The 54,844-nt window shown below is 60.5% G+C and carries 58 protein-coding genes and 1 riboswitch (2 of these 59 running past the window's edge); of the genes, 29 read left to right on the top strand and 29 right to left on the bottom strand.

Translation table 11 applies throughout. The features are described 5' to 3' along the window. The 4 genes from ftsY to rpoH form a co-directional block, all read left to right on the top strand. Positions 1-218 carry the 3' portion of a signal recognition particle-docking protein FtsY gene (gene ftsY / locus HCU66_RS12185; RefSeq protein ID WP_205888722.1) on the top strand. The gene continues 1,288 nt to the left of window position 1, outside the view, so only the last 218 of its 1,506 coding nucleotides appear in the window; its start codon lies beyond the left edge, outside the window; it ends in the stop codon at positions 216-218. Further along, entirely contained in the window at positions 215-886 is a 672-nt protein-coding gene (gene ftsE / locus HCU66_RS12190; RefSeq protein ID WP_007897888.1) for a cell division ATP-binding protein FtsE, read from the top strand. Before ftsY ends, ftsE begins: the two co-directional genes overlap by 4 nt. Next, entirely contained in the window at positions 883-1,908 is a 1,026-nt protein-coding gene (gene ftsX, locus HCU66_RS12195; protein ID WP_205888723.1) for a permease-like cell division protein FtsX, read from the top strand. Before ftsE ends, ftsX begins: the two co-directional genes overlap by 4 nt. Before the next feature lie 113 nt (positions 1,909-2,021). Beyond that, on the top strand, positions 2,022-2,876 hold the full coding sequence (gene rpoH / locus HCU66_RS12200) for an RNA polymerase sigma factor RpoH (RefSeq protein ID WP_007897890.1): 855 nt from the start codon (positions 2,022-2,024) through the stop codon (positions 2,874-2,876). Positions 2,877-2,965: 89 nt separating this feature from the next. Here the strand turns inward: rpoH and mtgA are convergent, their stop codons facing one another. Beyond that, positions 2,966-3,688, bottom strand: a complete 723-nt coding sequence (gene mtgA / locus HCU66_RS12205) for a monofunctional biosynthetic peptidoglycan transglycosylase (protein WP_205888724.1) — start codon at positions 3,686-3,688, stop codon at positions 2,966-2,968. Positions 3,689-3,762: 74 nt separating this feature from the next. Between mtgA and HCU66_RS12210 the strand changes: the two genes are divergently transcribed. The 4 genes from HCU66_RS12210 (at position 3,763) to trmB (ending at position 6,007) form a co-directional block, all read left to right on the top strand. Further along, positions 3,763-4,143, top strand: coding sequence for a DUF423 domain-containing protein (locus tag HCU66_RS12210; protein ID WP_205888725.1), 381 nt, complete (start codon positions 3,763-3,765; stop codon positions 4,141-4,143). 70 nt (positions 4,144-4,213) lie between these two features. After that, positions 4,214-4,414: a sulfur carrier protein ThiS gene (gene thiS, locus HCU66_RS12215; RefSeq protein WP_007897898.1), complete on the top strand. Its 201-nt coding sequence runs from the start codon at positions 4,214-4,216 to the stop codon at positions 4,412-4,414. Positions 4,415-4,477: 63 nt separating this feature from the next. After that, positions 4,478-5,272, top strand: coding sequence for a thiazole synthase (locus HCU66_RS12220; protein WP_007939343.1), 795 nt, complete (start codon positions 4,478-4,480; stop codon positions 5,270-5,272). 9 nt (positions 5,273-5,281) lie between these two features. Next, complete coding sequence (gene trmB, locus HCU66_RS12225; protein ID WP_205888726.1) at positions 5,282-6,007, top strand: tRNA (guanosine(46)-N7)-methyltransferase TrmB; 726 nt, start codon at positions 5,282-5,284, stop codon at positions 6,005-6,007. Between the two features lie 133 nt (positions 6,008-6,140). Here trmB and HCU66_RS12230 read toward each other — a convergent pair whose 3' ends face one another. The 10 genes from HCU66_RS12230 to HCU66_RS12275 all read right to left on the bottom strand — a co-directional run bounded on the left by HCU66_RS12230 (position 6,141) and on the right by HCU66_RS12275 (position 13,030). After that, positions 6,141-6,464: a DUF3392 domain-containing protein gene (locus tag HCU66_RS12230; protein ID WP_205888727.1), complete on the bottom strand. Its 324-nt coding sequence runs from the start codon at positions 6,462-6,464 to the stop codon at positions 6,141-6,143. 9 nt (positions 6,465-6,473) lie between these two features. Then, positions 6,474-7,676 carry a radical SAM family heme chaperone HemW gene (gene hemW / locus HCU66_RS12235; RefSeq protein WP_241015468.1) on the bottom strand — a complete coding sequence of 401 codons (1,203 nt, stop codon included), beginning with the start codon at positions 7,674-7,676 and terminating at the stop codon, positions 6,474-6,476. Then, on the bottom strand, positions 7,673-8,269 hold the full coding sequence (rdgB, locus tag HCU66_RS12240) for an RdgB/HAM1 family non-canonical purine NTP pyrophosphatase (RefSeq protein ID WP_205888728.1): 597 nt from the start codon (positions 8,267-8,269) through the stop codon (positions 7,673-7,675). The genes hemW and rdgB overlap by 4 nt, the downstream gene beginning before the upstream one ends. Beyond that, positions 8,266-8,700 carry a DUF4426 domain-containing protein gene (locus HCU66_RS12245; RefSeq protein ID WP_205888729.1) on the bottom strand — a complete coding sequence of 145 codons (435 nt, stop codon included), beginning with the start codon at positions 8,698-8,700 and terminating at the stop codon, positions 8,266-8,268. The genes rdgB and HCU66_RS12245 overlap by 4 nt, the downstream gene beginning before the upstream one ends. A 26-nt stretch (positions 8,701-8,726) precedes the next feature. Continuing rightward, positions 8,727-9,347 carry a methionine biosynthesis protein MetW gene (gene metW / locus HCU66_RS12250; protein WP_007939351.1) on the bottom strand — a complete coding sequence of 207 codons (621 nt, stop codon included), beginning with the start codon at positions 9,345-9,347 and terminating at the stop codon, positions 8,727-8,729. 7 nt (positions 9,348-9,354) lie between these two features. Continuing rightward, the gene (gene metX / locus HCU66_RS12255) at positions 9,355-10,494 is read right to left on the bottom strand and encodes a homoserine O-succinyltransferase MetX (protein ID WP_205888730.1); all 1,140 of its coding nucleotides are present in this window, start codon (positions 10,492-10,494) and stop codon (positions 9,355-9,357) included. Between the two features lie 99 nt (positions 10,495-10,593). Then, a complete protein-coding gene (locus HCU66_RS12260) occupies positions 10,594-10,884 on the bottom strand; it encodes a DUF167 family protein (RefSeq protein ID WP_205888731.1) in 291 nt (96 codons plus the stop codon). A gap of 4 nt (positions 10,885-10,888) precedes the next feature. Beyond that, positions 10,889-11,479 (bottom strand): YggT family protein, encoded by a 591-nt coding sequence (locus HCU66_RS12265; protein ID WP_205888732.1) that lies wholly within the window; start codon positions 11,477-11,479, stop codon positions 10,889-10,891. Positions 11,480-11,489: 10 nt separating this feature from the next. Beyond that, complete coding sequence (gene proC / locus HCU66_RS12270; protein WP_205888733.1) at positions 11,490-12,308, bottom strand: pyrroline-5-carboxylate reductase; 819 nt, start codon at positions 12,306-12,308, stop codon at positions 11,490-11,492. 35 nt (positions 12,309-12,343) lie between these two features. Continuing rightward, complete coding sequence (locus HCU66_RS12275; RefSeq protein ID WP_205888734.1) at positions 12,344-13,030, bottom strand: YggS family pyridoxal phosphate-dependent enzyme; 687 nt, start codon at positions 13,028-13,030, stop codon at positions 12,344-12,346. 56 nt (positions 13,031-13,086) lie between these two features. Here HCU66_RS12275 and HCU66_RS12280 point away from each other — a divergent pair, with 56 nt between their 5' ends. Then, complete coding sequence (locus HCU66_RS12280) at positions 13,087-14,121, top strand: type IV pilus twitching motility protein PilT (RefSeq protein WP_205888735.1); 1,035 nt, start codon at positions 13,087-13,089, stop codon at positions 14,119-14,121. A 44-nt stretch (positions 14,122-14,165) separates the two neighbouring features. Here HCU66_RS12280 and HCU66_RS12285 read toward each other — a convergent pair whose 3' ends face one another. Beyond that, on the bottom strand, positions 14,166-14,786 hold the full coding sequence (locus HCU66_RS12285; protein ID WP_205888736.1) for a C40 family peptidase: 621 nt from the start codon (positions 14,784-14,786) through the stop codon (positions 14,166-14,168). A 250-nt stretch (positions 14,787-15,036) separates the two neighbouring features. On the opposite strand from HCU66_RS12285, the gene HCU66_RS12290 reads away from it, so the two are divergent. Next, positions 15,037-15,468, top strand: coding sequence for an NINE protein (locus HCU66_RS12290; protein WP_205888737.1), 432 nt, complete (start codon positions 15,037-15,039; stop codon positions 15,466-15,468). A 36-nt stretch (positions 15,469-15,504) separates the two neighbouring features. On the opposite strand, the gene HCU66_RS12295 is transcribed toward HCU66_RS12290, so the two are convergent. The 7 genes from HCU66_RS12295 to gshB all read right to left on the bottom strand — a co-directional run bounded on the left by HCU66_RS12295 (position 15,505) and on the right by gshB (position 21,456). Continuing rightward, positions 15,505-16,776: a dihydroorotase gene (locus tag HCU66_RS12295; protein WP_205888738.1), complete on the bottom strand. Its 1,272-nt coding sequence runs from the start codon at positions 16,774-16,776 to the stop codon at positions 15,505-15,507. After that, positions 16,773-17,777, bottom strand: coding sequence for an aspartate carbamoyltransferase catalytic subunit (locus tag HCU66_RS12300; protein WP_007939362.1), 1,005 nt, complete (start codon positions 17,775-17,777; stop codon positions 16,773-16,775). Before HCU66_RS12300 ends, HCU66_RS12295 begins: the two co-directional genes overlap by 4 nt. 27 nt (positions 17,778-17,804) lie before the next feature. After that, on the bottom strand, positions 17,805-18,308 hold the full coding sequence (pyrR, locus tag HCU66_RS12305; protein WP_205888739.1) for a bifunctional pyr operon transcriptional regulator/uracil phosphoribosyltransferase PyrR: 504 nt from the start codon (positions 18,306-18,308) through the stop codon (positions 17,805-17,807). Between the two features lie 98 nt (positions 18,309-18,406). Further along, positions 18,407-18,853: a Holliday junction resolvase RuvX gene (gene ruvX, locus HCU66_RS12310; protein ID WP_018928712.1), complete on the bottom strand. Its 447-nt coding sequence runs from the start codon at positions 18,851-18,853 to the stop codon at positions 18,407-18,409. Next, complete coding sequence (locus tag HCU66_RS12315; protein ID WP_205888740.1) at positions 18,853-19,425, bottom strand: YqgE/AlgH family protein; 573 nt, start codon at positions 19,423-19,425, stop codon at positions 18,853-18,855. The genes ruvX and HCU66_RS12315 overlap by 1 nt, the downstream gene beginning before the upstream one ends. Positions 19,426-19,525: 100 nt before the next feature. Then, on the bottom strand, positions 19,526-20,425 hold the full coding sequence (locus tag HCU66_RS12320) for an energy transducer TonB (RefSeq protein WP_205888741.1): 900 nt from the start codon (positions 20,423-20,425) through the stop codon (positions 19,526-19,528). A 77-nt stretch (positions 20,426-20,502) separates the two neighbouring features. After that, a complete protein-coding gene (gene gshB / locus HCU66_RS12325; protein ID WP_205888742.1) occupies positions 20,503-21,456 on the bottom strand; it encodes a glutathione synthase in 954 nt (317 codons plus the stop codon). A gap of 233 nt (positions 21,457-21,689) precedes the next feature. Here gshB and pilG point away from each other — a divergent pair, with 233 nt between their 5' ends. The 6 genes from pilG (at position 21,690) to HCU66_RS12355 (ending at position 31,688) form a co-directional block, all read left to right on the top strand. Further along, complete coding sequence (gene pilG / locus HCU66_RS12330; RefSeq protein ID WP_007939368.1) at positions 21,690-22,094, top strand: twitching motility response regulator PilG; 405 nt, start codon at positions 21,690-21,692, stop codon at positions 22,092-22,094. A gap of 57 nt (positions 22,095-22,151) precedes the next feature. Then, positions 22,152-22,517 (top strand): twitching motility response regulator PilH, encoded by a 366-nt coding sequence (gene pilH / locus HCU66_RS12335; protein ID WP_007987790.1) that lies wholly within the window; start codon positions 22,152-22,154, stop codon positions 22,515-22,517. 10 nt (positions 22,518-22,527) lie between these two features. Then, positions 22,528-23,082: a chemotaxis protein CheW gene (locus tag HCU66_RS12340; protein ID WP_205888743.1), complete on the top strand. Its 555-nt coding sequence runs from the start codon at positions 22,528-22,530 to the stop codon at positions 23,080-23,082. Positions 23,083-23,229: 147 nt separating this feature from the next. Then, positions 23,230-25,287, top strand: coding sequence for a methyl-accepting chemotaxis protein (locus HCU66_RS12345; protein ID WP_205888744.1), 2,058 nt, complete (start codon positions 23,230-23,232; stop codon positions 25,285-25,287). Between the two features lie 37 nt (positions 25,288-25,324). Beyond that, positions 25,325-31,240: an Hpt domain-containing protein gene (locus HCU66_RS12350; protein WP_205888745.1), complete on the top strand. Its 5,916-nt coding sequence runs from the start codon at positions 25,325-25,327 to the stop codon at positions 31,238-31,240. Beyond that, the gene (locus tag HCU66_RS12355) at positions 31,233-31,688 is read left to right on the top strand and encodes a chemotaxis protein CheW (protein WP_205888746.1); all 456 of its coding nucleotides are present in this window, start codon (positions 31,233-31,235) and stop codon (positions 31,686-31,688) included. The genes HCU66_RS12350 and HCU66_RS12355 overlap by 8 nt, the downstream gene beginning before the upstream one ends. A 153-nt stretch (positions 31,689-31,841) precedes the next feature. Here HCU66_RS12355 and HCU66_RS12360 read toward each other — a convergent pair whose 3' ends face one another. Then, on the bottom strand, positions 31,842-32,219 hold the full coding sequence (locus tag HCU66_RS12360; protein WP_205888747.1) for a DUF6124 family protein: 378 nt from the start codon (positions 32,217-32,219) through the stop codon (positions 31,842-31,844). A 462-nt stretch (positions 32,220-32,681) separates the two neighbouring features. Between HCU66_RS12360 and HCU66_RS12365 the strand changes: the two genes are divergently transcribed. The 3 genes from HCU66_RS12365 to trhA all read left to right on the top strand — a co-directional run bounded on the left by HCU66_RS12365 (position 32,682) and on the right by trhA (position 34,530). Beyond that, complete coding sequence (locus tag HCU66_RS12365) at positions 32,682-33,311, top strand: nucleotidyltransferase domain-containing protein (protein ID WP_205888748.1); 630 nt, start codon at positions 32,682-32,684, stop codon at positions 33,309-33,311. Then, entirely contained in the window at positions 33,274-33,699 is a 426-nt protein-coding gene (locus HCU66_RS12370; protein WP_205888749.1) for a hypothetical protein, read from the top strand. The genes HCU66_RS12365 and HCU66_RS12370 overlap by 38 nt, the downstream gene beginning before the upstream one ends. Positions 33,700-33,912: 213 nt before the next feature. Continuing rightward, the gene (gene trhA / locus HCU66_RS12375) at positions 33,913-34,530 is read left to right on the top strand and encodes a PAQR family membrane homeostasis protein TrhA (protein ID WP_205888750.1); all 618 of its coding nucleotides are present in this window, start codon (positions 33,913-33,915) and stop codon (positions 34,528-34,530) included. On the opposite strand, the gene HCU66_RS12380 is transcribed toward trhA, so the two are convergent. Next, complete coding sequence (locus HCU66_RS12380) at positions 34,518-35,444, bottom strand: LysR family transcriptional regulator (protein WP_205888751.1); 927 nt, start codon at positions 35,442-35,444, stop codon at positions 34,518-34,520. The two genes, trhA and HCU66_RS12380, sit on opposite strands and share 13 nt — an antisense overlap. 107 nt (positions 35,445-35,551) lie before the next feature. Here HCU66_RS12380 and HCU66_RS12385 point away from each other — a divergent pair, with 107 nt between their 5' ends. Continuing rightward, a complete protein-coding gene (locus HCU66_RS12385; RefSeq protein WP_205888752.1) occupies positions 35,552-36,796 on the top strand; it encodes a D-amino acid dehydrogenase in 1,245 nt (414 codons plus the stop codon). A gap of 27 nt (positions 36,797-36,823) precedes the next feature. Then, positions 36,824-37,726, top strand: a complete 903-nt coding sequence (locus HCU66_RS12390) for a transporter substrate-binding domain-containing protein (RefSeq protein ID WP_205888753.1) — start codon at positions 36,824-36,826, stop codon at positions 37,724-37,726. Between the two features lie 44 nt (positions 37,727-37,770). Here HCU66_RS12390 and HCU66_RS12395 read toward each other — a convergent pair whose 3' ends face one another. Together HCU66_RS12395 and HCU66_RS12400 are read right to left on the bottom strand one after the other, a co-directional pair. After that, the gene (locus HCU66_RS12395) at positions 37,771-38,490 is read right to left on the bottom strand and encodes a 16S rRNA (uracil(1498)-N(3))-methyltransferase (RefSeq protein ID WP_205888754.1); all 720 of its coding nucleotides are present in this window, start codon (positions 38,488-38,490) and stop codon (positions 37,771-37,773) included. 139 nt (positions 38,491-38,629) lie between these two features. Continuing rightward, complete coding sequence (locus HCU66_RS12400; RefSeq protein WP_205888755.1) at positions 38,630-40,036, bottom strand: adenosylmethionine--8-amino-7-oxononanoate transaminase; 1,407 nt, start codon at positions 40,034-40,036, stop codon at positions 38,630-38,632. A 222-nt stretch (positions 40,037-40,258) separates the two neighbouring features. Between HCU66_RS12400 and HCU66_RS12405 the strand changes: the two genes are divergently transcribed. Then, the gene (locus HCU66_RS12405; RefSeq protein WP_205888756.1) at positions 40,259-42,028 is read left to right on the top strand and encodes a flavin monoamine oxidase family protein; all 1,770 of its coding nucleotides are present in this window, start codon (positions 40,259-40,261) and stop codon (positions 42,026-42,028) included. Between the two features lie 136 nt (positions 42,029-42,164). On the opposite strand, the gene HCU66_RS12410 is transcribed toward HCU66_RS12405, so the two are convergent. Continuing rightward, positions 42,165-43,067, bottom strand: coding sequence for a YncE family protein (locus HCU66_RS12410; protein WP_338136422.1), 903 nt, complete (start codon positions 43,065-43,067; stop codon positions 42,165-42,167). Positions 43,068-43,375: 308 nt separating this feature from the next. Between HCU66_RS12410 and HCU66_RS12415 the strand changes: the two genes are divergently transcribed. Both HCU66_RS12415 and HCU66_RS12420 read left to right on the top strand, forming a co-directional pair. After that, positions 43,376-43,927, top strand: coding sequence for a cytochrome b (locus HCU66_RS12415; RefSeq protein WP_205888757.1), 552 nt, complete (start codon positions 43,376-43,378; stop codon positions 43,925-43,927). Positions 43,928-43,959: 32 nt separating this feature from the next. Further along, complete coding sequence (locus HCU66_RS12420; RefSeq protein ID WP_205888758.1) at positions 43,960-44,553, top strand: YceI family protein; 594 nt, start codon at positions 43,960-43,962, stop codon at positions 44,551-44,553. Between the two features lie 69 nt (positions 44,554-44,622). Here the strand turns inward: HCU66_RS12420 and HCU66_RS12425 are convergent, their stop codons facing one another. The 4 genes from HCU66_RS12425 to ahcY form a co-directional block, all read right to left on the bottom strand. Further along, complete coding sequence (locus HCU66_RS12425; RefSeq protein WP_205888759.1) at positions 44,623-46,476, bottom strand: RNA helicase RhlE2; 1,854 nt, start codon at positions 46,474-46,476, stop codon at positions 44,623-44,625. A 223-nt stretch (positions 46,477-46,699) separates the two neighbouring features. Then, the gene (locus tag HCU66_RS12430; protein WP_205888760.1) at positions 46,700-47,515 is read right to left on the bottom strand and encodes a substrate-binding periplasmic protein; all 816 of its coding nucleotides are present in this window, start codon (positions 47,513-47,515) and stop codon (positions 46,700-46,702) included. A 178-nt stretch (positions 47,516-47,693) separates the two neighbouring features. Beyond that, positions 47,694-48,539 carry a methylenetetrahydrofolate reductase [NAD(P)H] gene (metF, locus tag HCU66_RS12435; RefSeq protein ID WP_205888761.1) on the bottom strand — a complete coding sequence of 282 codons (846 nt, stop codon included), beginning with the start codon at positions 48,537-48,539 and terminating at the stop codon, positions 47,694-47,696. 126 nt (positions 48,540-48,665) lie between these two features. Then, positions 48,666-50,075, bottom strand: a complete 1,410-nt coding sequence (gene ahcY / locus HCU66_RS12440) for an adenosylhomocysteinase (protein WP_205888762.1) — start codon at positions 50,073-50,075, stop codon at positions 48,666-48,668. A 23-nt stretch (positions 50,076-50,098) separates the two neighbouring features. Continuing rightward, positions 50,099-50,201, bottom strand: a riboswitch (S-adenosyl-L-homocysteine riboswitch). 198 nt (positions 50,202-50,399) lie between these two features. On the opposite strand from ahcY, the gene HCU66_RS12445 reads away from it, so the two are divergent. The 4 genes from HCU66_RS12445 (at position 50,400) to HCU66_RS12460 (ending at position 53,076) form a co-directional block, all read left to right on the top strand. Beyond that, positions 50,400-50,804 carry an acyl-CoA thioesterase gene (locus tag HCU66_RS12445; RefSeq protein WP_192344883.1) on the top strand — a complete coding sequence of 135 codons (405 nt, stop codon included), beginning with the start codon at positions 50,400-50,402 and terminating at the stop codon, positions 50,802-50,804. Between the two features lie 89 nt (positions 50,805-50,893). After that, positions 50,894-51,781 carry a formate/nitrite transporter family protein gene (locus HCU66_RS12450; RefSeq protein WP_205888763.1) on the top strand — a complete coding sequence of 296 codons (888 nt, stop codon included), beginning with the start codon at positions 50,894-50,896 and terminating at the stop codon, positions 51,779-51,781. A 24-nt stretch (positions 51,782-51,805) separates the two neighbouring features. Continuing rightward, positions 51,806-52,639 (top strand): EamA family transporter, encoded by an 834-nt coding sequence (locus HCU66_RS12455; protein ID WP_205888764.1) that lies wholly within the window; start codon positions 51,806-51,808, stop codon positions 52,637-52,639. 50 nt (positions 52,640-52,689) lie between these two features. Then, positions 52,690-53,076, top strand: coding sequence for an MAPEG family protein (locus tag HCU66_RS12460; protein WP_205888765.1), 387 nt, complete (start codon positions 52,690-52,692; stop codon positions 53,074-53,076). A 100-nt stretch (positions 53,077-53,176) separates the two neighbouring features. Here HCU66_RS12460 and mltA read toward each other — a convergent pair whose 3' ends face one another. Beyond that, complete coding sequence (gene mltA / locus HCU66_RS12465; RefSeq protein WP_205888766.1) at positions 53,177-54,349, bottom strand: murein transglycosylase A; 1,173 nt, start codon at positions 54,347-54,349, stop codon at positions 53,177-53,179. Between the two features lie 128 nt (positions 54,350-54,477). Between mltA and HCU66_RS12470 the strand changes: the two genes are divergently transcribed. Next, positions 54,478-54,844, top strand: partial view of a c-type cytochrome gene (locus tag HCU66_RS12470; protein WP_205888767.1) — the 5' portion only. It continues 83 nt past the right edge of the window; 367 of the gene's 450 nt are visible here — the first part of the coding sequence; the start codon lies at positions 54,478-54,480; the stop codon falls past the right edge of the window.

Below are 54,844 nucleotides of genomic sequence, written 5' to 3' on the forward strand. Positions count from 1 at the left end.
TCAACCAGGCCAAGCAATTCAACCAGACCGTCGAATTGACCGGCCTGGCGCTGACCAAGCTCGACGGCACCGCCAAGGGCGGGGTGATTTTTGCCCTGGCCAAGCAGTTTGGCTTACCGATTCGTTACATCGGCGTCGGTGAAGGCATCGACGATTTGCGTACTTTTGAAGCAGAACCCTTTGTCCAGGCATTGTTTGCCGAGCGGGAGCGTTCATGATTCGTTTCGAACAGGTCGGTAAACGCTACCCGAACGGTCACGTCGGCTTGCATGAGCTGAGCTTTCGAGTCCGTCGGGGCGAATTCTTGTTTGTCACCGGCCATTCCGGTGCCGGTAAAAGCACCTTGTTGCGTCTGTTGCTGGCCATGGAGCGTCCGACCACCGGCAAATTGCTGCTGGCCGGGCAAGACCTGAGCACCATCAGCAACGCGCAGATTCCGTTCCTGCGCCGGCAGATTGGCGTGGTATTCCAGAACCACCAGTTGCTGTTCGATCGCACGGTGTTCAACAACGTCGCATTGCCGTTGCAGATCCTTGGACTGTCCAAGGCCGAGGTCGCCAAGCGCGTGGACTCGGCCCTGGAGCGCGTGGCGCTCTCGGATAAAACCGATCTCTATCCAGGCGACTTGTCTACCGGCCAGCAACAGCGCGTCGGCATCGCCCGCGCCATCGTTCACCGTCCGGCGTTGCTGCTGGCGGACGAACCGACCGGTAACCTCGACCCGCGTCTGGCGGCAGAAATCATGGGCGTGTTCGAAGACATCAATCGCCTGGGTACCAGCGTGCTGATCGCCAGTCACGACCTGGCGCTGATTGCCCGCATGCGTCATCGCATGCTGACCCTGCAGCGTGGCCGATTGATCGGCGACGGGGAGGCCGGCGTATGAGTGCCACACGTAGCCCCAAGGTTTCCGAACGTGTGGCCCCGAAGGCCGCCGATCCGCAACCGCAGCAGAAGAAAAAACGCGACGATGACGATGGCCCGGATTTCGCCACGCTGTTGCGCGCCTGGATCGAAAGTCATCGTGCCAGTTTGCTGGACAGCTTGCGTCGCTTGGGCAAGCACCCGATCGGCAGTTTTTTCACCTGCATGGTGATGGCGGTGGCCCTGAGCTTGCCGATGGGCCTGTCACTTTTGCTGAATAACGTCGAGCGTCTGGGCGGTTCCTGGCAGCGTGCGGCGCAGATTTCCCTGTACCTGCAACTCGATGCCGGCCCTGAACAGGGCGAGTCGTTGCGCGAGCAGATCAAGGGCATGCCGGGCGTGGCCGACGCCGAATACGTGGGGCGCGATCAGGCACTGGAAGAGTTCCAGCAGCAGTCCGGGCTGGGCGAAGCGCTCAAGGAACTCCCGGAAAACCCGCTGCCGGGCGTGGTCCTGGTGACCCCGAACGAGGTCGACAAGCCCGCGCTTGAAGCATTACGACAAAAACTTTCCGAATTGCCGAAGGTACAACAGGCACAACTTGATCTAGTCTGGGTCGAGCGTCTGGCAGCCATCCTCAAGCTGGGCGACCGATTTGTCTTCGGTCTGACCGTGCTTTTGGTGTCTGCATTACTTTTGGTGATAGGCAATACCATTCGTCTTCATATTGAAAACCGCCGCACAGAGATAGAAGTGATTAAACTCGTCGGCGGCACTGACAGCTATGTGCGCAGGCCCTTTCTGTATATGGGTGCGCTTTATGGCTTTGGTGCGGGGATTCTTTCCTGGGGCGTATTGGCGTTCGGCCTGAACTGGCTGAACGACGCGGTGGTGGGGTTGGCCGGTTTGTACGGCAGTGACTTTGCGCTGGCCGGAGTGCCAGTTGCCGACGGTCTATCGCTCTTGCTTGGCGCGGTGCTGTTGGGGTATATCGGTGCATGGATTGCAGTCGCACGCCACCTGCGGGAGCTTGCGCCAAAGTAATATCATTTTGCTCGTATTGACCTTTCAGCGTTTATGGGAACTTGTCTTTTGGTTCCCGGTCAATTTTCGCAGTGCTGAACTGCACGAGTTATGTAAGTCGGAGGTTTTTTCGTATGACCAATTCTTTGCAGCCTGCATATGCTCTGGTCCCGGGTGCGAACCTGGAGGCCTATGTGCACACGGTGAACAGCATTCCATTGCTGACGCCGGAGCAGGAGCGTGAACTGGCCGAGAGTCTCTATTATGAGCAGGATTTGGGGGCGGCTCGGCAGATGGTGCTCGCCCACCTGCGTTTTGTCGTACACATTGCCCGTAGCTATTCCGGCTACGGCCTGGCCCAGGCTGACCTGATCCAGGAAGGCAACGTCGGCCTGATGAAAGCGGTCAAGCGTTTCAACCCGGAAATGGGCGTACGCCTGGTGTCCTTTGCGGTGCACTGGATCAAGGCGGAAATCCACGAGTTCATCCTGCGCAACTGGCGGATCGTCAAAGTCGCGACCACCAAGGCTCAGCGCAAGCTGTTCTTCAACCTGCGCAGCCAGAAGAAACGTCTGGCCTGGCTGAACAACGAGGAAGTCCATCGCGTGGCGGAAAGCCTCGGTGTAGAGCCACGGGAAGTACGCGAGATGGAAAGTCGCCTGACCGGTCACGACATGGCCTTCGACCCGGCCGCGGAAGCGGACGACGACAGCGCTTTCCAATCGCCGGCCAACTACCTGGAAGACCACCGGTACGATCCGGCCCGTCAACTGGAAGACGCCGACTGGAGCGACAACTCCAACCACAACCTGCACGAAGCGCTTGAGGTGCTGGACGACCGCAGCCGCGACATCCTCTACCAGCGCTGGCTGGCAGAAGAAAAAGCCACGCTGCACGACCTGGCGCAGAAGTACAACGTGTCGGCCGAGCGTATTCGTCAGCTCGAGAAGAGCGCGATGAACAAGCTCAAGTTGTCGATCGCGGCGTAACCCGCACGAAGGCATAAAAAACGCCCCGATCATTTGATCGGGGCGTTTTTGTTTGTGCCCGCTTACACGGACCTACAGGGGGCGTTAAGTCATTGAGACCACGGCGCCCGGCGCGAATCGTTGAGGCCGATCAGATAACTGTCCCCGCCCAACTGATTCATTTGCTGGCGAATCCACCCGGCCCGCCTTGCAACGTAAGAGGTCGGATGGCTGGCGCTCCACACCCGAGGGTTCGGCAATACCGCCGCCAGTAAACTCGCCTGCTGCCGGGACAGCGAACCCGCACCCACACCAAAGTGATGGCGAGCTGCCGCTTCGGCGCCAAACACGCCTTCATCCCACTCGACGCTATTGAGGTACACCTCAAGAATCCGCTGCTTGGGCCAGAACACTTCGATCAGCCCGGTAAACCAGGCTTCCAGACCTTTACGCAACCAACTGCGGCCGGACCACAGAAACAGGTTTTTCGATACCTGCTGGCTCAGGGTGCTGGCGCCGCGAATCGAGCCGCCTCGCTCGTTATGGGCAAACGCCGCCTGAATCGCGCTGAAATCAAAGCCCCAATGCTCGGGAAACTTCTGGTCCTCACCGGCAATCACCGCGACTTTCAGGTTGTCGGAGATTTCATCCCAGGGTTTCCAGGTGCGTTGCAAGTCAATCGGCTCGCCGTCGAACCAGGATTCGATCTTGCGCTCGACCATCAGCGCCGTTCCCGGTGGCGGCACCACCCGAAACAGCAACACCAGCAATACGCTACCGCCCGCGAACCAGAGCAGGGCCTTTGTGAGACGACGGAAAATTATCTGCAGCATAGAGATGGCTTGGCCGAACCCGTTGAGCCGGCCATTATACAGACCCTGTTGATCGAGTCTGACTGGAGTTCTTCATGCTGCGTGGCTTTCTGATGCTGGCCGCTTTCTTCGGCTTCACCGGCGTTGCTTTGGGCGCATTCGCCGCCCACGGCCTGAAAAACCGCCTGAGCGCCGAGTACCTGGCAATTTTCCACACGGGCGTGACTTATCAACTGGTGCATACCCTGGCATTGCTGGGTGTGGCGCTGTTGGCCACGCAGATTCCCGGACGCCTGACCGCTTGGGCCGGCGCATCCTTTTCCATCGGCATTCTGTTGTTTTCCGGCAGTCTGTACCTGTTGACGATGACCGGCGTCAGCAAGCTCGGGATTGTTACACCCTTCGGTGGCCTGGCGTTTCTGGTCGGCTGGTTTTGCCTGGGGCTTGCCGCCTGGCGCTTGCAGCTTACCGCTTGACGCTTGTTGCTGACCTTTAGGTCATGATCGGGCTAGAATGCCAGCCCCTAAAATGATGGCGGCATTCGGCATGCGCATTCAGTTGAACGGCGAATCCCTTGAACTGCCCGACGGTGAAACCGTTGCGGCCCTGCTGACCCGTCTGGAACTGACCGGGCGCCGGGTGGCGGTCGAGCTCAATCTGGATATCGTCCCGCGCAGCCAGCACGCTGAAACCACGCTGAACGACGGCGACTCGGTCGAAGTGGTACACGCCATCGGCGGCGGCTAGTCGCCCGGCCCGAGCGGCCACGGAATCATTGTGCAAGAACCTCACCCCAACAGAGGATTTCCCATGAGCATCGTTCGTAGCGACAAGCCCTTCGTCCTGGCCGGTCGTACTTACCAGTCGCGTTTGCTGGTAGGCACCGGCAAGTACCGCGACATGGAAGAAACCCGCCTGGCCATCGAGGCCTCGGGCGCTGAGATTGTCACCTTCGCCGTGCGCCGGACCAACCTCGGCCAGAACCCGGGCGAACCGAACCTGCTCGAAGTCCTGTCGCCGGATCGCTACACCTTCCTGCCTAACACCGCCGGTTGCTACGACGCCATCGAAGCCGTGCGCACCTGCCGCCTGGCCCGTGAGCTGCTCGACGGCCACAATCTGGTGAAGCTGGAAGTGCTGGCGGATCAGAAAACCCTGTTCCCCAACGTGATCGAAACCCTCAAGGCCGCCGAAGTGCTGGTCAAGGAAGGCTTCGACGTGATGGTGTACACCAGCGATGACCCGATCATTGCCCGGCAACTGGCGGAAATCGGTTGCATCGCGGTCATGCCGCTGGCCGGTCTGATCGGTTCCGGCCTGGGGATCTGCAACCCGTACAACCTGCAGATCATCCTCGAAGAAGCGAAAATTCCGGTGCTGGTGGATGCCGGTGTCGGCACGGCTTCCGACGCCACCATCGCCATGGAACTGGGCTGTGAAGCGGTGCTGATGAACTCGGCCATCGCCCATGCCCAGCAGCCGATCATGATGGCCGAAGCCATGAAACATGCCATCGTGGCAGGCCGTCTGGCCTACCTCGCCGGCCGCATGCCGAAAAAACTCTATGCCAGCGCCTCCTCGCCGCTGGATGGTCTGATCAAGTAAGAGCCATTGATGACTGAATCAAACGACACGCCTATCCAGCAGGAAGAAGGCGAAGAGCGCCAACACCGCCGCATCAAGAGTTTCGTGATGCGCGCCGGGCGCATGACCGAAGGCCAGCAACGGGGCCTGGAGCAGGGTGCTCCGCTGTTCGTATTGCCTTTGGCTGATGCACCAGTGGATTTCGATCAGGTGTTCGGCCGCTCCGCGCCACGCTCGCTGGAAATCGGTTTCGGCATGGGCCATTCGCTGCTGGAAATGGCCGCGGCCTCGCCGGAGCAGGATTTCATTGGCGTTGAGGTTCACCGTCCGGGTGTCGGCGCGTTGCTCAATGGCGTGCTGACCCAGGGCCTGACCAACCTGCGTGTCTACGATTGCGATGCGATTGAAGTGCTCAACCGCTGCATCGCCGACAACAGCCTCGACCGCTTGATGCTGTTTTTCCCGGACCCGTGGCACAAGAGCCGTCATCACAAGCGTCGTATCGTTCAGGCGTCGTTCGCCGAACTGGTGCGCAGCAAGCTGAAGGTCGGCGGCATTCTGCATATGGCGACCGACTGGGAACCGTACGCCGAATACATGCTGGAAGTGATGAACGTCGCCCCGGGCTATAGCAACCTCGCCGAAGACGGCAAGTGTGTGCCGCGCCCGGCCGAACGCCCGATCACCAAGTTCGAACGCCGTGGCGAACGTCTTGGGCATGGGGTGTGGGATTTGAAGTTCGAGAAGCTGGCTTAAGTACAACGCTGTAAAAATTGTGGGAGCGAGCCTGCTCGCGATAGCGCCATGACATTCAACCTCTTCGTTGGCTGTCAGACCGCTGTCGCGAGCGGGCTCGCTCCCACATTTGTTTTGTGTTGTGTCTGAGGAGTCAGCGGCGATCAGCGACGACACCGATCAACACCAGCACCACCAACAACACCGGCGCCAGGCTGTAGTTGTTGAACTGGCTCAAGCCGCGCACCACCCATGGCGTGGCGTAGATCAGCGCTGCGCCGCTGCCGATGATGCACAGCAGGGACATCAGTGGCACGCGCAAGGCGCCGGCGATGCTGCCCAGACGCTGCTCGACCCAGCCTTTGAAATCCGCACCAAACAGCACCAGCAGGCAGCCCACCAGGGCCAGGGCGATTTCCGAGAGGTTGCTGCGGCTCCAGCGGGATACTGTGGCCAGCAGGTCGAGTATCAGATCCATTCGATTTCCTTATGTCAGAAATTTCTGCAGCAAGTCGTTGAGGAAGAGCTGTCCGCGCTCGGTGGCCGCCAGACGTGACGGTTCGACCTGTAACAGGCCGCTTTGTTCTGCGTCGCGACGACCTTCGGCGAGGCTGTCCAGTGTCATGCCCGTGCGTTCCGGGTACAGCCGCGATTCGACACCCTCGGTCAGACGCAGTGCGTTCATCAGGAACTCGAACGGCAGCTCTTCGTTGGTCAGGGCTTTCTCGCCGGCCTGGAAGCTCTTGGCCGGGTTGAGATAGTCCTTCGGCAGGCGGGTCTTCCAGGTGCGCACGATGCGTCCGTCCGGATGGCTGAGCTTGCCGTGGGCCCCGGCGCCGATGCCGATGAAGTCGCCGAAACTCCAGTAATTGAGGTTGTGCCGCGCCGGCCGGCCGGGAAGGGCATAGGCCGAGACTTCGTATTGTGCGTAACCGTGTTCGGCCAGCAGCGCTTGCCCGGCCTCCTGAATGTCCCACAATGTGTCGTCTTCCGGCAGCGTTGGCGGCTGGTTCCAGAACACCGTGTTCGGTTCCAGGGTCAGCTGATACCACGACAGATGTGTCGGTTTCAGGGCGATGGCTGTGCGCAGGTCCGCCAAGGCATCGTCCAGGGACTGATTCGGCAAGCCATGCATCAAGTCCAGGTTGAAGTTATCGAACCCGGCCTGCCGCGCCATGCCGGCGGCGCGTACCGCTTCGTCACCGTTGTGAATCCGTCCCAGGGCCTCGAGCTTTTCTTGCTGAAAGCTCTGGATGCCGATCGACAGGCGATTGATACCCAGCGCCCGGTAAGCGCGGAATTTCTCCTGCTCGAATGTCCCGGGGTTGGCTTCCAGGGTGATTTCGATGTCGCTGACGAACGGAATGCGTTGTTCGACGCCTTTGAGTAAACGGCCCAGAGCCTCGGCGCTGAACAGGCTCGGCGTACCGCCGCCGAAGAAGATCGAGCTCAGTTCGCGGCCATAGACCGCATGCAGGTCCTGATCGAGGTCGGCCAGCAAGGCGTCCACATACTCTTGCTCCGGCAGCACGGGGCTGGCGGTGTGGGAGTTGAAGTCGCAATAAGGGCATTTGCGTACACACCACGGGATGTGGATGTACAGCGCCAGGGGCGGCAGCACAGGCAAAGCGGCCCGAGGCGTTTGCGCGCCGCCGAAGATCAGCGGCGACGCGGATGATTCAATGGTCATTTCAGGCCCAGACGCTGGCGCAGCAGATCCATTGCACGGGCGCGGTGGCTGATCTGGTTTTTGTCGCTCGGGCTCAGCTCGGCGCTGGAGCACTCGCGCTCCGGCACCCAGAACAGCGGATCGTAGCCAAAGCCGTGTTCACCACTGGCCTGGGTCAGGATGCGCCCATGCCACAGGCCTTCGCAGAGAATCGGCAACGGATCGTCGGCATGACGCACCAGCGCCAATACGCAGACGAACTGCGCGCCGCGCTCGGTTTGTGGCACGTCTTTCAAGACGTCGAGCAGTTTGGCGTTGTTCGCCGCATCGCCTTTACCGTCGGCGTAACGAGCCGAATAGATACCCGGCGCACCGCCGAGAAAATCCACCGCCAGCCCCGAATCGTCGGCCAAGGCCGGCAGGCCGGAAATGCGCGAGGCATTGCGGGCCTTGAGAATGGCGTTCTCGACGAACGACAGGCCGGTTTCTTCAGGCTCGACGCGGCTGAACTCGCCGATCGAGCGCAAGTGCACCGATTCGCCGAGCATGGCCTGGAGTTCCTTGAGTTTGCCGGCGTTGTGGCTGGCCAGTACGAGTTGCGTGAAATTCATCATTGGCCGGGGAAGAGCTCTTGCTGGAAATTGATGGTGTTGATTTTGTCGCCAGTCTGCACCGTGATCTGGAACGTGCGGATCTCCTGCTGCGGTACCGAGAATTGGGCAATGTAGTAGACCGCGCCGGTTTCAGTGATCTGCTTGAACTTCAGGGGCACTGGAGCGCCGATCAGGTCCTTGACCGTCCCGCTGACTTGCGCCGTTTGCGGTTTGCCGTCCTTGAGTACGGAGACGTTGATCACGCCCTGGTTCTTACTGCGGGTCAGCTCGGCCGCTTTGGCGATATCCGGTGTCAGGAACGTGGAGTTGAAGGTGTTGTAGTGCACCGTCACGTCGCCAAAGGTTTCTTTACGCTCGCCTTTGATGACATCGGCGGCCATGGCGGTGACGCTCAGGCAGGCAGTGAGTAAAAACAGCGCTAGTCGACCCATGATCGTTCTCCTCGAAGTGTCGTGATTCAGACCGCGACCTTGTGGTCCGGCAGACCGGGGCTGCTGACGCGATAGATGCCGATCTCACCTAACAGATTAGGCCATAGCTTACTGGCCCACCCGTGTCGATGCTGTTGATCCACGGCAAGTCGATCAATGACCTTGGCTTCACGTTCGCGACACAGTGCTTCAAAGTCTTCGAAGGTGCAGAAGTGAATGTTTGGCGTGTTGTACCAGGTGTACGGCAGAAACTCCGACACCGGCATCCGGCCCTTGCTCGCCAGGTACCAGCGGCAGCGCCAGTGACCGAAGTTGGGGAAGGTGATGATGCACTGGCGACCGACCCGCAGCATTTCGTCGAGGATCTTGTCCGGGTAGTGCACGGCTTGCAGGGCTTGGGTCATGACCACGATGTCGAAGCTGTTGCTGGCAAAATTGCCAAGCCCCTTGTCCAGATCCTGTTCGATGACGTTGATGCCCTTGGCCACGCACTCGGCAATGTTGTCCGGGTCGTTTTCCAGGCCATAGCCGGTGACCTGCTTGTGGTCGCGCAGCCAGGTCAGCAGCTCGCCGTCACCGCAGCCGAGGTCGAGCACGCGGCTGCCGGCGGGGATCCATTCCTGGATGATTTCCAGATCGGCTCTCATGTCTTCCTCAAAGCGAAATACGGTTCATGTAATTGCCGAAGGCCTGCAAGTAACGCGGGATCGGAATCAGGAAGGCGTCGTGGCCTTGCGGAGCATCGATCTCCAGGTAGCAGACGTCTTTCCTGGCCGCCATCAGCGCGTCCACCAGCTCCCGCGAGCGGGCCGGGGAGAAGCGCCAGTCGGTGGTGAAGGACATCACGCAGAATTTTGCCTTGGCACCTTCGAAGGTTTTCGCCAGGTTATCGTCGAAGTTCGCCGCCGGGTCGAAGTAGTCCAGTGCCTTGGTCATCAGCAGGTAGGTGTTGGCGTCGAAACGTCCGGAAAACTCCTCACCCTGATAGCGCAGGTAGCTTTCGACCTGGAACTCGACGCTGTGGAAGTCGTAGTTGAGCTTTTCGCTCTTGAGGCCACGACCGAATTTCTCGCCCATGGAGTCGTCGGACAGGTACGTGATGTGCCCGACCATCCGCGCCAGCATCAGCCCGCGCTTGGGGATCACGCCCGCTTCCTGGAACGAACCGCCGTGGAACTCCGGATCGGTGAGGATGGCCTGGCGTGCGACTTCGTTGAACGCGATGTTCTGCGCCGACAGTTTCGGCGCCGAGGCGATGGCCAGGCAGTGCCGCACGCGGTCCGGGTAGGTGATGGTCCATTGCAGGGCCTGCATGCCGCCGAGGCTGCCGCCGATCACCGCCGCCCATTGGCCGATGCCGAGCAGGTCGGCGAGGCGCGCCTGGCTGTGGACCCAGTCTTCCACGGTCAGCACCGGGAAGTCGGCGCCGAAGGGCTTGCCGGTGTCCGGATTGATGCTGCTGGGGCCGGTGGAACCGTTGCAACCGCCGAGGTTGTTCAGGCTGACCACGAAGAACTTGTGGGTGTCGATCGGTTTGCCGGGGCCGATGCAACTGTCCCACCAACCGGGTTTGCGGTCGTCGGGGCTGTGGAAACCGGCGGCATGATGGTGACCGGACAAGGCATGGCAGATCAGCACGGCGTTGCTCGCCTTGGCGTTCAGTGTGCCGTAGGTTTCATAGATCAGGTCATAAGCTGCCAGCGAGCGCCCGCAGGCCAGGGCCAGGGGTTCACTGAAGTGCGCCACTTGCGGCGTCACCAGACCAACAGAATCGGGGGGGAAGGCAGCTGGCATCGACCCTGCTCTCATTGAAATGAGGCGTAAGTCTAAAGACCGCTGCCCGTAGCAGCAAGCGACGGCCAACGATCGTTCCCGCGCGGAGCGTGGGAACGATCAGGGTGGTGTCAGACCGGGTAGCTCCGGCAGCTTCTTCGGCGAACAAATCCGCACCCGCTTCTGCCGGTTCAACTCGCCACTGATCAAACTGACCTGGCTTTTGGAAACCCCGAACGCCTTGGCCAGAAACGCCATCAGATACGCATTGGCCTTGCCCTCGACCGGTGGCGCGGTCAGGCGGATTTTCAGGCGATCGCCATGCAGCCCGGCGAAATCATCGCTGCGGGCTGCAGGTTGCAGGTGACACTCCAGAATCAGGTCATCACCGTCCCAGCGAAAGTAGCTCACCGGATCAGATCAGCAGGCGCAGGATCTGCGGCATCATGGTCAAGGCCGCGAGGTTGTTGATCACCAGCATGTCGATCAGCTTGAGCGCCAGGAACGCAAAGATCGGTGACAGATCAAGGCCGCCGAGGTTCGGCAGGATCTTGCGGAACGGCGCCAGGGCCGGCTCGCAGATATCGTTCACCAGCTCGGCGCCCGGGTTATGGCTGCCCGGTGCGACCCAGGACAGGATCACGCTGATGATCAGGGCAAAGAAGAAAATCTTCATGAACAGCGCGGTCACGCCGATGAGCGACCAGATCAGCAATTGCAGCGGGTTGCCGGTGGTGCCGTAAGTCAGCAGCAGCGTCAGGGCCATCAATGCCAGTTGCACGAGAATCGCCAGCAACAGTGAAGACATGTCCAGGCCGAACAGGCTCGGAATGATCCGGCGCATAGGCTTGAGCAGTGGCTGGGTCGCTTTCACGGCGAACTGGCACAGCGGGTTGTAGAAGTTTGCGCGCACCAGTTGCAGCACGAAGCGCAGCAACACGATCAGCAGGTACAGACTGCCGAGGGTTTGCAGCACGTAGACCGCTGCAGTGTTCAATCCAATCATGAATGGCTCCTTATTGACCCAGTTGTTCGGCCATCTCGGCCGAGCGGTGCGCGGCGGCGCCGAGTGCTTTTTCCACCAGAGCTTCGAAGCCCCCGGCCTGGAACGACTTGATCGCCGCTTCCGTGGTGCCCGCGGGCGATGTCACGCGGCGACGCAGTTCAGCCGCGTCGACATCGCTGGCGACGGCCATGTGTGCGGCGCCCAACGCGGTTTGCACGGTCAGTTGTGCAGCGATTTCGGCTGGCAGGCCGAGTTTCACGCCAGCGGCGGTCATGGCCTCGATCAGCAGGAAGAAATACGCCGGGCCCGAGCCGGAAACGGCGGTAACCGCGTCCAGCTGTTGTTCTTCGTCCAGCCACAAAGCGGTGCCAACCGCCGACAACAGCTCTTGCGCTTGCTGGCGTTGCTCGGCGCTCACTTTGGCCGTGGCGTACAAGCCGCTCACGCCCTGGCGCAGCAGTGCCGGGGTGTTGGGCATGCAACGCACGATAGGCTGGGTGCCAAGCCAGTTGTTCATGCTGGCACAGGTGATACCGGCCGCAATCGATACCACCAGTTGATTCGGCTTGAGGCTTGGGCGGATGGCTTCGCAGACGGCTTTCATCGCCTGGGGCTTGACCGCCAGCACGACCACGTCCACGCCCTCGATGGCTTGGGTGTTGTCGGCAAACATTTCGATGCCGTGTTCGGCATGTACGCGGGCACGGGTTTCTTCACCCGGATCGCTGGCGCGGATCTGCGCGGCGTCCAGACCTTTGGCGCGCAGGCCGCCGATCAGGCTGGCGGCCATGTTGCCGGCACCGATAAAGGCAATACGAGTCTTGCTCATGTCAGGTCCTTATTAGAGAGGTGAGTCAGCCGCATTCAAGGCTGAGCGTAATCACGGGCGCCAAACAGGGCCGTACCGATACGGACCCAGGTGGCGCCTTGGGCAATGGCCGACTCAAGGTCGTGGCTCATGCCCATGGAAAGTGTGTCGAGTGGCAGGTTCAGGCTGGCTTGCAGGCTCTGCACGGCAGCGAAAGCGGCATCCTGGGCGGCACGATCTTCAGTCGGCTCGGGAATCGCCATCAAACCGCGCAATTTCAGACGCGGCAAAACACTGATGGCATCGGCCAGGGCGGGCAGATCGGCCGGGGTGCAGCCGGATTTGCTGGCTTCACCGCTGACGTTGACCTGGATGCAGATGTTCAAGGGAGGCAAATCGGCAGGCCGTTGTTCGGACAGGCGTTGTGCGATTTTCAGACGATCCACGGAATGCACCCAGTCGAAGTGCTCGGCGATAGCACGAGTCTTGTTCGATTGAATGGGGCCGATGAAGTGCCAGATCAAGGGCAGGTCGTCCAATTCGAGCTGTTTGCTCAAGGCTTCCTGCAGGTAGTTTTCGCCAAAGTCGCGGATCCCGGCGGCATAGGCTTCACGCAGGGCCTCGGCGGGCTTGGTCTTGCTTACGGCCAGCAACTGGATGCTGTTCTCGTCACGGTGGGCAGCGTTGGCTGCTGCCTGGATGCGTGAACTAACCTGAAGAATGTTGTCTGCTATCGTGGACATCAAGAGGCGCCAGCGGGTCTGAGGTTCGCGGCATTCTACTGGAATTGAGGAGCGCTATGGATATCACTGAGCTGCTGGCTTTCAGCGCCAAACAGGGGGCGTCCGACCTGCACCTGTCTGCCGGGCTGCCACCGATGATTCGTGTCGACGGCGATGTACGGCGTATCAATCTGCCGGCGCTGGACCACAAGGAGGTGCATGAGCTGATCTACGACATCATGAACGACCTCCAGCGGGTGGACTTCGAGAAGCATCTTGAAACCGACTTTTCCTTCGAAGTGCCCGGCGTGGCGCGTTTTCGGGTCAATGCCTTCAACCAGAATCGTGGTGCAGGCGCGGTATTCCGGACCATTCCGTCCAAGGTCCTGAGCATGGACGACCTGGGCATGGGGGAAGTGTTTCGCAAGATTACCGAATCGCCCCGTGGCCTGGTGCTGGTGACCGGCCCGACCGGTTCCGGCAAGTCCACCACGCTGGCGGCGATGATCGATTACCTGAACAGTCATCGCCATCACCACATCCTCACCATCGAAGACCCCATCGAGTTCGTCCACGAATCGCGCAAATGCCTGATCAATCAGCGCGAAGTCCATCGCGATACCCGCAGTTTCGCCACGGCCCTGCGCTCTGCCCTGCGTGAAGACCCGGACGTGATTCTGGTGGGGGAAATGCGTGATCTGGAGACTATTCGGCTGGCATTGACCGCCGCCGAAACCGGTCACCTGGTATTCGGCACGCTGCACACCACATCGGCGGCGAAAACCATCGACCGGGTGGTGGACGTGTTCCCGGGCGACGAGAAATCGATGGTGCGCTCGATGCTCTCCGAGTCGTTGCTGGCGGTGGTGTCCCAGACATTGATTAAGAAAATCGGCGGCGGGCGGATTGCCGCCCACGAAATCATGCTCGGCACCCCGGCGATCCGTAACCTGATTCGCGAAGACAAGGTGGCGCAGATGTACTCGTCGATTCAGACGGGAGGGTCGCTGGGGATGCAGACGCTGGATATGTGCCTGAAGGAACTGGTGGCCAAAGGCGTGATCAGCCGCGAGCATGCGCGGGAGAAGGCGCGGTCGCCGGATAACTTCTGACGGGAAGTTGATCGTTCCCACGCATGGGAACGATCAGTGTCGAATCAGCGCTGAACAACCCGCAATGCGTTCTGTTCTTTAGGCAGAACCCGCTTGGCAACCACGTAGTGGCTTTCCCAGTACGGTTTCTTCAAGGTGTCGATGCTCACCGACTTGCCACGACGTGGCGCGTGGATGAAACGGTCGTTACCCAGGTAGATGGCAACGTGATTGACCCGGCGGCTCTTGAGTTTGAAAAAAATCAGGTCGCCCGGCTTCAAATCATTGCGATCGACTTTCTCGCCATGACCGCTGGCCATGGCATTGGAGGTCCGCGGCAGGTCGAACGTGGCGTCGTTGAACGCGTATTTCACCAGACCGCTGCAATCGAACCCTTTACTTGGGCTGCTGCCACCCCAACGATAAGGTGTGCCGAGGACGTTGACCGCGCGGCTCAACACATTGCTGCTTTCCTTGCTCGCCATCGGCGGAACCAGCTTGCTGTTGGCGCTGCTCAGTTGGGTGGAACGTTGTACGGTCTGTTTGTTTTTGCTCGAAGGAGCAGAAACATGGGATTTTGGAGTGTAACCATTAACGTTAGGAAGACGTTGCTCACGATTGGTGGCGTGGGCGGCCAGGGGCAATAATAGGCAAATGGTTAGCCATGTCTTGAAAAATGGACGCATTAGGCAAGGCTCGTATGGGTTAGCGCGCAACTTTATAACAGCTTTTTTGTCCCTTCCGAGGCCGTTGGTCGATTCAACCTTGGGGTCAACGGAACCAAATAAGCGGTAATTTGGCGCAATTGTCGGACACAAGTCAGGTGTTACAAGGCTTTGACGGGGCCCAAGGTAGCATTCGCCGTATGTCGGCTGCCTGTAAAAAAGTCACAAAGAATTCAAGAATATTTCTCTATCGCGTGAATCGAGGTCATCCATGAACACCTATCGACATCCGGTTTCACAGCAAGACACACACAGCAAAGTAATCGGTTACCTGCTGTGGATTTTCGGTTTTACCGGGGCTCACCGCTTCTATTACGGCAGGCCGGTGACCGGGACTATCTGGTTTTTCACCTTCGGCTTGCTGGGCATCGGCTGGTTGATTGACCTGTTTCTGATCCCGGCCATGGATCGTGAAGCGGACCTGCGCTTTACCGCCGGCCCCATCGAATACAACGTTGCGTGGATTCTGCTGACGTTTCTTGGGGTATTGGGTGTACACCGGATGTATCAGGGCAAGTGGATCAGCGGGTTGCTGTACCTGCTCACGGGCGGGTTGTTCTTTCTGGGGGTGTTGTATGACTTCTGGACACTGAATGACCAGATATCAGTTCGTAATGCGCAGAACAGAGGTGCCTTCCAGTAAGCTGTGGCGAGGGAGCAAGCTCCCTCGCCACAGGTTTTATGCCTGGTGACTGATCCGACCGTCCACCAGGGTATAACGCACCACGCCCGGCAGGCTGTGGCCAATGAACGGGCAGTTTTCGCCCTTGGACAGCCAGGTTTCACCCGCCACGGTCGAAGCCGCCGGGTCGAACAGCACGATATCCGCCGCACCACCCACCGCCAATTTACCCGCCGGCAGGCGCAATGCCTCGGCAGGGCCGGCGCTCAAGCGAGCGAGCAGGGTTGGCAGGTCGAGCAAACCGTCCTCCACCAAGGTCATCGCCAGCGGTAACAGCAGTTCAACGCTGCTGATGCCCGGTTCGGTCGCGCCGAACGGTGCCAGTTTGGCATCGCGCTCGTGAGGCTGGTGATGGCTGGAGATGGCGGATACCACGCCGGATTTCACCGCTGCCCGCAGGCCATCGCGGTCCGCACGAGTGCGCAGCGGCGGCTGGACGTGATAGAGGCTGCTGAAGTCGATCAGCGCTTCGTCGGTGAGGATCAACTGATACAACGCCACGTCCGCCGTGACTTTCAGACCGCGGGCCTGGGCCTGAGCGATCAATGCCACGCCGCGTGCGCTGGTGAGCTGGCTGAAGTGCGCACGCACGCCGCTTTGCTCGACCAGCAGCAGATCCCGGGCCAGGGCCACGGTTTCGGCGGTTTCCGGAATGCCCGGCAGACCGAGGAAACTGGCGGTCGGGCCTTCGTGGGCCAAGCCACCGTCGGCCAGATCATGGTCCTGCGAGTTGAAAATCACCGTCAGGTCGAACGTCGCCGCATATTCCAGCGCCCGGCACAGGGTGCGGGTGTTGTGGAAGCTCTCCAGACCGTTGCCAAAGGCCACGCAGCCGGCATCGCGCAAGGCAACGAGCTCTGCAAGCTGCTCGCCGTCCAGGCCTTTGCTCAGGGCGCCGATCGGGAACACTTTGGTGTTGCCGGCCTCGCGGGCGCGGTCGAGGATCAATTCAGCCACGGCCGAGGTGTCCAGCACCGGTCTGGTTTTCGGCGGGCAGCACAGGCTGGTCACGCCACCGGCCGCGGCGGCGCGGGTTTCGCTGGCGATCGAGCCTTTGCGGCTGTAGCCCGGCTCGCGCAGGGCGACGTTCAGGTCAACCAGGCCCGGGGCGGCCACCAGGCCTTTGGCGTCGATGGTTTCTACAGCAGTGAAACCGGCAGGAGCGGCGCCAAGGGCGACGATTTTGCAGGCTTCAACGTGGATATCAGTCACTTGATCCAGGCCGCTGGCCGGATCGATAACGCGTGCGCCGAGAATGCTGAGCTTCACTGGGCGTTCTCCTGCTCGAATTGGCGCTGGGCTGTTTGCCCGCTCATGGCCATGGACAGCACGGCCATACGAATTGCGATGCCGTAGGTCACCTGGTTGAGGATCACCGAGTGCGGACCATCGGCCACCGCCGACTCAATCTCCACTCCACGGTTGATCGGCCCCGGGTGCATCACGATGGCATCGGGCTTGGCACCGGCCAGGCGCGCGGTGGTCAGGCCGAACAGGCGGTAGAACTCGCCTTCGCTCGGCAGCAGACCGCCGGTCATGCGTTCACGCTGCAGGCGCAGCATGATCACCACGTCGACGTCTTTCAGGCCTTCGGTCATGTCGGTGTAGACCTTCACGCCGTACTGCTCGATGCCGATCGGCAGCAGGGTTTTCGGCGCGATCACGCGGATGTCCGGGCAGCCGAGGGTTTTCAGGGCCAGCATGTTCGAGCGCGCTACCCGCGAGTGCAGGATGTCGCCGACGATGGCCACCGAGAGGTTTTCGAAGCCGCCCTTGTGCCGACGAATGGTGAGCATGTCGAGCATGCCCTGGGTCGGGTGCGCGTGACGGCCGTCGCCGCCGTTGATGATCGCCACTTGCGGGCACACATGCTCGGCAATGAAGTGCGCCGCCCCGGAATCACCGTGGCGCACGACGAACATGTCGGCGGCCATGGCTTCCAGGTTGCGCAGGGTGTCGAGCAGGGTTTCGCCCTTGCTCGCCGACGATGTCGACACGTTCAGGGTGATCACGTCGGCCGACAGCCGCTGGGCCGCCAGCTCGAAGGTGGTGCGGGTGCGGGTGGAGTTCTCGAAGAACACGTTGCACACGGTCTTGCCGCGCAGCAACGGGACTTTCTTCACCGCCCGGGCGCCGACTTCGAGGAACGAGTCGGCGGTGTCGAGGATTTCCGTCAGCAGCTCGCGGCGCAAACCGTCGAGCGAGAGGAAGTGGCGCAGCTGGCCCTGATCATTGAGCTGCAGCGGGCGCTTGGTTTCTAGAGGCGTCATCGCGAGGGGGACTCTCAATAGGGCGAATTAAAGGGCGAGGTCTTGCAGTTCGAGCTTGAGTTCCGGGCCGGACAGCTTCACCCGTTCGTGGGCCGCCAGCGCCAGGGTCGCACCGACCACGTTCGGGCGGATCGGCAGCTCACCGGCGTCCAGGTCCAGCAGGCACACCAGCGTCACGCTGGCCGGGCGGCCGTAGTCGAACAGTTCGTTCATCGCGGCGCGGATGGTCCGACCGCTCATCAGCACGTCATCGATCAGCACCAGGTGCTGGCCTTCGATCTCGAATGGCAGCGCCGAAGGACGCACTTGCGGGTGCAGGCCGCTCTGGCTGAAGTCGTCGCGGTAGAAGGACACATCAAGGGTGCCCAGCGGCGCGTCGCTGCCCAACTCCTTGAGCAACGCCTGAGCGACCCAGATGCCACCGGTCCGAATACCGATATAACGCGGTTCGCTGATGCCACGGTTTTCCAGGTAAGCCTTGAGACGGATCGCCATCTGGCTGATCAGTTCGGCGGGATTAGGCAGGCTCATGGTTTGCTCCTTCTTGGTCCCGAGCCCGCTTTGTGGGTATGGCGCGTGGGTAGGGCTCGGGTTGTAGCTAAGGGAGCCGCCGTAGCGACTCTTCAGAATCAGGTGCTGGAGGATTCGAACAATGCGGTGTTTTCGTCGAGCCAGCCTTGCAGCAACAGTGCGGCGGCGATGGCATCAACCGGGTTGTCGCGGTAACTGCCTTTCTGGCCGCCACGGACCAGGCGTTCACCCTTGGCTTCGAAGGTGGTCAGGCGTTCATCGTGAGTATAGAAGGGCAGGTTGTAGCGGCCGTTCAGGCGGCGGGCGAACTTTTCGGCCCGCAGGCACATGTCGCTGGGTGTGCCGTCCATGTTCAGCGGCAGGCCGACCACCACAGCGTCGGGTTTCCACTCTTTGATCAGGGCTTCGACCTGATTCCAGTCGGGAATGCCGTTTTGTGCCTTCAAGGTGCACAGCTCGCGGGCCTGGCCGGTAATCACCTGGCCGACCGCCACGCCGATCTGTTTGGTGCCGTAGTCGAACCCCAGAATCAACCGCAGAGCCATCAGGCGTGCCCCGCCTGGCTGGTGAGCAGGCTGAGGTTGATACCCAGGTGCCTGGCCGCCGCTTCGAGACGCAATTCGCTGCTGGTGTTGAACAGAATGTCGGCATGGAACGGGCAAGTCAGCCAGGCGTTGTCGGCCAGTTCGGCTTCCAGTTGCCCGGCTTCCCAACCGGCATAGCCGAGGGTGATCACACTTTTCGCGGGGCCGACGCCGTCGGCGATGGCGAACAGCACATCCTGGGAGGTCGACAGCGACAACTCGCCATCCAGATCAACGGTAGCCTGATAGGTTTTCCCCGACGGGTGCAGGACAAAACCACGATCGGTTTGCACCGGGCCGCCGATAAAGATCGGCACGTGCTGGCAGAGCGCTGGCGGTTCGATATCGGGGCGCAATTGCTCGAGGATATCGGCCAGGTTCAGGTCCTGCGGACGGTTGACCACCAGCCCCATGGCACCATTGGCCGTGTGCTCGACGATGTAGGTCAAGGTGTGCGCAAAGTTCGGGTCGGCCATGTGAGGCATGGCGATCAGGAAGTGATGCTTGAGGTAGCTGGGGCTGACGTTCTTCATGAGCGCTAGTGTGGCGTTGGAGGGGCGAACTGACAAGCTGAGGATGCACAGGAAATGCCCGAATACCCCTGACAGCACCGATCCAATGTGGGAGCGCTGGTCAATTACTGGACAACCGGTCCCCACGGGCAAACTTCCAGGTGCGGATGATTTCCAGACGATCGATATCCGACAGATCCCCGGTAAAGGGTGCGAACGGCGCGGCCAGCCTTACGATACGTTGGGCCGCCTGGTCCAGCAGCGGCTGTCCGGACGATTCCAGCACCAACACTTCATACAGCGAGCCGTCGCGGTTGATCGAGACCATCAGGCGCAAATTGCCGTAAATCTGTTTGCGCCGGGCTTCGTCGGGGTAATTGAGGTTGCCGATGCGCTCGACCTTCTTGCGCCATTCGTCCTTGTACCAGGCGCCCTTGTCACGCATGGTCGACGCGGCGCTCAAACGGTGAATGCGCGGGCGCTTGGCGTACAGCTGTTGTTCATTGGCCAGTTCCGCTTCCAGGCTGGCGATGTCGCTGGACAGCTGCGAGCTGTCGAAGGTCGGTGCCTCGATCTTGGGCTTGATCTCGGTCTTGACGTCTTCCTGCTTGGCCGCGGCTTTTTTCGGCTTCGGCGCGACGGTCGTCACGGCTGCCTTGGGCGCGGCTTCCTGCACTTGAGGTTTGGCGGTGGGCGGCGGGGTGACCTTCTGCACCTGGTTGTCCTGGAAGGGCGCGACCTCGGTGGTCTTGGGGATCGCCTTTTTCTCCAGGGTGCCACTGCCTTGCTGATTCTCTTGAGCGAGAAAATCGGCTTTCTTGGGCTTGGTTTCACTTTTGAAGGTGGCGAGGGTGATTTCCAGGGTTTTGCTGATTTGCTTGGGTTCGACCATGGTGAACCCGACGCCCAACAACAAGGCCAGGTGAATCAGCGCCGCGAGAAACAGGGTAAAACCGAGGCGATCAGCCGGACGCACGCCACGATGGGCGAGTTCAGCGGGCAGATCGGACGGGAGTGTCATGACAAGAAAACCAACATCGCGTTTTTTACAGGCCGGCGATGATAACGCAATGTTGGTCGGTTCTTGGCTGTTCTCGATCAACGAGACTTGAGCTTCTGATCGATGGCATCCATCAACTGGCCGCCGATGTCGGTGCCGAACGCGTTATCGATCTCGCGAATGCAGGTCGGGCTGGTGACGTTGATTTCGGTCAGGTGCTCGCCGATCACGTCGAGACCCACGAACAGCAAGCCTTTCTCACGCAGGGTCGGGCCGACTTGTGCGGCGATCCAGCGATCCTTGTCGGTCAGCGGACGGGCTTCGCCACGACCCCCGGCGGCGAGGTTGCCACGGGTTTCGCCGTGGGCGGGAATCCGGGCCAGGCAGTAATCCACCGGCTCGCCGTCGATCATCAGGATGCGCTTGTCGCCATCGACGATCGCCGGCAGGTAACCCTGGATCATGATCTGCTGCTTGCCATGCAGGGTCAGGGTCTCGAGGATCACCGACAGGTTCGGGTGGCCAGCGGTGTGACGGAAGATCGACGAACCGCCCATGCCGTCCAGCGGCTTGAGGATCACGTCACCGTGATGGTCGGCGAATTCACGCAACACGTCCGGGCGGCGGCTGACGATGGTCGGCGGCGTGCACTGCGGGAACAGCGTGGCGAACAGTTTTTCGTTGCAGTCGCGCAGGCTTTGCGGCTTGTTGACCACCAGCACGCCGGCGTTTTCGGCCTGCTCCAGCAGGTAAGTGGAGTAGACGAATTCCATGTCGAACGGCGGATCCTTGCGCATCAGGATCACGTCCAGATCGCTCAGCAGTGAATCGGATTCGGCGCCCAGTTCGAACCACTTATGCGGGTCGGCGAAGACTTTCAGCGGACGCATCCGCGCGCGCGCCTGGCCCTCGGCCTGATACAAATCGCGCTGTTCCATATAGAACAGTTCCCAGCCACGCTTTTGCGCGGCCAGCAGCATGGCCAGCGAGCTATCCTTTTTATAGGAGATGCCGGCGATGGGGTCCATGACAATCCCGACGCGAACGCTCATGGGGTTTTCCTCGAAATTGGGGTGGAAAGTGCAGTGAAAAAGTGGCGTCAGAGTGGCGCTGAGTGGGTTCCCGGTCAAGGAAAAACCACCGCCAGGGTCGCCCGATAGATTGGATGGGGAGACTGTGCTAAAAAGGCTGCCATGCCGTATTGGCCCTTGAGTATCAAGGGTTTCGAGCCAACGGTGAGTGGCAAACGGACAAATTGATTCACAAAGGCGACGGTAGAGCCCCTATGGAACAGCATTCCAGCGCCTTGAAGGTCATGGTGATCGACGATTCGAAAACGATTCGTCGCACCGCCGAAACGCTGTTGAAAAACGTGGGCTGTGAAGTCATCACCGCAATCGATGGTTTCGATGCCCTGGCCAAGATTGCCGACAATCATCCCGGCATCATCTTTGTCGACATCATGATGCCGCGTCTGGATGGCTATCAGACCTGCGCATTGATCAAGAACAACAGTGCGTTCAAGTCCACGCCAGTGATTATGCTGTCGTCCAGGGACGGGTTGTTCGATAAGGCCAAGGGGCGGATCGTCGGTTCCGACCAGTTTTTGACCAAGCCTTTCAGCAAGGAAGAACTGCTGAACGCGATCCAGGCCCACGTACCGGGCTTTGCCGCCGTTTCGCCGCAGTAGGACACGCACAGTGACGCTCGGCCATGGGGCCCGGTGTCGACAAGAATGGGGAAGACCATGGCACGTATTCTGATCGTCGATGACTCGCCGACCGAAATGTACAAACTGACCGGCATGCTCGAAAAGCACGGTCATGAGGTGTTGAAAGCCGAAAACGGCGCCGACGGCGTGGCCCTGGCTCGTCAGGAAAAACCCGACGCGGTGCTGATGGACATCGTCATGCCCGGCCTCAATGGTTTCCAGGCGACCCGTCAGCTGACCAAAGACCCGGAAACCGGGCACATCCCGGTGATCATCATCACCACCAAGGATCAGGAAACCGACAAAGTCTGGGGCACGCGCCAAGGCGCCAGGGACTACCTGACCAAACCGGTCGACGAAGACACCCTGATCAAGACCCTGAACAACGTGCTGGCCGGTTGATCGTCCGGCCATGACCGAGTCGCTGACGGCCTTCGAACTGCTGTTGCAGATTGACCAGCGCTGTCGTCTGCTGGCGGCGGACCTGCCGTCCCAACCGACCCGACAGGACCGCTGGAGCGGCATCGGCTTTCGACTGGGCGAGCAGTGGTATGTCGCGCCCATGGGCGAGGTCAGCGAAGTGCTGCACGAGCCGCGTTTCACACAGTTACCGGGTGTGAAACCCTGGGTCAAAGGCGTGGCTAACCTGCGCGGGCGATTGCTGCCGATCATGGATTTGGGCGGCTTCTTTTCAGGTAATGAGACGGGTCATGAACTATCGGCCCTGCGCAAGCAGCGGCGGGTATTGGTGGTGGAGCACAACGATGTGTTTGCCGGGTTGATGGTCGATGAAGTCTTTGGCTTGCAGCACTTTGCCCAGGACAGTCTGGAACCGGTGCCCATGGACGAGCAGCTGGGGCCGATCGCACCGTTCGTCAAAGGCCGGTTTCAGCGTGAACAGAATTGGCAGGTGTTCAGCCCGTTTGCGTTGGCGCAGTCGCAAGGTTTCATGAACGTAGCGCTGTAGCCGGGGCGGTGGCGCAATCCTGTAGGAGCGAGGCTTGCCCGCGAAGAACGAAAACGCGGTGTTCCTGCAAGACCGCAGCGCCTGCTTCGCGGGCAAGCCTCGCTCCTACGGGGCATAGGTTGAATTGGGTAGGACAGGCGAGGACCGATGATTAAAGCAAAAGCAGGCAAGCCAGAAGGGTCGCGCAGCCGGTCGCAGATCATCGTGCTGTTCATCGCGCTGATCATCTTCATCATGCTGCTGTTCGCCAACTTCGCGTACCTCAACACCCAGGCCAACTACGACAAACAGTACATCGGCCACGCCGGTGAGCTGCGCGTGCTGTCGCAACGCATCGCCAAGAATGCCACCGAAGCCGCCGCCGGCAAGGCCGCGGCGTTCAAGTTGCTCAGCGATGCGCGCAATGATTTCGCCCAGCGTTGGGGCTATCTGAAGAAAGGCGATCCGTCCACCGGCCTGCCGCCGGCGCCGTCCACCGTGCGCCCGGAAATGCGCGCCGTGCAACTGGACTGGGAACGTCTGCTGAAAAACACCGACGCCATTCTCTCCAGCGAACAGACCGTGTTGTCCTTGCATCAAGTCGCCGCGACCCTGGCCGAAACCGTGCCGCAGTTGCAGGTCGAGTATGAAAAGGTCGTCGAAACCCTCCTGCAACGTGGCGCCCCGGCCGCGCAGGTGGCGATGGCCCAGCGTCAGTCGCTGCTGGCCGAGCGGATTCTCGGCGCGGTGAACACTGTGCTGTCCGGCGACGAAAACTCGCAGCAGGCCGCCGACGCTTTCGGCCGCGACGCGGCGCGTTTCGGCCAGGTACTCAATGGCATGCTTCAGGGCAATGCGGCCCTGAAAGTCAGCCAGGTCGAAGACCGTGATGCCCGCGCCCGGTTGACCGAAATTTCCGAGCTGTTCGAATTCGTCTCGGGTTCGGTGGACGAAATCCTCGAAACTTCGCCGGAGCTGTTCAAGGTCCGTGAATCGGCCACCAACATTTTTACCCTGTCGCAAACGCTGCTCGATGAAGCCTCGCACCTGGCCAGCCGTTTCGAAAATCTCGCCGGCGGACGTGACACCGACACCATCGGCGGTTATGTGCTGGGCCTGCTGGCACTGATGTCGATCATCCTGATCGGGCTAGTGATGGTGCGCGAAACCAACCGGCAACTGCGTGAAACCGCCGAGAAGAACGAGCGCAACCAGAACGCGATCATGCGTCTGCTGGATGAAATTGAAGACCTGGCCGACGGCGACCTGACCGTGACCGCCTCGGTGACCGAAGACTTCACCGGGACGATCGCCGACTCGATCAACTATTCCGTTGACCAGTTGCGCGACCTGGTGGCGACCATCAACCTCACCGCCGGCCAGGTCGCCGCTGCCGTGCAGGAAACCCAGGCCACCGCCATGCACCTGGCCCAGGCCTCGGAGCATCAGGCCCAGCAGATTTCCGAAGCTTCGACGGCGATCAACGACATGGCCCAGTCCATTGATCAGGTCTCGGCCAATGCCGCGGAATCCTCGGCGGTGGCCGAGCGTTCGGTGGAGATTGCCAACAAGGGCAACGAGGTGGTGCACAACACCATCCACGGCATGGACAATATTCGCGAACAGATCCAGGACACCGCCAAGCGCATCAAGCGCCTGGGCGAGTCCTCTCAGGAAATCGGCGACATTGTCAGCCTGATCGATGACATTGCCGATCAGACCAACATCCTCGCCCTCAACGCGGCGATTCAGGCCTCAATGGCCGGTGACGCCGGGCGCGGTTTTGCGGTGGTGGCCGACGAAGTACAGCGCCTGGCCGAGCGCTCATCCGCGGCGACCCGGCAGATCGAAACCCTGGTGCGGGCGATCCAGACCGACACCAACGAAGCGGTGATTTCCATGGAGCAGACCACCACCGAAGTGGTACGCGGTGCGCGTCTGGCGCAGGATGCCGGAGTGGCCCTGGAAGAAATCGAAGGCGTATCGAAGACCCTCGCGGCGCTGATCCAGAGTATTTCCAACGCCGCGCAGCAGCAGACGACTTCGGCCGGCCAGATTTCCCTGACGATGAACGTGATCCAGCAGATCACCACGCAGACCTCGTCCGGCTCCACCGCCACTGCCGAGAGCATCGGCAACCTGGCGAAAATGGCCAGCCAGCTACGGCGTTCGGTGTCCGGTTTCACCTTGCCGGCCAAGCCTGTACAGGCTGCGGACAACGCTTGAACCGCCCCCGGGCGGACGCAACTTGATTGGAGTAGTTATGGGTGATCGGCACGACTATGTGGCCCTCGAGTGGGTCAAAGGCGAGATTGCCGAAACGCTGAAGCAGGCTCATCAGGCGATCGAAACCCTGATCGACGACCCGCAGGCGACTCACGCCCTGAGTGAGTGCCTGGCCTGTGTCCATCAGGTTCACGGCGGTTTGCAGATGGTCGAGTTCTACGGCGCGGCCCTGCTCGCCGAAGAAATCGAACAACTGATCAGCGCCTTGCAGCAGAACCGCGTCAGCCATCGCGACGAGGCGATCCACCTCTTGCTGCATGCCCTGGGGCAATTGCCGACTTACCTCGACCGGGTGCAAGGCGCCCGCCGTGACTTGCCGCTGGTGGTGTTGCCGCTGATCAACGACCTGCGCAGCGCCCGTGGCGAAAGTCTGTTGTCGGAAACCAGCCTGTTCAGCCCGCAACTGCCGGACCTGCCGCCCCTGAGCGAGCAAGCCCTGGCGCTGCTGGAGCCGTCCGACTTGCCGAATGTGCTGCGCAAGTTGCGACAGATGTTGCAGATGGCGCTTGCCGGCTTGCTGCGCGAGCAGGATGACGACACCCACTTCGATTATCTGGCCAGGGTTTTTTCGCGCCTTGAAGGGCTGTGTGGCGATGCGCCCCTGAGTCCGTTATGGCACGTCGCTTCGGCGCTGGTCGAAGGTATGCGTAATGGCTCGATCGCCAACAGCCCCACCTTGCGCAGCCTGTTCAAGGACGCCGACAAAGAGCTCAAGCGTTTGCTCGAACAGGGCATGCCCGGGATCAATCAACCGGCACCGGCAGAGCTGCTCAAGAGTTTGTTGTTCTATATTGCCAAGGCCGAACACCCCACCGGACAGATGCTGACCATGAAAGATCGCTACTCCCTTGACGACGCGCTACCCGACAGCGCGATGGTCGACGAAGAACGAGCACGGCTGGTCGGCCCGGATCGCGACGCCATGCGCTCGGTTTTGGCGGCGCTGTGCGAAGAGCTGGTGCGGGTCAAGGAGCGTCTGGACCTGTTCGTGCGCAGCGACCGCCAGCACACTTCGGACCTCGACAGCCTGCTGGCGCCCCTGCGGCAAATCGCCGACACCCTGGCGGTGCTCGGTTTCGGTCAGCCACGCAAGGTCATCATCGATCAACTGGCGGTGGTGCTGAGCCTCGCCCAGGGCCAGCGCGAACCCAACGACGCGACCCTCATGGACGTCGCCGGGGCCTTGCTCTACGTCGAAGCGACCCTGGCCGGCATGGTCGGCACCGTGGAGCCGGAAAGCCAGGAAGACAGTCGCCTGCCGACCACCGACCTGACGCAGATCCACCAGATCGTGATCAAGGAAGCGCGCATCTGCCTGCAACAGGCCAAGGACATGATCGTCGACTACATCGACGCCGACTGGGACCGCCAGTATTTGCAACCCTTGCCGGCGTTGCTGACGCAAGTACGCGGTGCGTTGGCGATGATTCCGTTGGCCCGCGCGGCGAGCCTGGTCGAGGCCTGTAACGGCTTTATCCGCGAACATCTGCTGGTGGACCCGGGCCAGCCCGGCTGGCAGCAATTGGACAGCCTGGCCGATGTCGTCACCAGCATCGAGTATTACCTGGAGCGCCTCAGCGACGACCCCGAAGCGCCCGGTGAACAACTGCTCGACGTCGCGGAAAAAGGCCTGGCCGCACTCGGTTGCTTCCCCAGCGAACAGCAGGTGCCGATGCTTGAGGCTGTACTCAGCCCCAGTGAAGCCATGCAGAACATGCAGGACATACAGGGCATACAGGAACTGGACGACCTCAAGACCGTCCAGTCGTTGGCCGATGTGTTGGCCAGCCCCGTCTCGTCCGTCAACCCGCCAGCGCTGACCACGCCGGGCAGTCTGTTGCCGCCGCCCGCCGGTGAAGAGCCGGTGGACGATGAGCTGCGGAAAGTCTTCCTGGAAGAGACCGACGAAGTGTTGGAGATCCTTCAGGAGTACCTGCCGCGCTGGTCGGCCAACCCCGACAGCCCATCGGCCTTGAGTGAATTGCGCCGCGCCTTCCATACCCTCAAAGGCAGTGGCCGGATGGTCCGCGCGCTGGTCTTGGGCGAGTTGGCCTGGGCGGTGGAAAACCTGCTCAACCGCGTGCTTGAACACAGCGTTGCGCCCTCGCCTGCGGTGCAGCACCTGGTGGGCGATGCGCTGAAGCTGCTGCCGGAACTGGTAACCGAATTCGCCGCCAATGCCCAGCGCCAGCGCAACGATGTCGACCAATTGGCCGCCCGCGCCCATGCCCTCGCCAAGGGCGATGAGCTGCTGTCCGATGAGGACGTACAGGATGTCGCGGCGCTCGATCCGCTGTTGCTGGAGATCTTCCGCAACGAAGCCGAAACCCACTTGAACAGCCTCAATCGCTTCCTCGATCAGGCCGCCGAGCACGTACCGCTGCAGGCCAGCGACGAGTTGCAGCGGGCCTTGCACACGCTCAAGGGCAGCGCCTCCATGGCCGGCGTGCTGCCGATTGCCGAGCTGGCGGCGTCGCTGGATCAATTGGCCCGGGAATACAAAGCGCACCGGATTGCCCTCGACCTGGACGAAGTCGAATTGCTGCTGGAAGCCGAAGGCTTGTTTCGCCTTGGGCTGCGACAACTCAAGAGCGACCCGCTGGGCGAAATCCCCGACGCCCGTGCGTTGATCGAACGAGCCCGGGCATTGCTGGCCGACCGTCTGCAAAGCCTCCTGAGCGCGCCCGATACCAAGCTGCGCATCAAGCGCGACCCGCAACTGATCAACAACTTTCTCGCCCAGGGCATGGACATCCTGCTGGACGCCGAAAGCCTGTTGCAGCGCTGGCAGCAGCATCCCGGCGAGCGCCAGGAACTCAGCGCGCTGCTGGACGAACTGACCACCCTCGGCGAAAGCGCGCACCTGGCCGACCTGCATCCGGTGGATGAACTCTGCGAAGCCTTGCTCGACCTTTATGGTGCTGTGGAAGAAAGCAGCCTGGCGGTCAGCGACCGTTTTTTCCACGAGGCGCAAAGTGCCCACGAAGCGCTGATCAACATGCTCGACGAACTGGCCGCCGGCCAGGAGGTCACGGCGCAACCGCAGCGGGTGCGGGCCTTGCGCGATTTGCTCGATGAGAGTCTCGATCCCTCGTCCATGGGCCTGATCCGCAGTGACGGCAGCCGTACCCTGAGCATTCGGGAGCTGGGCAGCGCCACGGCCGAGCTGGAGCAAGCCGCCACTCAGGTGGAGCTGGACGATGAAATCGTTTCGATCTTCCTCGATGAAGCGGTGGATATCCTCGAAAGCGCCGGCCAGGCCTTGCAGCGCTGGTTGAGCGACCCGGACAACGCCGCGCCGCTACTGTCCTTGCAGCGCGATTTGCATACCCTCAAGGGCGGTGCGCGGATGGCCGAGGTCGAGCCGGTTGGCGATCTGGCCCATGAACTGGAAAGCCTTTACGAAGGCCTGGTGGACCGCCGTTACAGCCACAGCGAAGCACTGGCGCAATTGCTGCAACAGAGCCATGACCGACTGGCCGTGTTCCTCGAGCAGTTGCAGCACAACCGTCCGTTGGGCGACCCGGGCGAATTGATCGAGGCCATTCGAGCGTTTCGTCTGGGCAATGCCGGCAGTGCGGACGTGATTGAACCGGCGGCCAGCAATGATTCGGCGAGCCATGATTCCGAGCTTCTGGAGATCTTCCTCGAAGAAGGTTTCGACATCATCGAAAACTCCGGCGCGGCACTGTTGCGCTGGCAGGCCGAGCCGTCGAATCGCCAGGAAGTGGAAACCCTGCTGCGCGACCTGCACACCCTAAAGGGTGGCGCACGGATGGTGGAAATTGCGCCGATTGGCGACTTGGCCCATGAACTGGAATTCCTCTACGAAGGCTTGTCGGCGGGCGTGCTGCAACCCACCGCCGAGCTGTTCTCGTTGTTGCAACGCAGCCATGACCGACTGGCGCAGATGCTCGACGCCACCCGCGCCGGTCAGCCACTGCCACCGGCCGATCGGTTGATCGATGCGATCAAGAATTTCAGCCATCCGGCGGTGCCCGAAACATCGGCACCCGTGACGCTGCCTGTAGCGCCTAAAGCCGAGCCAGCAGCACCCCAACCCGAAGGCGCCGACACGGTCAAGGTTTCGGCGGAGTTGCTCGACGACCTGGTCAACTTGGCCGGGGAAACTTCAATCTTTCGCGGGCGCATCGAACAACAGGTCAACGACGCACGGGTGGCCCTGAGCGAGATGGAAACCACCATCGAACGCATACGCGACCAGTTGCGCCGCCTCGATACCGAAACCCAGGGGCGGATTCTCAGCCGTCAGCAAGTCGAGGCCGAGCGGCTGGGCTACGAAGAGTTCGACCCGCTGGAGATGGACCGTCACTCGCAGCTGCAACAACTGTCGCGGGCGCTGTTCGAGTCCGCCTCCGACCTGCTCGACCTCAAGGAAACCCTCGACCGGCGTAATCAGGATGCGGAAAACCTGCTGCAACAGCAGGGCCGCATCAACACCGAATTACAGGAAGGCCTGATGCGCACGCGCATGGTGCCGTTCGAGCGAATGCTGCCGCGTTTGAAGCGTATCGTTCGTCAGGTTGCCAGCGAGCTGGGCAAGGACGTGGAATTCATCGTCGGCAACGCCGAAGGCGAGATGGACCGCAACGTCCTCGAACGCATGGCCGCGCCGTTGGAACACATGCTGCGCAACGCCGTCGACCATGGCCTGGAATCGGCCCAAGTGCGGATCGCGGCTGGTAAACCGGCCCAGGGCAAGATCACCCTCGACCTGTCGCGAGAGGGCGGCGACATCATTTTCGATATCCGCGACGACGGTGCCGGCGTGCCGCTGGACGCCGTGCGGCGCAAGGCGATCAAGCGCGGGTTGCTCGACCCGGACAGCGACATCAGCGACCGCGACGTGCTGCAATTCATCCTGCAGCCGGGGTTCTCCACCGCCGAGAAAATCACCCAGATCTCCGGGCGAGGCGTGGGCATGGACGTGGTTCACGAAGAAGTCCGGCAGCTCGGCGGCACCATGAGCATCGACTCGACATCGGGGCAGGGCGTGCATTTCCGCATTCGCTTGCCGTTCACCGTGTCGGTCAACCGTGCGCTGATGGTGCAATGCGGGGAGGATCAATACGCGATCCCGTTGAACACCATCGACGGCATCGTTCGGGTGTTGCCCAACGAACTTGAAGGGCATTACCGACTCGATCCGCCAACCTACGAATACGCCGGGCAGCGTTATGAGTTGTGCTATCTCGGCGAGCTGCTGAAAACCAGCACCCGCCCGAAACTGCTGGGCCAGAGCCTACCGTTGCCGGTGTTGCTGGTGCAATGCAACGAGCGGCACGTCGCGGTACAGGTGGACGCCATGGCCGGCACCCGGGAAATCGTGGTCAAAAGCCTCGGCCCGCAATTCGCCGCGGTGCAGGGTTTGTCCGGCGCGACGATTCTGGGCGATGGTCGGGTGGTGCTGATTCTCGACTTGCTGGCGCCGATCCGCGCGATGCAGGCGCGGGTGCCGCAAAGGCCGGTGACGCAGGACGTAGAGCCCGAATCGCAACGACCGTTGCTGGTGCTGGTGGTCGACGATTCGGTCACCGTGCGCAAGGTCACCAGCCGTCTGCTGGAACGTCACGGCATGAACGTGCTGACCGCCAAGGACGGGGTCGACGCCATGTTGCTGCTCGAAGAGCACAGGCCCGACCTGATGCTGCTGGACATCGAAATGCCGCGCATGGACGGCTTCGAAGTGGCGACCCAGGTCCGTGCCGACGAACGTCTGCAGCATCTGCCGATCATCATGATCACCTCCCGCACCGGCCAGAAACACCGCGACCGCGCCATGGCCATCGGCGTCAACGACTACCTCGGCAAGCCGTATCAGGAATCGGTGCTGCTCGACAGCATCGCCCGGTGGAGCAAAACCCATGCATGAACACCGCTCCAGCAACCTCACCGGCTTGCTGCTGCCTTTGGCCGACCGCAACCTGATCCTACCCAACGTCGCCGTCGCTGAACTCATCGATTACCAACCCGGCGCCTTCGACCTCGACACCCCTCCGTGGTATTTGGGACGGGTGCAGTGGCGGGAGCGGCAGATACCACTGCTCAGTTTCGAATCGGCGTGTGGCAACAAAGTGGCGATCGGTGAGCGGGCGCGGATTGTCATTCTCAATGCCCTCGGTGGAAGGCCTGAGCTGAAGTTCATTGCGCTGCTGGTGCAGGGGATTCCGCGCTCTTACAAACTCGACAGTCAGTTGAGCTATGTGGATGTGCCGTTGTGTCCGCTGGAAAAGGCGGCGGTGCAAGTAGGGGAGCAAGTGGCCAAGGTGCCTGACTTGCTCGCGCTGGAGGAACTGCTTGTAGGTGCGGGTCTGGTCTGACCGGATCCCTGTGGCGAGGGAGCTTGCTCCCGCTGGGTCGCGAAGCGGCCCCAAAACCTGCAATCGAGGTGTATCAGGTACACCGAGAACAATGGTTTTACGACTGCTGCGCAGCCGAACGGGGGCAAGCCCCCTCGCCACAGGGTTTCTGCGCTAAACCCCGGCCCGAGCCTTCATCTGCAACGACTCATGATGATCCAGCACTCGCTCCACCAACAACTGCACGCCATCTGCCAAACGGCTGAGCGCCAAGGCTACAGAGCGGCGTGAGCCTTCCACATCGTCCGCCAGATCGGCAGCAATGGCGCTGATGGACAGCAGGTCTTCGGAGGCATTGGCCAGAAGGGCTTCGGTATCGATATCGGGGGAGACGCTGAAGAGCCGGGACTTACGGCGTTTGGCCGGTTTTTCGTGGGGTGGCGGGAAGTAATGGGAGAAGGCGCGGTCGGCGGCTTCCTTCATTTTTTCTGCATCGAGTGATGCTTGGGAATCGGTGTCGGTTTCCGGGGGATTGGGAGTAGCTTTGAACATAGTGAAGCTCCATTTAATGAGTTTCAGCTGCTCCATCGGGTTCCAATCGAAGGGGTGGCAGCTGTACGCGGGCTGGAACCCGGGCAAACGGACAAAACCCGACAGACACTAAGGTCTCCCGCGCACAGCCGCCATAACGGAGTGCACACATTAAAGGTGCGCAAGCATACGTTATGAAAGGCGCTTTTGCCTCGTTAACACCACGGGGTTCCAATCCCGGTCGTTGCGGTTGGCAGCGACACACAAACGATAAAGATCAACGCAAATGCGCACCAGTCGGCGGGTTCCGGTGTTGCTGTAGGCTGCGACGCCAGACTGCGTAGCCTCACACCGTTCCTGCGGACAAACTTTTAAACACAAAACCCCGAGCGGTCGAACCTCGCCACAAAGGTTTCTGCATTAAGTTGAAGATTCCCAAAAAGGGACCTATCGTTCCTTTTTTGGGACTTATCGGTCGTTGCCGTGAAAAACCTGTCATTGAGCGAAGCCTTGTTCACCACCACCCAGCAAAAAGTGCTCGGCCTGCTGTTTGGTAAACCCGACCGAAGTTTTTACGCCAACGAGATCGCCCGCTGGGCTCAAGTGGGTAAAGGCAGCCTCATGCGCGAGCTGGATCGGTTGCAGCGGGCAGGCGTGCTGACCATGACCCGTCAGGGCAACCAGACCCACTATCAAGCCAATCCCGATTGCCCGATCTATGCCGAACTGCTGGGCATCGCCCGCAAAACCTTTGGTATTGCCGAGCCTTTGCGTCAGGCGCTCCAACCCTTTGCCGAACAGATCACCTGGGCATTTGTGTACGGCTCTATCGCCAAGGATCAGGCAAACGCATCCAGTGACATTGATCTCATGCTGATCGGCGAGGGCCTGCACTACAGTGAAGTGATGGAGCGGCTCATGCCTATGGAAGAACAACTGGGCCGCACTCTCAACCCGACGCTCTACACCCCTGAAGACTGGGCCGCAAAACTGGCGGCTGAAAACAGCTTTGTCGTGCGGGTAGTGCAACAGGACAAGATCAACCTGTTGGGTGAAAACCCTTTGGAGTCCAAGGATGGGCAGCAACGAGAATCTGGAGAATCTGTTATGTAGTGGTGGGCTGAAGGCCGAGCCGCCGGATCGCAAGGAATGTGAAGGGTTGATGCGTTCCGCATTGGATCGGTTGAAGGATGCGCAAGCCACTTCACTTTCGTTCGCAAGTCGATTCGATCTGGCTTACAACGCCGCTCACGCTGTCGCCCTGACTGCTCTGCGTTTGTGTGGTTACCGTTCGGACAAGCGCTATCTGGTATTTCAGTGTCTGGTGCATACCGCTGATGTGAACAAGGTACAGGTTCGAGTGTTGGCCCTATGTCATGAGCGGCGCAATCTGGCGGAGTACGAAGGCTATATGGATGAAGATGAGGCATTGTTGGCGCAGTTGGTGGAAATCACCGCGCAGCTTCTGCTTCGCGTGCAGCAGCAGATGACCGGACTGTAACTACCGCGCATTCATTCTGATCTCGAAAAATGTGGAGTCTGTGCCGGCCTCTTCGCGAGCAAACCCGCTTCCACAGTTGCCGGTGCGCCCCATTCCTCGGGCGCACGCCTGCAGCTCCTACACGGGTGAGCATTGTGTTCTGAAACATTGCGCTTTTAACCTTGAGGCCTGAGCCTTGCGCGCGGCGTTAATGAACGTAGAGGTGAGCAACACATGTATCACGGGGAAAGATTGAACGCCTGGACGCATTTGGTCGGGGCGGTGGCGGCGCTTGTTGGGGGCGTGTGGATGCTGGTGATCGCCAGTACGGACGGCAGCCCGTGGAAGATCGTCAGTGTGGCGATTTACGCGTTCACCTTGCTGGTGCTCTACAGCGCCTCGACCGTGTACCACAGCGTGCGCGGGCGCAAGAAAACAATCATGCAGAAGGTCGATCATTTTTCGATCTACTTGCTGATTGCCGGCAGTTACACACCGTTTTGCCTGGTGACCCTGCGCGGGCCGTGGGGCTGGACGCTGTTCGGGATTGTCTGGGGGCTGGCGCTGATCGGTATTCTGCAAGAGATCAAGCCGCGTTCGGAAGCGCGGATTCTGTCGATCGTGATCTATGCGGTAATGGGCTGGATCGTGCTGGTGGCGGTCAAGCCACTGCTGGCGGCTCTGGGCCCTGTCGGGTTTGCCTGGCTGGCGTCGGGAGGGGTGTTGTACACCGTGGGGATTGTCTTTTTTGCGCTGGACAGCCGTTTGCGCCATGCCCATGGGGTCTGGCATCTGTTCGTGATTGCCGGGAGTTTGCTGCACTTTGTGGCGATTCTGTTTTATGTCCTTTGAGGCCGCGACGGGATCAAGCGATCCAGTTGCACCTGAGCCCGTCGGCTGAACACCTGCAACAAGTCGCTCAAGGTGTGTGGCGGCGGTTCGTCGGCGCGGGTCACCGCGTACAGGGCGATCGGCAGCGCCGGCGCCAAGGGGCGAATCGCTGTGGTGGCGGGGGACGCGCCGAGCGCGGTGAACGGGTCGATCACGGCTAACCCGGCACCGGATTCAACCATCGCCCGCGCCAGCGAGTAGGTCTGCACCGCGATGCGTACTTTTGGTGGCGGATCGACCGCCTCAAGGTAACTGTCGAGTCTGGCGGCCAGCGGGTCGGCGCTGGACAGGCCGATCAGCGGCGCACCGGCCAGTTCGATTAACGGCAGTGGTTTGCCGTGAGTGTCGTCGGCCCAATAGCCCTTCGGCGCCAGCGCCACCAGCATTCCACTGGCCAGAGGCTGCGCCTTCAGGCCCGGGTGATCCGGCGCTTGCAGCGTCAGGGCGACATCCACTTCGCGCATCAGCAAATTCTGCATCAGCTCGCGGCTGTGGGCGCTGGACAGTTCGCAGGCGATTTCCGGGTAGCGTTGTGTCCATTCGTTGATCGCCGGCGGCAGCAGCGACAAGGCCAGCGCCGGGATCGCGCCGATCCGCACACTGTGGCCCGGCTCGCGACGCAGGCTCTGGGCCAGGCGTCGCACGCCTTGCAGGCTTTCAGTGACCTTATCGACCTCGCGCTCAAGCTCCAAAGCTTCGGGCGTCGGCTGCAATTTGCCGCGCACCCGCAGGAATAGTGGAAAACCCAGTTGCTGTTCGGCGTGTTGCAGCACTTTGCTCACCGCCGGCTGCGACACGTGCAGCAACTGGGCGGCGCCACTGACCGAACCGGTCTGGCGAATGGCCTGGAAGATCTCGATGTGTCGCAGTCGCATGGCAAGTCCATAACCTTTGTTTATGGGTCAGGCATCTTTATGCATTGTTCAACGGCTGTCACCTGGTCCTAACCTGAAGCCTGTTCCAACAACGCTTAAGGACAGACATGGCTCAGCGGGTTTGCATCATCGGTGGCGGCGTCATCGGGCTGACGACGGCTTACGCACTGGTTCGCGACGGCATGGACGTGACGCTGATCGAGGCCCGGGATTCGTTTGCCAGCGAGACCAGTTTCGCCAACGGCGGCCAGTTGTCCTACCGCTATGTCGCGCCACTGGCCGATGCCGGCGTACCGTTGCAGGCGCTGGGCTGGATGTTGCGCGGCGACTCGCCGCTGAAGCTACGCCCGCGCCTGGACCCGGCGCAATGGCGTTGGATGGCGTCCTTTCTGGCGGCCTGCCGGCGTTCGGTGAATCAGCGCAATGGTGCGCATCTGCTGCGTCTGGCGCTGCTGAGCCAGGCCACGCTGCAAGGCTGGCGCGACGAAGACCGTCTCGACGGTTTCGACTGGCGGCGCAACGGCAAACTGGTGACGTTTCGTGAAGCCGCAAGTTTCGAGCATGCGCGCCAAGGTCTGGCGGATCCGCGACAGCAACAGGTGTTGTCCCAGGTCGAGTGCGCGCAGTTGGAACCGGCACTTGCCAAGGCGCCGTTCGTGGGCGCGATCTACACGCCCGATGAAGAAGTCGCCGATTGCCATGCGTTCTGCCAGCAACTGGTGGCCCGGCTCAAGGCATCGGGGCGCTGCGAGTTCTTGCTGGGCCGCACGGTTACCGGCATTCGCCACAGGGACGGCGCGGTGCAGGCCATCGAAATGGGCGCGCAGGTGCTGCCGGTCGAGCAACTGGTGATCGCTGCCGGTCATCGCAGCCCGGCGCTGGCGTTGCCGGGCATGAACCTGCCGCTGTACCCGCTCAAGGGTTATAGCCTGACCCTGCCGATCCGCGCCGAACATCGCGCGCCGCAGCTGAGCATCACCGATTACAACCGCAAGATCGTTTACGCCCGCATCGGTGCACAACTGCGGGTGGCGGCGATGGTCGACATTGTCGGTTTCGACCCGGCGCTCGATCCCAAGCGACTGGCGCTGATCAAGCGCCAGGCACAGGAAACCTTGCCCAATGCCGGCGATTACGACGCTGCCATCGAATGGGCAGGCATGCGCCCGGCCACTCCCAGCGGCGTGCCGTTGATTGGCGCCACGGCATACCGCAACCTCTGGCTCAACCTCGGCCATGGCGCCCTCGGTTTCACCCTGGCTTGCGGCAGCGCTCGGCTGCTCGGCGATTTGATTAGCCGACGCGCGCCTCCGATCGAAATACAGGGCCTGACACCCCTGCGTCACCGCTAATCGCCTTACCCACAACGGAGAATAACAATGCAAAAAGTCACGTTGATCGGCTGCACCCTCGGCCTGCTACTCGCCAGTCAGGTCCAGGCCAACGAAGCGCCGCTGACCGGCACGCTGAACAAGGTCGCCAATGCCAAGAGCATCACCCTGGGCTATCGCGACGCGTCGGTGCCGTTCTCTTACGTGGGTGATAATACGGGGCAGCCGATGGGCTATTCGGTGGATCTGGCGAGCAAGATTGTCGAGCGCATCAAGCAAAAACTCGAGCTGCCGGATCTGCAGGTGAAGTACAACCTGGTGACCTCGCAAACGCGCATTCCGCTGGTGCAGAACGGCACGGTCGACCTTGAATGCGGCTCCACCGGCGTGACCGCCGAGCGCATGCAGCAAGTGGCGTTTTCCTACGGGTTTATCTACGTGAAGGGGCAGTTGCTGACGGCGAAGGACAGCGGTATCAAAAGCTTCGCCGACCTGCGCGGCAAGAACGTCGTGACCACCGCCGGCACCACCAATGAGCGGTTTCTGAAGAGCTACAACGTCGATCACAAGATCGATATGTTCGTGATCAGCGCCAAGGACCACGGCGAAGCATTCCAGATGCTGCAGTCAGGTCGGGCGGCGGCGTTCTATATGGACGATGCGCTGCTTTATGGGGAACGGGCCAAGGCGCGCGATCCGCATAAGTGGGTGGTGGTGGGCGAGGAGCAATCGCGGGAAATCTACAGCTGCATGGTGCGCAAGGACGATCCGCAATTTCTTGAGTTGGTGAATGCGACGCTCGCCGATTTGTACAGCTCAGGGGAAATCAATGGCATCTACAACCGCTGGTTCCAGCAGCCGATTCCGCCTAAAGGCTTGAACCTTGAGTTTCCGATGACCAGCGAGTTGAAGGCGATTATCGCCAGGCCGGTGAGTGAACCGGTGCAGTAGTGCCTGAAAGATCGTTCCCACGCAGAGCGTGGGAACGATCAAACCTAAAAATCGCCCCACAACTGTTGGGCTACCGCCAACGCCACCACCGGCGCGGTTTCTGTGCGCAATACACGAGGGCCGAGGCGGGCGGCATGGAAACCGCCAGTCTTGGCCTGTTCGACTTCCGCGTCGGACAACCCGCCTTCCGGGCCAATCAAAAACGCCAGCGTCGTCGGTTTCGCATGGCTCACCAGCGGCTCGGCCACCGGGTGCAGCACCAGCTTCAACTCGGCCTCTGTCTGCTTCAGCCAATCGGCCAACAACAGCGGCGGATGAATCACCGGCACCCGTGAGCGTCCGCACTGCTCGCAAGCGCTGATCGCCACCTGACGCCAGTGCATCAGGCGTTTGTCGGCGCGCTCGTCCTTGAGGCGGACTTCGCAGCGGTCGGTGAAAATCGGGGTGATTTCGCTGACGCCCAGTTCGGTAGCTTTTTGAATCGCCCAGTCCATCCGCTCGCCACGGGACAAACCCTGACCAAGATGGACCGCCAGCGGCGACTCGACCTGCCCGGTGAAGCTTTCATCGACCTGCACCACCACGCGCTTCTTGCCGACTTCCGCCAGCGTGCCGCGAAACTCATGGCCTGAGCCGTCGAACAATTGCACCGCATCACCCTCGGCCATGCGCAGCACACGGCTGATGTAATGCGCCTGGGCTTCGGGCAGCTCGTGTTCGCCGGTGCTCAAGGGGGCGTCGATAAAGAAGCGGGACAGTCTCATCTGGGGTCTCTGTAATTCGTCTGAACTGATCGTTCCCACGCTCTGCGTGGGAATGCCTCACCGGACGCTCCGCGTCCGCTTTTGGGACGCAGAGCGTCCCCGGCTGCATTCCTTTGCTGCGCGTGGGAACGAGAAAAACCTAGCCCGGATCGCGATAGCCTGGATGAAAGTCCTTCGGCACCGCCACGCTGACGCTGTCACGGGTGGCGAGGTCGATGCCTTCGCTGGCCACTTCGGCCAGAAAATCGATCTGTTCCGGGGTAATCACGTAAGGCGGCAGGAAATACACAACGCTGCCCAATGGCCGCAGTAAAGCACCTCGCTGCAGCGCATGCTGGAACACGGTCAAACCACGACGTTCCTGCCATGGGTAAGCGGTCTTGCTGGCCTTGTCCTTGACCATCTCGATGGCCAGGACCATGCCGGTCTGGCGCACTTCGGCAACGTTCGGGTGATCGACCAGGTGGGCGGTGGAGGAGGCCATGCGCTGGGCCAGGGCCTTGTTGTTCTCGATGACGTTGTCTTCTTCGAAGATATCCAGCGTCGCCAATGCCGCCGCGCAGGCCAGCGGATTGCCCGTGTAGCTGTGGGAATGCAGGAAAGCGCGCAAGGTCGGGTAGTCGTCGTAGAAGGCGCTGTAGACCTCATCGGTGGTCAGGCAGGCCGCCAACGGCAAGTAACCGCCAGTCAGGGCCTTGGACAGGCAGAGGAAGTCCGGGCGGATGCCGGCTTGTTCGCAGGCGAACATGGTTCCGGTGCGGCCGAAGCCGACGGCGATTTCATCGTGGATCAGGTGTACGCCATAACGATCACAGGCTTCGCGCAGCAGCTTGAGGTACACCGGGTGATACATGCGCATCCCGCCGGCGCCCTGAATCAGGGGCTCCAGAATCACGGCGGCCACGGTGTCGTGGTTGTCGGCCAGGGTCTGTTCCATGGCGGCGAACATATTGCGCGAGTGTTCTTCCCAGCTCATGCCCTCGGGGCGCAGGTAGCAATCGGGGCTCGGCACCTTGATGGTGTCCATCAGCAGGGCTTTGTAGGTTTCGGTAAACAGCGGCACGTCACCCACCGCCATCGCCGCCATGGTCTCGCCGTGGTAACCGTTGGTGAGGGTGACGAAGCGCTTCTTGTTTGGCTGGCCGCGGTTGAGCCAGTAGTGAAAGCTCATTTTCAACGCGATTTCGATGCACGACGAACCGTTATCGCCATAGAAGCACCGGGTCAGGCCGTCGGGCGTCATCTTCACCAGACGCTCCGACAGTTCGATCACCGGCTGATGGCTGAAACCGGCCAGGATGACGTGCTCCAGCTGATCGACCTGATCCTTGATGCGCTGGTTGATCCGCGGGTTGGCATGCCCGAACACATTGACCCACCAGGAGCTGACGGCGTCGAGGTAGCGTTTGCCTTCGAAGTCTTCCAGCCACACGCCTTCGCCACGCTTGATCGGGATCAGCGGCAGCTGTTCGTGGTCTTTCATCTGGGTGCAGGGATGCCATAACACCGCGAGATCGCGTTGCATCCACTGATTATTCAGGCCCATGTTCAGTCTCCTCGAGGCGGCTCGCTTGGTACGCGGGCAAACAATCGCGCAAGCCTATGCAATGCACCTAATGGGAACAACTCATTTTGTCGATTGAGTTACCTTGTTATTAGGCGGTAGACGTCGCTGGCGGCGTTTTGATGGCTGACGTATTCTTCGCGGTTCTTTGAGTCGTCTGACTCGCAAACCGCTATTTCCTCGTGTATTTCCGGAGTTCGCTGAATGTCTGCTGGTTGGCTGCGCGCCTGTGCGCTGGTGATGTTGGGGCTGTTCAGCGTTTCGGCGCTGGCCAAGGATAAAACGGCGATCGTGGTCGGCGGCGGGCTCTCGGGCCTCACCGCGGCGTACGAGCTGCAGAACAAAGGCTGGCAGGTCACCCTGCTGGAAGCCAAGCCGACCCTGGGCGGTCGCTCCGGCATGGCCACCAGTGAGTGGATCGGCAACGACAAGACCCAACCGGTTTTGAACAAGTACATCTCGACGTTCAAGCTGAGCACCACGCCAGCCCCTGAATTCGTGCGGACCCCGGGCTACCTGATCGACGGTGAATACTTCACCGCCGCTGATCTGGCGACTAAACAGCCGGCCACCGCCGAAGCGCTGAAACGCTACGAAAAGACCCTGGATGACCTGGCGCGCTCGATTGAAGACCCGCAAAACCCGGCCGCCAACAGCACGCTGTTCGCCCTTGACCAGATCAGCGTATCCAACTGGCTCGATCGCTTGAATCTGCCAACCACCGCGCGTCAGTTGGTGAATCAGCAGATTCGTACCCGCTATGACGAACCTTCGCGCCTGTCGCTGCTGTATTTCGCACAACAGAGCCGCGTCTACCGTGGTATTGCCGACCGTGACCTGCGCACTTCGCGTCTGCCCGGCGGCAGCCCGGTGCTGGCCCAGGCCTTCGTCAAACAATTGAAAACCATCAAGACCAGCTCCCCCGTCTCGTCCATTACCCAGGACAAGGACGGCGTGACCGTCAAGGTCGGCAGTGTTGGCTATCAGGCGGACTACGTCGTGCTGGCCGTGCCGTTGCGCGCACTGAACAAGATCCAGATGATCCCGGCGCTGGACGCTCAGCACATGGGCGCCATCAAAGGCACCAACTACGGCTGGCGTGACCAGATCATGCTGAAGTTCAAGACGCCGGTGTGGGAAAGCAAGGCGCGCATGTCCGGCGAGATCTACAGCAACGCCGGCTTGGGCATGTTGTGGGTCGAGCCAGCCCTGAAGGGCGGCGCCAACGTGATCATCAACATTTCCGGCGACAACGCACGGGTGATGCAGGCCTTCGGCGACAAGCAGATGGCCGATCAGGTACTGATTCGTCTGCACGCTTTTTATCCACAGGCACGCGGTTCGTTTACCGGTTATGAAATCCGTCGCTACAGCACTGACCCATCGATGGGCGGCGCTTACCTGGCCTTCGGCCCGGGCCAGATCAGCAAGTACTGGCGTCTGTGGGAACGTCCGCTGCAACGTGTAGCCTTTGCCGGCGAACACACCGATACCTTGTACCCTGGCACCCTGGAAGGCGCCTTGCGCACTGGTCAGCGTGCGGCCAGCCAGCTGGAAGACCTGGCGGCGGGCAAATCGTTTGAACCGGCGAAGGTTGTGCCGGCGGCGACCGCAGCAGCGGCCGGTGCTGTGGCGGTGAAGAAAGGTAACTTCTTTACCAACCTGTTCGGTGGTTCTGACGACAAACCGGAACCGGCCAAGGCGCCAGAGCCCATGGCACCGGTTGCTCCGGCTCCTGCCCCGGTCGTTGTGCCGGCGCCGGCACCGGTTGAGGCACCGAAGCCAGTGGTGCCGGTACAGGCCGAGCCGGTGAAGAAAGCACCGGCCAAAGCGCCAGTGAAAAAACCTGCTGCCAAAACCGAAGCCAAGAAGGCTCCAGCCAAGGCAACGGCGAAAAAGACTGAGCCGGTGAAGAAACCAGCGGCCAGTACCGCCGCGAAGGCGCCGGTGGTGACTGAAACCAAGACACAGTAAGTCTCGGGATCAAAAAAACGCGGCAGGGCGAACCCTGTAGGAGCGGGCTTGCCCGCGAAGACGGCGGTACAGTCAACATTAGTGTTGCCTGACACACCGCATTCGCGGGCAAGCCCGCTCCTACAGGTGCTTTGGCTTAATTGACCTTAACAATATGGACTTCGTCGCTCAGGTAGTCGCTGATATAGGCACGGTTGTATTGATCAAGAACCACTTCACGCGGTTCTAAAGCGCCAGGAATGGGGCTCCTGTGAACAATCTCATGCGTGGTCGTACTCACTTCCACGACCTCTTTGTTGGTTTGATCAACGGCATAAGCGTTCTTTTTACCGAACACTATTTTCCCTTCGCACGTCACAAAATCGAAATGCCGGGTGGTCGATGAACCAGTGTCCAACACGGTCAGCTTTCGAGCATCCTGACACACGATATACACTTTTCTACCATCTGGGCTGACAGTCACCGCTGACGGGTATTGTTCGGTTTTGATGATATTGATGACTTCGAAAGTCTTGCTGCTGAGAACCGTGAGCGCGTCCTGATAAGGGCCGCCAGGGGCGTTGGTGCTGGAAATATAAAGACGCGAATCGTCCTGGCCGATATCCACACTGATGGACGGTGAGGGTAAGCCTCGGACTCTGCTTACCGCATAAGTACGGGCATCCATAATTGCCAACCACTCTTTATCCTGTCGAACGGTGACGTAAACCTGCTTTCCGTCCCGGCTCACAACGACATCCCAAGGGTGTTTCCCCACCCTGACATTACCTACTGCGTATGTCTGGGTATCAATAACCGAAACCGAACCTGAGCCGTAGTTGGTTACATAAGCTCTTTTCCCCCCGTGGCCAAGGGTGATGCTTCGGGGATACTGCTCGACGGCGATGGTGTGAATGACCTTTTTGTCACGGGTGTCGATGACGGACACATTGCCCGACATGTAATTGCAAACAAAAACCCGTGATCCATCGGCGCTGATGGCTATCCCTCGCGGTCCTTCCCCTACGGGTATCGAATTGGATGGATTGCGTGTCAGCACGGGGATGAACTCGAATTGTGATGCATGAAAGAACCCCTTTTCAGATGCCCGGACAAACGCCAGAGTTCAAGTTCACCTATGACCCGTCATGGCAGCTACTGCCAAATATGACAGTTCTGACGAGTGGTATCGGCTCTCAAATGAAAATAAGGAGGGCGCCTGAAGGTTTTTTTATCTGGTTAACACTCTCTTAACCTCTCGACTCCAAGGTCTTGATCGTATTTCTCGATATTTCAGAGCGAAATTTTCCGCTTTAAATCGATAGATAACTCGATAGTCTTGGGCGCAGTTCTTACAGGGTTTGGGCAATGCAGCTACGTAACTCTTCTTCCCGCTACGGTTGGGTCAGTATCTTCATGCACTGGGGCGTGGCGCTCGCGGTCTTCGGCCTGTTCGCGTTGGGGTTGTGGATGGTCGGCCTCGACTACTACAGCACCTGGCGCAAAGACGCGCCGGATCTGCACAAGAGCATTGGCCTGGTGTTATTCGCCGTCATGTTGCTGCGGGTAGTGTGGCGCTACATCAGCCCACCACCGCCGCTCCTGTCGAGCTATAGCCCCATGACCCGCCTTGGCGCCAAGTTGGGCCATTCCTTCCTTTATCTCAGTCTGTTCGCTGTGATGATTGCCGGTTACCTGATTTCCACCGCAGACGGTGTCGGGATTCCGGTGTTTGGCCTGTTTGAAATTCCTGCGCTGGTTTCCGGACTACCGAACCAGGCAGACACCGCGGGTGTGATTCATTTGTACCTGGCCTGGGTACTGGTAATTTTTTCCGGTCTCCATGCGTTGGCAGCATTGAAACACCACTTTATCGATCGTGATGCGACCCTGACGCGAATGCTGGGACGCAAAGCCTGATGTTCAACCTTGACTCCACAGGAATAGAAAGCATGTTGAAAAAGACGCTCGCCGCACTGGCAATCGGTTCTGCTCTGCTGTCCGCTAACGTGATGGCGGCCGACTACGTGGTCGACAAAGAAGGCCAGCACGCCTTCGTTGACTTTAAGATCAGCCACCTGGGCTACAGCTACATCACCGGTACCTTCAAGGATATCGACGGCAAGTTCAGCTTCGACGCTGCCAAGCCTGAAGACAGCAAGATCGAGTTCAATGTGCGCACTGCCAGCGTGTTCACCAACCACGCCGAACGCGACAAGCACATCGCCAGCGGTGACTTCCTGGATGTGGGCAAATTCGCCGACGCCAAGTTCGTCTCCACCAGCGTCAAACCCACCGGCAAAAACGCCGCTGGCAAAGACACTGCCGACGTGACCGGCAACCTGACCTTGCTGGGTGTGACCAAGCCAATCGTGGTCAAGGCCACTTTCCTGGGTGAAGGCAAGGATCCATGGGGCGGCTACCGTGCCGGCTTCGAAGGCACCACCAGCATCAAGCGTTCCGATTTCGGCAAGCAGAAAGACCTGGGCCCAACGTCCGACGCGGTTGAGCTGTACGTGACGTTTGAAGGTGTCAAAGCGAAGTAACTTTCGCGCCGGCCAAAAAAAACGCCCCTGATCTCATGATCCGGGGCGTTTTTTATGGCTTTGAAAAACTCAGCGGTTGCGGGTCAGCAACGCTGGTTTTTCGCCGCGCGGACGGCCTGGCAGTTGATCCAGTTGCTCAGGGGTCGGGAAACGATCGCTTTTCGATTCCTTGTGGATGATCTTCGGTGCGGGGCTGCGCGGGTTCTGCACGGCCGGTTCCGAACGTGACTGGTCGTCACGGCCCGGGCGGCGGTTGCGGGACTCTTCGCGGCGGGCCTGGCCGTCACGTGGAGCACCGCTGCGTGGGCCGCTGCGCTTGGCCGGCGGGGTGCCGGTGGAGGCGCCGCTGCTGTTGCGCGGGCCGTTCTGGCGACCCTGTGACTGACCGGTGCGCGGAGCACCTGCGCCTTGCGCCGGAGCACCCGGACGGCGACCGCGGCCCTGAGCAGGTTTGGCTTGAGGCACGTAGTCGACGCGGTTGCCGAAGTTATCGATATCGTCGTCCAGGAACTCGTCCGGTGCGCGATCAGCGGCAGCGCGTGGCGGCTGGCTCGGCTGACGTTGTTCGCGGGTGCCTTCACGAGGTTTCTGCTGACGGGCCGGGCGCTCGCCGCGATCCCCTCCGGCAGCCGGTTTGTCCTTGCCCTTGTCCTTGCCTTTGTCTTTACGACCGCCACCACCGCCATTCGGACCGTCGCCGCGCGGACCTCGTGGGTTGCGCGGGTTACGTACATCCGGGCGCTCGCGAACTTCCGGTTTTTCGGCTTCCACGGCACTGGAGTCGAAGCCCATCAGGTCGCCATCGGCGATTTTCTGCTTGGTCATGCGCTCGATGCTTTTGAGCAGTTTCTCTTCGTCCGGAGCCACCAGCGAGATCGCCTCGCCCGAACGACCGGCACGACCGGTACGACCGATACGGTGCACATAATCTTCGTCGACGTTTGGCAGTTCGAAGTTGACCACGTGGGGCAACTGGTCGATGTCCAGGCCGCGAGCGGCGATGTCGGTGGCGACCAGGATGCGCACATCACCGGCCTTGAAATCGGCCAGGGCTTTGGTGCGGGCGTTCTGGCTCTTGTTGCCGTGGATCGCGAGGGCGGTGAGGCCATGCTTGTCCAGGTACTCGGCCAGGCGGTTGGCGCCGTGCTTGGTGCGGGTGAACACCAGTACCTGTTCCCAGGCGCCGGCGGTGATCAGGTGCGCCAGCAACGAACGCTTGTGGCTGGCGGCCAGGCGGAATACGCGCTGTTCGATCCGCTCGACCGTGGTGTTCGGCGGCGTGACTTCAATGCGCTCCGGGTTGTGCAGCAGCTTGCCGGCGAGGTCGGTGATGTCTTTGGAGAAGGTCGCCGAGAACAACAGGTTCTGCCGTTTGGCCGGGAGGCGGGCGAGGACTTTCTTCACGTCATGGACGAAGCCCATGTCGAGCATGCGGTCGGCTTCGTCCAGCACGAGGATTTCCACGTGGGACAGGTCGACACTGCCTTGGCCGGCGAGGTCGAGCAGGCGGCCGGGGCAGGCCACCAGCACGTCGACACCACGGGACATGGCCTGAACCTGCGGGTTCATGCCGACGCCGCCGAAGATGCAGGCGCTGACGAACTTCAGGTCACGGGCATAGACCTTGAAGCTTTCGTGTACCTGGGCCGCGAGTTCGCGGGTTGGGGTCAGGACCAGTACGCGCGGTTGGCGCGGGCCGTGACGCTGGGATTTGTCCGGGTGACCGTTGGGAAACAACCGCTCCAGAATCGGAAGGGCGAAGCCGCCGGTTTTACCAGTACCTGTCTGTGCCGCAACCATCAGGTCGCGACCTTGCAACACGGCGGGAATGGCCCGCTGTTGCACCGGAGTAGGCTCGGTATAGCCCGCTGCCTCGATGGCGCGGACTAAAGCCTCGGAGAGACCGAGGGAAGCAAAGGACATGAGTAATCCTGTTTTAGTTAGGGCTTGGCCCAATGGGAGTCTTGCCTGGCGCGAATGGCGTTTAAGAGGACGCAATCCCGTCCGGTCCTGCTGGGCCTCGAAGGCTCGTCTGGAGCGCTCGCGCGGGCTGGTAAAGCTGCGCTGTAGCGGTATCGAGATGCCTTGAACAAGTCCGAGCGTCCGGGCGTGAGCCTGGCGGGAAGGCCGGAGTATAACAGAGCAATCACTGTGCGCCGCTTTCCTGCTGCTCAACGGTTCTTCTGTCGGTTGTGGTGGCGTTGGCGGCCCGTGCTTCGGTGGCCGGGCCGGCACCATAGCGGGCGCTCAGTTCGGCATAGGCCGGTTCGCGCTTGAAACGCTTGAGCTCGGCACCGAAACGCTGCACCAGCAAATCCATCCCGGCATTACGGCGTACCGCCAGAAACTGGCTCTGCTGGCTGATGACGGTCGGGTTCTCGGTGATTCTGTCGCGGATATTCAGTTGATCGAGCAAGTGTTGGCCGACCCGGCGATCGGTGATCAGCAGGTCGATCCGGCCGCGCACCAGTTTGCCGAAGTTGGCTTCATGGGTGGGGGCCGGTTCCCGGGTGAACAGCGTCGATTCACTGAAGTCCTTGCTGTACAGGTAGCCCGGCGAGGTGCCGATGGTCAGGCCTTTGAGGTCGTCCAGGGTGCGAAATGGAAACGGTCGTTCATTGGCGTAGAACATCACGAACTCGACTTGCGAGAGCGGTTCGCTGGGGTAGAGCAGGGTCGCTTCGCGTTCATCGCTGTGGAAAATATCCAGCACACCGTCCGCATGGCCTTGCTCAAGCATCGACAGGCAGCGTTTCCATGGCAGGAACTGCCATTCCACGTCGATCCCCAGGCGTTTGAAGACAATGGCCGTGGTTTCGTAGTCGAGCCCGAGGTTCTTGCCGCCTTCTTCATAGACGTAAGGCGCCCAGGGTTCGGTGACAATACGCAGCTTCTCGCCCCGAGCAGTGAAGCTCAGGCAAGTGAACAGAAGCACGGTCAGTAACTGGGCGATCAGGGGCATGGCTTGAGATTACGACGAGAAATCATAAAGAGCCAGAAACCGGATCCAGAAGCTCTATCTCAGGATATGACTGCACAATAAAGGGGCACCGAAAAGCAAAAAATCGCAGCCATCGGCAGCGCCCCGCAGGGGCGTAGGAGCTGCCGAAGGCTGCGATCTTTTGATCTTGCCTTTTTTCTTAACGGGGCAACTTCAGGTTATTCCACACCGCCAGGCTCGGTTCAGCCTGGTTCAGCGTGTAGAAGTGCAGCCCCGGTGCGCCACCCTGCAACAGACGTTCGCACATTTCGGTGATGACTTGCTCACCAAAGCCTTGAATGCTCTGGGTGTCATCGCCGTAGGCTTCCAGTTGCTTGCGAATCCAGCGCGGGATTTCCGCACCGCAAGCGTCGGAGAAGCGCGCCAGCTTGCTGTAGTTGGTGATCGGCATGATCCCCGGCACGATCGGGATGTTCACACCCTTCGCCCGTACACGCTCGACGAAGTAGAAGTAGCTGTCAGCGTTGAAGAAGTACTGGGTGATCGCACTGTTGGCGCCGGCGTTGGCCTTGCGCACGAAGTTGTTGAGATCGTCTTCGAAGTTGCGCGCTTGCGGATGCATTTCCGGGTAAGCGGCGACTTCGATGTGGAAATGATCGCCGGTCTCTTCACGAATGAATTCAACCAGGTCATTGGCGTGACGCATCTCGCCGCTGGCCATGCCCATGCCCGAGGGCAGGTCACCGCGAAGCGCAACGATTCGCTGGATGCCGGCTGCCTTGTACTGGCTCAGCAGGCCGCGCAGGTCGGCCTTGCTGTCGCCCACGCAAGACAGATGCGGCGCGGCAGGGACTTTGACTTCGCTTTCAAGCTGCAACACGGTATTGAGGGTGCGATCACGGGTCGAACCGCCAGCGCCATAGGTGCAGGAGAAAAAATCGGGATTGTAGGTCGCCAGCTGACGGGCAGTGGCGATCAGTTTTTCATGCCCAGCATCGGTCTTCGTCGGGAAGAATTCGAAGCTGTAGCGACGTTCTTGGGACATGGTCATATCCTTGGAAACACGTAAGCCGGACGCTGGCCCCCGGTAGGAACTGCCGCAGGCTGCGCTTTTAAGATCAAAAGATCGCAGGCTTCGCCAGCGCCTACCGGGGAGCGGTCAATCAGCGTATCAGTAGCGGTAAGCGTGCGGCTTGAACGGGCCTTCGACGGTGACGCCGATGTAGTCAGCCTGTTGCTTGGTCAGTTGAGTGACCACGCCACCGAAACCGCGAACCATTTCCAGGGCCACTTCTTCGTCGAGTTTCTTCGGCAGTACTTCAACGGTCAGGCGCTCGGCTTTCTGGGCTGGCGACAGGTCGGCGTACTTCTGGCCGAACAGGAAGATCTGGGCCAGAACCTGGTTGGCGAACGAACCGTCCATGATGCGGCTTGGGTGGCCGGTGGCGTTGCCCAGGTTAACCAGACGGCCTTCGGCCAGCAGGATCAGGTAGTCGTCGTTCTGAGCGTCGAAAGCGCCTGGACCGGTACGGTGAACCTTGTGAACCTGCGGCTTCACCTCTTCCCATGCCCAGTTCTTGCGCATGAAAGCGGTGTCGATTTCGTTGTCGAAGTGACCGATGTTGCAGACAACAGCGCGTTTCTTCAGGGCTTTGAGCATGTTCGCATCGCAAACATTGACGTTGCCGGTGGTGGTCACGATCAGGTCGATCTTGCCCAGCAGCGCTTTGTCGATGCTCGCTTCGGTACCGTTGTTGATACCGTCGATGAACGGCGAAACCAGTTCGAAACCGTCCATGCAGGCTTGCATGGCGCAGATCGGGTCGACTTCGGAGACTTTAACGATCATGCCTTCCTGACGCAGGGACTGGGCCGAACCCTTGCCCACGTCACCGTAACCGATGACCAGCGCTTGCTTGCCGGACAGCAGGTGGTCGGTGCCGCGCTTGATCGCGTCGTTCAGGCTGTGACGGCAGCCGTACTTGTTGTCGTTCTTGCTCTTGGTCACCGAGTCGTTGACGTTGATGGCCGGGATTTTCAGCTCGCCCTTGGCCAGCATGTCCAGCAGACGGTGAACGCCGGTGGTGGTTTCTTCGGTGACGCCGTGGACGCGATCCAGAACCTGTGGGTATTTCTTGTGCAGCAGCTCGGTCAGGTCGCCGCCGTCGTCGAGGATCATGTTGGCATCCCAAGGCTGGCCATCCTTGAGGATAGTCTGCTCCAGGCACCACTCGTACTCTTCTTCAGTCTCGCCTTTCCAGGCGAAAACCGGGATGCCGGCAGCGGCGATGGAAGCGGCGGCCTGATCCTGAGTCGAGAAAATGTTGCAGGACGACCAACGCACTTCGGCACCCAGGGCAACCAGGGTTTCGATCAGCACGGCAGTCTGAATGGTCATGTGGATGCAGCCGAGAATCTTCGCGCCCTTGAGCGGTTGCTCTTCGGAGTACTTGCGGCGCAGACCCATCAGGGCCGGCATTTCGGATTCGGCGATGATGGTTTCGCGACGGCCCCAGGCGGCCAGGGACATGTCGGCGACTTTGTAATCGTTAAAATCTGCAGGCGTGATAACAGCGCTCATGAAGAGCCTCCATTCGTAATGTATGCGAATGGGCGCCGTTGTGCGTTTAGTGTCCGGCCGATCATGGCCAGTCAACGCCCCATCCGAGCCTGACAGGTCGAACCTGCTGCAGCGCCCCTCGGACAGGTGGCGGGAAAACGGTAGCAAGTGAAGGTTACCGTTTTGAAACGGGGGCGATTATAGCGGGCTATGCTGATCTTCCAAAGCCTTTCTGTTAGTCAATGTCCGAACGGTAATCGAGACCATAGCCGATGCTTAATAGAGCTCTAGTCCGGGCTCTGCCATGCTAGGCGGCATCAATTGGCAAGACGGTCAGGAGTGAACATGAACTTCCACACCCGCAAATGGGTAAAACCCGAAGACCTCAACCCCAACGGCACGCTGTTCGGCGGCAGTCTGTTGCGCTGGATCGACGAAGAGGCGGCCATCTACGCCATCGTCCAGCTGGGTAATCAGCGGGTGGTCACCAAGTACATTTCCGAAATCAACTTCGTCAGCGCCTCGCGTCAGGGCGACATCATCGAGTTGGGCATCACCGCCACCGAGTTCGGTCGCACCTCGATCACCCTGACTTGCGAAGTGCGCAACAAGATCACCCGCAAGAGCATTCTGACGGTAGAAAAGATGGTGTTCGTGAACCTGGGCGAAGACGGCTTGCCTGCGCCGCACGGCCGGACCGAGATCAGGTACGTCAAAGACCAGTTCAAGGATGACGTGATCGGCGGATAACACATGGAAATTGGCGTCTAGCCGATCCATGTAGAACGGACCTGAACCCCGCGTGTCGTACTTAGACACGCCACCGATTCAGGAGCCTTATGGACACGCCCAAAGACGGCAAGACCCCGGCCCTCTCGGCGCAAGAGCAGCGCGAGGTCGACAAGAGCCAGCCCCCCCGCGCGGCGGTGTTGCACGAAATCATTCGTACCCAGGGTGATAAGGAGCTCGAGCGCAGTGTCGCGGCGCTGTGGTGGTCGGCCCTGGCTGCCGGCCTGACCATGGGTTTGTCGCTGATGGGCATGGGGTTGCTCAATTCCCGTCTGCCGGACGGCGAAGGCTTCAAGGTGATCGCCAGTTTCGGTTACTGCGCAGGTTTTCTCGCGGTGATTCTCGCCCGTCAGCAACTCTTCACCGAAAACACCCTGACCGCCGTGCTGCCGATCATGAGCAAGCCAACGCTGGGTAACTTTGGTCGGCTGTTGCGGCTGTGGACGGTGGTGCTGGTGGGCAACCTCTGTGGCACATTGCTGGTGGCGTATGTGATGCTGCATCTGCCGATTTTCGACACCAGGACTGATCTGGCCTTCCTCGACATCGGGCGCAAGGTCATGGAGAACGACGCCAGCAAAATGTTCGCCAAAGGCATCGTCTCCGGCTGGATGATCGCCACCATGGTCTGGATGATTCCGTCCATGGAAAGCGCCAAGATGTGGATCATCATCCTCATCACCTATTTCATGGCTCTGGGGGATTTCACCCACATCGTGGTCGGATCGGTCGAGGTCTCGTACCTGGTGTTCGCCGGCGAGTTGCCGTGGAGGGATTTCTGGCGGGTGTTTGCAGGTCCGACGCTGGTGGGGAACATCGTCGGCGGCAGTTTTATCTTTGCGCTGATCAGTCACGCGCAGATACGCAGCGAAAGCGGGCCGCCGAAGACCTCTGCACAGCAAGGCCAGGAGCCCGAATCGCAGACGATCAAAAAATGATCGGGGCAATACAAGGAGTGTGCCGTGCTTGCGACGGTTCTGGTGTTGGTGGCGGCGCTGTTGCACGCGGCGTGGAATACCCTGATCAAATTCAGCGCGGAGCGGCTGTTGGTGGTGGCCTGCATGGACAGTGTGGCGCTGTTGTTTGTCGCGCTGATGCTGCCCTTCGTGGCGCTGCCGCCACTGGCGATGTGGCCTTGGATTCTCGCGTCGGCGGCGTTCGAGCTGCTTTATCGCTACCTGTTGATCCAGGCCTATCGGGTCGGTGATCTCGGTCTGGTCTATCCGTTGATGCGTGGCCTGTCGCCGCTGGTGGTGTTGGCACTGACGCTGATTTTTGCCGCAGAAGTGCTGACGGCTCAGCAGATTTTCGGGATTTTGCTGATTCCGTTCGGCATGGCGTGCCTGCTCTGGCAGGGCGGTGGCGGGGTGCGTCTGCCATGGTCGATGCTGCCGGTGGTGGCGCTGATCGGTTTGTGCATCGGTTGTTATACCTTCATCGATGGCCAGGCCTTGCGGCGCTGGCCCTATCCGCTGGACTACCTGATTTGGGTCACATTGCTCAGTGCCTGGCCGTTCCCATTGCTGGCGTGGGTGCGCAAACGTCCGGCGTTCATGTTGTTCTGGCGTGAACAGTGGCGGTTGGGGTTGGCGGTCGGGTTCTGCGTATTGTTCAGCTACGCTCTGGTGCTGTGGGCCATGCAGCTTGGTTCGATTGCCGAGGCAGCGGCGCTGCGCGAGATCAGCGTGATGCTGGTGGTGCTGTTCGGTATGCGCTACCTCAAGGAACCTTTCGGCAGGCCGCGGCTTCTGGCCTGTGGGCTGGTGCTGATCGGCATGTTGGTGATGAAGTTTTAGTCGCCCCTGATGGAACTCGATTCTCTAAAACTTGAAGAAAGGATTGTGTTATGACGGTTGCTCTGTGGTGCATTTTGATTGCGATTTGCCTGCCGTATCTGTGCACAGGCGTCGCCAAGTTCAGCGGTGGCAAGTTCGGGCTGAAACAGAATCACGACCCAAGGGCGTTTCTGGATTCGCTCGAAGGCGTGGCCAGGCGTGCGCACTCGGCGCAGTTGAACAGCTTTGAAGTGACCCCGGCGTTTGCGGCGGCAGTGATCGTCGCGCACCTGGCCGGCAATGCCGAACTGGTGACGATCAATGTGCTGTCGGTGCTGTTTATCACCAGTCGGCTGCTGTACATCATTTGCTATCTGGCGGACTGGGCGATTCTGCGATCGCTGGTGTGGGCCATTGGCATGGGGCTGATTGTCAGTTTCTTCGTTGTGTCTGTTTGACAGAGCAAGATCAAAAGATCGCAGGCTACGCCAGCTCCTACAGGGTTTATCCGCGACGAGCACGGATGTAGGAGCTGGCACAGTCTGCGATCTTTTGCTTTTAAAGTTTGTCAGCCACCTGCGGCGCCTGAGGCAACGCCGCCCCTTTAGGCCAGAGCATCCAGATCTGCCCCTGCTGTTTCATGTCGCCGGCCAGTTGCCCGGCCGCATCGCCCGTGCCCCAGAACAGGTCCGCGCGGACCTCACCGGCAATCGCGCCGCCGGTATCCTGAGCCGCCACCGGACGCACCAGCGCGCTGCCGTCCGGTCGCGTGGTCGATAACCACAACAGACTGCCGAGCGGAATCACCTGGCGGTCCACGGCCGCGCTATAACCGGCGGTCAATGGCACATTCAGCGAGCCGCGAGGCCCTTCGTTGCTGTCCGGGTTGCGATTGAAGAACACATAGCTGGGATTGCTGCCGAGCAGTTCGGGAATGCGCGTCGGATTGGCCTTGGCCCAGTTATCGATGGCGGCCATGGTCACCTCTTCTTTCTTCAGCTCTCCCTGTTCCACCAGCCAGCGGCCGATGGGGCGATAGGGGTGGCCGTTCTGATCGGCATAACCGATGCGCAGTTGGCGGCCGTCATCGAGCTGGATGCGCCCCGAACCCTGGATCTGCAGAAATTGCAGGTTCATCGGGTCGGTCAGCCAGGCAATCACCGGCGCTTTCACGCCTTTGGTTTCAATGGTTGCCGCATCGTCATAAGGCTTGAGCACGCGACCTTCGAGTCGTCCGCGCAGGCGTTTGCCTTTGAGTTCCGGGTAGATACTGTCCAGCGAGACGATGATCATGTCCTCGGGCACGCCGTATACCGGGATGTTGGCTTGCTCGGTCTGGGTCAGGCTGCCGGGATAGACCGGTTCGTAATAGCCGGTGATCAACCCGTTGGGGTTGTCATTGGCCGCACGCAGTCCATAAACGTCGAGGTTCTGTTTAAGGAAGCCGCGGATGTCGCTGGCGGTCGACGGCACCTTGGCGGAAGCCGCGCAGGTCGCGCCCCAAACCGGGTCAGCCTTGAGTCGGGTGCAGGCGCTGCGCCACGAGCCGAAGCCGGCAACGAGGTCGTTGTCGGACACCGCCGGAAGCGCTTCCCAAGTGGCGCTGGAATAAGTCGCCAGTGCGTGGGTTTTCGGTTTGCTGCTGTCGCCACCGGTGCAGCCCGCAAGCACGGCCACCATCGGAAGGGTCCAGGCCAGGTTGTGACGCCATGCCTTGAAACGGCTGTTCATGGAGTAATTCCTTTGCCGGTTGCCTGAGTGCTCCATGCGCTCAAACAACCCGTATTGATAATAGGGCTATTGGTCTTTGCCGGTGACGCGAGGATACTGGCCGCCGTTTCCAGTGACCTGAAGCCACCATGACTCTTAAAAGACTTTCTGTTGTATTGCTGGCCTGTCTGACCTTGTCCGCCTGCGGCGGTGTCGACCCGAACTCGCCACTGGGTCAGCGTAAGGCGATCTTCAAACAAATGCTCAAGACCGGCGAAGACCTGGGCGGCATGTTGCGTGGACGTATTGCGTTCGATGGCCCGAAATTCGCCGACGGTGCCGTGAAGCTCGACGCGTTGTCCCGTGAGCCGTGGAAACATTTCCCGCAGGTGCGCGAAGAAGATCACACCAGCGCCAAGGACGATGTCTGGCAGAAGCAGGCACGCTTCCAGGAAATGGCCCGCACCCTTGAAAGCGCCACCGGTGAACTGGTGATCGCCAGCCAGGTTCAACCCT

It is taken from the genome of Pseudomonas frederiksbergensis, from assembly GCF_017114915.1.
In the GTDB taxonomy this organism is placed as follows: Bacteria; Pseudomonadota; Gammaproteobacteria; order Pseudomonadales; family Pseudomonadaceae; genus Aquipseudomonas; species Aquipseudomonas frederiksbergensis_I.

Coding starts and splice junctions, on each gene's coding strand:
- ftsE (WP_007897888.1), top strand. CDS start 215: ATGATTCGTTTCGAACAGGTCGGTAAACGCTACCCGAACGGTCACGTC.
- ftsX (WP_205888723.1), top strand. CDS start 883: ATGAGTGCCACACGTAGCCCCAAGGTTTCCGAACGTGTGGCCCCGAAG.
- rpoH (WP_007897890.1), top strand. CDS start 2,022: ATGACCAATTCTTTGCAGCCTGCATATGCTCTGGTCCCGGGTGCGAAC.
- mtgA (WP_205888724.1), bottom strand. CDS start 3,688: ATGCTGCAGATAATTTTCCGTCGTCTCACAAAGGCCCTGCTCTGGTTC.
- HCU66_RS12210 (WP_205888725.1), top strand. CDS start 3,763: ATGCTGCGTGGCTTTCTGATGCTGGCCGCTTTCTTCGGCTTCACCGGC.
- thiS (WP_007897898.1), top strand. CDS start 4,214: ATGCGCATTCAGTTGAACGGCGAATCCCTTGAACTGCCCGACGGTGAA.
- HCU66_RS12220 (WP_007939343.1), top strand. CDS start 4,478: ATGAGCATCGTTCGTAGCGACAAGCCCTTCGTCCTGGCCGGTCGTACT.
- trmB (WP_205888726.1), top strand. CDS start 5,282: ATGACTGAATCAAACGACACGCCTATCCAGCAGGAAGAAGGCGAAGAG.
- HCU66_RS12230 (WP_205888727.1), bottom strand. CDS start 6,464: ATGGATCTGATACTCGACCTGCTGGCCACAGTATCCCGCTGGAGCCGC.
- hemW (WP_241015468.1), bottom strand. CDS start 7,676: ATGACCATTGAATCATCCGCGTCGCCGCTGATCTTCGGCGGCGCGCAA.
- rdgB (WP_205888728.1), bottom strand. CDS start 8,269: ATGATGAATTTCACGCAACTCGTACTGGCCAGCCACAACGCCGGCAAA.
- HCU66_RS12245 (WP_205888729.1), bottom strand. CDS start 8,700: ATGGGTCGACTAGCGCTGTTTTTACTCACTGCCTGCCTGAGCGTCACC.
- metW (WP_007939351.1), bottom strand. CDS start 9,347: ATGAGAGCCGATCTGGAAATCATCCAGGAATGGATCCCCGCCGGCAGC.
- metX (WP_205888730.1), bottom strand. CDS start 10,494: ATGCCAGCTGCCTTCCCCCCCGATTCTGTTGGTCTGGTGACGCCGCAA.
- HCU66_RS12265 (WP_205888732.1), bottom strand. CDS start 11,479: ATGATTGGATTGAACACTGCAGCGGTCTACGTGCTGCAAACCCTCGGC.
- proC (WP_205888733.1), bottom strand. CDS start 12,308: ATGAGCAAGACTCGTATTGCCTTTATCGGTGCCGGCAACATGGCCGCC.
- HCU66_RS12275 (WP_205888734.1), bottom strand. CDS start 13,030: ATGTCCACGATAGCAGACAACATTCTTCAGGTTAGTTCACGCATCCAG.
- HCU66_RS12280 (WP_205888735.1), top strand. CDS start 13,087: ATGGATATCACTGAGCTGCTGGCTTTCAGCGCCAAACAGGGGGCGTCC.
- HCU66_RS12285 (WP_205888736.1), bottom strand. CDS start 14,786: ATGCGTCCATTTTTCAAGACATGGCTAACCATTTGCCTATTATTGCCC.
- HCU66_RS12290 (WP_205888737.1), top strand. CDS start 15,037: ATGAACACCTATCGACATCCGGTTTCACAGCAAGACACACACAGCAAA.
- HCU66_RS12300 (WP_007939362.1), bottom strand. CDS start 17,777: ATGACGCCTCTAGAAACCAAGCGCCCGCTGCAGCTCAATGATCAGGGC.
- pyrR (WP_205888739.1), bottom strand. CDS start 18,308: ATGAGCCTGCCTAATCCCGCCGAACTGATCAGCCAGATGGCGATCCGT.
- ruvX (WP_018928712.1), bottom strand. CDS start 18,853: ATGGCTCTGCGGTTGATTCTGGGGTTCGACTACGGCACCAAACAGATC.
- HCU66_RS12315 (WP_205888740.1), bottom strand. CDS start 19,425: ATGAAGAACGTCAGCCCCAGCTACCTCAAGCATCACTTCCTGATCGCC.
- HCU66_RS12320 (WP_205888741.1), bottom strand. CDS start 20,425: ATGACACTCCCGTCCGATCTGCCCGCTGAACTCGCCCATCGTGGCGTG.
- gshB (WP_205888742.1), bottom strand. CDS start 21,456: ATGAGCGTTCGCGTCGGGATTGTCATGGACCCCATCGCCGGCATCTCC.
- pilG (WP_007939368.1), top strand. CDS start 21,690: ATGGAACAGCATTCCAGCGCCTTGAAGGTCATGGTGATCGACGATTCG.
- pilH (WP_007987790.1), top strand. CDS start 22,152: ATGGCACGTATTCTGATCGTCGATGACTCGCCGACCGAAATGTACAAA.
- HCU66_RS12340 (WP_205888743.1), top strand. CDS start 22,528: ATGACCGAGTCGCTGACGGCCTTCGAACTGCTGTTGCAGATTGACCAG.
- HCU66_RS12345 (WP_205888744.1), top strand. CDS start 23,230: ATGATTAAAGCAAAAGCAGGCAAGCCAGAAGGGTCGCGCAGCCGGTCG.
- HCU66_RS12350 (WP_205888745.1), top strand. CDS start 25,325: ATGGGTGATCGGCACGACTATGTGGCCCTCGAGTGGGTCAAAGGCGAG.
- HCU66_RS12355 (WP_205888746.1), top strand. CDS start 31,233: ATGCATGAACACCGCTCCAGCAACCTCACCGGCTTGCTGCTGCCTTTG.
- HCU66_RS12360 (WP_205888747.1), bottom strand. CDS start 32,219: ATGTTCAAAGCTACTCCCAATCCCCCGGAAACCGACACCGATTCCCAA.
- HCU66_RS12370 (WP_205888749.1), top strand. CDS start 33,274: ATGGGCAGCAACGAGAATCTGGAGAATCTGTTATGTAGTGGTGGGCTG.
- trhA (WP_205888750.1), top strand. CDS start 33,913: ATGTATCACGGGGAAAGATTGAACGCCTGGACGCATTTGGTCGGGGCG.
- HCU66_RS12380 (WP_205888751.1), bottom strand. CDS start 35,444: ATGCGACTGCGACACATCGAGATCTTCCAGGCCATTCGCCAGACCGGT.
- HCU66_RS12385 (WP_205888752.1), top strand. CDS start 35,552: ATGGCTCAGCGGGTTTGCATCATCGGTGGCGGCGTCATCGGGCTGACG.
- HCU66_RS12390 (WP_205888753.1), top strand. CDS start 36,824: ATGCAAAAAGTCACGTTGATCGGCTGCACCCTCGGCCTGCTACTCGCC.
- HCU66_RS12395 (WP_205888754.1), bottom strand. CDS start 38,490: ATGAGACTGTCCCGCTTCTTTATCGACGCCCCCTTGAGCACCGGCGAA.
- HCU66_RS12400 (WP_205888755.1), bottom strand. CDS start 40,036: ATGGGCCTGAATAATCAGTGGATGCAACGCGATCTCGCGGTGTTATGG.
- HCU66_RS12405 (WP_205888756.1), top strand. CDS start 40,259: ATGTCTGCTGGTTGGCTGCGCGCCTGTGCGCTGGTGATGTTGGGGCTG.
- HCU66_RS12415 (WP_205888757.1), top strand. CDS start 43,376: ATGCAGCTACGTAACTCTTCTTCCCGCTACGGTTGGGTCAGTATCTTC.
- HCU66_RS12420 (WP_205888758.1), top strand. CDS start 43,960: ATGTTGAAAAAGACGCTCGCCGCACTGGCAATCGGTTCTGCTCTGCTG.
- HCU66_RS12425 (WP_205888759.1), bottom strand. CDS start 46,476: ATGTCCTTTGCTTCCCTCGGTCTCTCCGAGGCTTTAGTCCGCGCCATC.
- HCU66_RS12430 (WP_205888760.1), bottom strand. CDS start 47,515: ATGCCCCTGATCGCCCAGTTACTGACCGTGCTTCTGTTCACTTGCCTG.
- metF (WP_205888761.1), bottom strand. CDS start 48,539: ATGTCCCAAGAACGTCGCTACAGCTTCGAATTCTTCCCGACGAAGACC.
- ahcY (WP_205888762.1), bottom strand. CDS start 50,075: ATGAGCGCTGTTATCACGCCTGCAGATTTTAACGATTACAAAGTCGCC.
- HCU66_RS12445 (WP_192344883.1), top strand. CDS start 50,400: ATGAACTTCCACACCCGCAAATGGGTAAAACCCGAAGACCTCAACCCC.
- HCU66_RS12450 (WP_205888763.1), top strand. CDS start 50,894: ATGGACACGCCCAAAGACGGCAAGACCCCGGCCCTCTCGGCGCAAGAG.
- HCU66_RS12460 (WP_205888765.1), top strand. CDS start 52,690: ATGACGGTTGCTCTGTGGTGCATTTTGATTGCGATTTGCCTGCCGTAT.
- mltA (WP_205888766.1), bottom strand. CDS start 54,349: ATGAACAGCCGTTTCAAGGCATGGCGTCACAACCTGGCCTGGACCCTT.